General features: G+C 66.3%; 53 protein-coding genes and 1 pseudogene (1 of these 54 running past the window's edge). 37 read left to right on the top strand and 17 right to left on the bottom strand.

The features are described 5' to 3' along the window. Positions 1–1,275: the 5' portion of an AMP-dependent synthetase/ligase gene (locus tag ACWRN3_RS18070; protein WP_476741485.1), read on the bottom strand. Its footprint begins 534 nt before the window's first position; only the first 1,275 of its 1,809 coding nucleotides appear in the window; it begins with the start codon at positions 1,273–1,275; the stop codon falls past the left edge of the window. A 168-nt stretch (positions 1,276–1,443) separates the two neighbouring features. Between ACWRN3_RS18070 and ACWRN3_RS18065 the strand changes: the two genes are divergently transcribed. Beyond that, on the top strand, positions 1,444–2,532 hold the full coding sequence (locus tag ACWRN3_RS18065) for an ROK family glucokinase (protein WP_324644748.1): 1,089 nt from the start codon (positions 1,444–1,446) through the stop codon (positions 2,530–2,532). A gap of 28 nt (positions 2,533–2,560) precedes the next feature. Here ACWRN3_RS18065 and ACWRN3_RS18060 read toward each other — a convergent pair whose 3' ends face one another. From ACWRN3_RS18060 to ACWRN3_RS18050, 3 genes are read right to left on the bottom strand one after another with little or no spacing between them, the layout of a single operon-like run. Then, positions 2,561–3,118, bottom strand: a complete 558-nt coding sequence (locus ACWRN3_RS18060) for a hypothetical protein (RefSeq protein WP_476741484.1) — start codon at positions 3,116–3,118, stop codon at positions 2,561–2,563. Further along, on the bottom strand, positions 3,105–3,911 hold the full coding sequence (locus ACWRN3_RS18055; RefSeq protein WP_476741483.1) for an alpha/beta hydrolase: 807 nt from the start codon (positions 3,909–3,911) through the stop codon (positions 3,105–3,107). The genes ACWRN3_RS18060 and ACWRN3_RS18055 overlap by 14 nt, the downstream gene beginning before the upstream one ends. Beyond that, positions 3,908–4,696, bottom strand: coding sequence for an alpha/beta hydrolase (locus ACWRN3_RS18050; RefSeq protein WP_476741482.1), 789 nt, complete (start codon positions 4,694–4,696; stop codon positions 3,908–3,910). The genes ACWRN3_RS18055 and ACWRN3_RS18050 overlap by 4 nt, the downstream gene beginning before the upstream one ends. Positions 4,697–4,806: 110 nt before the next feature. Here ACWRN3_RS18050 and ACWRN3_RS18045 point away from each other — a divergent pair, with 110 nt between their 5' ends. Then, positions 4,807–5,661 carry a lysophospholipid acyltransferase family protein gene (locus ACWRN3_RS18045; protein WP_324644751.1) on the top strand — a complete coding sequence of 285 codons (855 nt, stop codon included), beginning with the start codon at positions 4,807–4,809 and terminating at the stop codon, positions 5,659–5,661. 65 nt (positions 5,662–5,726) lie between these two features. Then, positions 5,727–7,118: a class II 3-deoxy-7-phosphoheptulonate synthase gene (locus tag ACWRN3_RS18040; RefSeq protein WP_476741481.1), complete on the top strand. Its 1,392-nt coding sequence runs from the start codon at positions 5,727–5,729 to the stop codon at positions 7,116–7,118. Between the two features lie 51 nt (positions 7,119–7,169). On the opposite strand, the gene pknB is transcribed toward ACWRN3_RS18040, so the two are convergent. Both pknB and ACWRN3_RS18030 read right to left on the bottom strand, forming a co-directional pair. Continuing rightward, positions 7,170–9,278: a Stk1 family PASTA domain-containing Ser/Thr kinase gene (gene pknB / locus ACWRN3_RS18035; RefSeq protein ID WP_476741480.1), complete on the bottom strand. Its 2,109-nt coding sequence runs from the start codon at positions 9,276–9,278 to the stop codon at positions 7,170–7,172. Positions 9,279–9,380: 102 nt separating this feature from the next. Next, positions 9,381–10,781 carry a lytic transglycosylase gene (locus ACWRN3_RS18030; protein WP_476741479.1) on the bottom strand — a complete coding sequence of 467 codons (1,401 nt, stop codon included), beginning with the start codon at positions 10,779–10,781 and terminating at the stop codon, positions 9,381–9,383. A gap of 249 nt (positions 10,782–11,030) precedes the next feature. On the opposite strand from ACWRN3_RS18030, the gene ACWRN3_RS18025 reads away from it, so the two are divergent. Next, positions 11,031–11,384 (top strand): Rv2175c family DNA-binding protein, encoded by a 354-nt coding sequence (locus ACWRN3_RS18025; RefSeq protein ID WP_324644755.1) that lies wholly within the window; start codon positions 11,031–11,033, stop codon positions 11,382–11,384. 9 nt (positions 11,385–11,393) lie between these two features. On the opposite strand, the gene ACWRN3_RS18020 is transcribed toward ACWRN3_RS18025, so the two are convergent. Together ACWRN3_RS18020 and ACWRN3_RS18015 are read right to left on the bottom strand one after the other, a co-directional pair. After that, positions 11,394–12,488 carry a polyprenyl synthetase family protein gene (locus ACWRN3_RS18020; RefSeq protein ID WP_476741478.1) on the bottom strand — a complete coding sequence of 365 codons (1,095 nt, stop codon included), beginning with the start codon at positions 12,486–12,488 and terminating at the stop codon, positions 11,394–11,396. Then, the gene (locus ACWRN3_RS18015) at positions 12,485–13,009 is read right to left on the bottom strand and encodes a hypothetical protein (RefSeq protein WP_255175138.1); all 525 of its coding nucleotides are present in this window, start codon (positions 13,007–13,009) and stop codon (positions 12,485–12,487) included. The genes ACWRN3_RS18020 and ACWRN3_RS18015 overlap by 4 nt, the downstream gene beginning before the upstream one ends. 124 nt (positions 13,010–13,133) lie before the next feature. Here ACWRN3_RS18015 and dinB point away from each other — a divergent pair, with 124 nt between their 5' ends. From dinB to dnaE, 23 genes are all read left to right on the top strand, one after another. Continuing rightward, positions 13,134–14,366 (top strand): DNA polymerase IV, encoded by a 1,233-nt coding sequence (gene dinB / locus ACWRN3_RS18010; RefSeq protein WP_476741509.1) that lies wholly within the window; start codon positions 13,134–13,136, stop codon positions 14,364–14,366. A gap of 252 nt (positions 14,367–14,618) precedes the next feature. Then, positions 14,619–14,990 (top strand): DUF3040 domain-containing protein, encoded by a 372-nt coding sequence (locus ACWRN3_RS18005; protein ID WP_476741477.1) that lies wholly within the window; start codon positions 14,619–14,621, stop codon positions 14,988–14,990. Positions 14,991–15,354: 364 nt separating this feature from the next. After that, positions 15,355–15,783, top strand: coding sequence for a division/cell wall cluster transcriptional repressor MraZ (gene mraZ, locus ACWRN3_RS18000; RefSeq protein WP_018763545.1), 429 nt, complete (start codon positions 15,355–15,357; stop codon positions 15,781–15,783). Positions 15,784–15,950: 167 nt separating this feature from the next. Continuing rightward, positions 15,951–16,943: a 16S rRNA (cytosine(1402)-N(4))-methyltransferase RsmH gene (gene rsmH, locus ACWRN3_RS17995; protein ID WP_255175139.1), complete on the top strand. Its 993-nt coding sequence runs from the start codon at positions 15,951–15,953 to the stop codon at positions 16,941–16,943. After that, positions 16,940–17,638 (top strand): cell division protein FtsL, encoded by a 699-nt coding sequence (ftsL, locus tag ACWRN3_RS17990; protein ID WP_476741476.1) that lies wholly within the window; start codon positions 16,940–16,942, stop codon positions 17,636–17,638. The genes rsmH and ftsL overlap by 4 nt, the downstream gene beginning before the upstream one ends. 48 nt (positions 17,639–17,686) lie before the next feature. Further along, on the top strand, positions 17,687–19,489 hold the full coding sequence (locus ACWRN3_RS17985) for a peptidoglycan D,D-transpeptidase FtsI family protein (RefSeq protein WP_476741475.1): 1,803 nt from the start codon (positions 17,687–17,689) through the stop codon (positions 19,487–19,489). Positions 19,490–19,585: 96 nt separating this feature from the next. Continuing rightward, positions 19,586–21,217 (top strand): UDP-N-acetylmuramoyl-L-alanyl-D-glutamate--2,6-diaminopimelate ligase, encoded by a 1,632-nt coding sequence (locus ACWRN3_RS17980; RefSeq protein ID WP_324644759.1) that lies wholly within the window; start codon positions 19,586–19,588, stop codon positions 21,215–21,217. Between the two features lie 6 nt (positions 21,218–21,223). After that, positions 21,224–22,687, top strand: a complete 1,464-nt coding sequence (locus tag ACWRN3_RS17975; protein ID WP_476741474.1) for a UDP-N-acetylmuramoyl-tripeptide--D-alanyl-D-alanine ligase — start codon at positions 21,224–21,226, stop codon at positions 22,685–22,687. Next, positions 22,684–23,793, top strand: coding sequence for a phospho-N-acetylmuramoyl-pentapeptide-transferase (mraY, locus tag ACWRN3_RS17970; protein ID WP_255175143.1), 1,110 nt, complete (start codon positions 22,684–22,686; stop codon positions 23,791–23,793). Before ACWRN3_RS17975 ends, mraY begins: the two co-directional genes overlap by 4 nt. Beyond that, on the top strand, positions 23,775–25,352 hold the full coding sequence (murD, locus tag ACWRN3_RS17965) for a UDP-N-acetylmuramoyl-L-alanine--D-glutamate ligase (RefSeq protein WP_476741473.1): 1,578 nt from the start codon (positions 23,775–23,777) through the stop codon (positions 25,350–25,352). The genes mraY and murD overlap by 19 nt, the downstream gene beginning before the upstream one ends. Before the next feature lie 2 nt (positions 25,353–25,354). Then, positions 25,355–26,689, top strand: a complete 1,335-nt coding sequence (gene ftsW, locus ACWRN3_RS17960) for a putative lipid II flippase FtsW (RefSeq protein WP_476741472.1) — start codon at positions 25,355–25,357, stop codon at positions 26,687–26,689. Positions 26,690–26,695: 6 nt separating this feature from the next. Further along, on the top strand, positions 26,696–27,796 hold the full coding sequence (gene murG / locus ACWRN3_RS17955) for an undecaprenyldiphospho-muramoylpentapeptide beta-N-acetylglucosaminyltransferase (protein WP_476741471.1): 1,101 nt from the start codon (positions 26,696–26,698) through the stop codon (positions 27,794–27,796). Further along, positions 27,793–29,169 (top strand): UDP-N-acetylmuramate--L-alanine ligase, encoded by a 1,377-nt coding sequence (gene murC, locus ACWRN3_RS17950; RefSeq protein WP_476741470.1) that lies wholly within the window; start codon positions 27,793–27,795, stop codon positions 29,167–29,169. The genes murG and murC overlap by 4 nt, the downstream gene beginning before the upstream one ends. After that, positions 29,162–30,088 (top strand): cell division protein FtsQ/DivIB, encoded by a 927-nt coding sequence (locus ACWRN3_RS17945; protein ID WP_476741469.1) that lies wholly within the window; start codon positions 29,162–29,164, stop codon positions 30,086–30,088. The genes murC and ACWRN3_RS17945 overlap by 8 nt, the downstream gene beginning before the upstream one ends. Positions 30,089–30,273: 185 nt before the next feature. After that, the gene (ftsZ, locus tag ACWRN3_RS17940; protein WP_476741468.1) at positions 30,274–31,527 is read left to right on the top strand and encodes a cell division protein FtsZ; all 1,254 of its coding nucleotides are present in this window, start codon (positions 30,274–30,276) and stop codon (positions 31,525–31,527) included. An 8-nt stretch (positions 31,528–31,535) separates the two neighbouring features. Then, a complete protein-coding gene (locus ACWRN3_RS17935; protein WP_476741467.1) occupies positions 31,536–32,225 on the top strand; it encodes a purine nucleoside phosphorylase YfiH/LACC1 family protein in 690 nt (229 codons plus the stop codon). Then, on the top strand, positions 32,218–32,979 hold the full coding sequence (locus ACWRN3_RS17930) for a YggS family pyridoxal phosphate-dependent enzyme (RefSeq protein WP_476741466.1): 762 nt from the start codon (positions 32,218–32,220) through the stop codon (positions 32,977–32,979). The genes ACWRN3_RS17935 and ACWRN3_RS17930 overlap by 8 nt, the downstream gene beginning before the upstream one ends. A gap of 90 nt (positions 32,980–33,069) precedes the next feature. Beyond that, positions 33,070–33,600: a cell division protein SepF gene (locus ACWRN3_RS17925; RefSeq protein ID WP_175318304.1), complete on the top strand. Its 531-nt coding sequence runs from the start codon at positions 33,070–33,072 to the stop codon at positions 33,598–33,600. Between the two features lie 135 nt (positions 33,601–33,735). Then, positions 33,736–34,023 carry a YggT family protein gene (locus tag ACWRN3_RS17920; protein WP_043453045.1) on the top strand — a complete coding sequence of 96 codons (288 nt, stop codon included), beginning with the start codon at positions 33,736–33,738 and terminating at the stop codon, positions 34,021–34,023. 177 nt (positions 34,024–34,200) lie between these two features. Further along, positions 34,201–34,887: a DivIVA domain-containing protein gene (locus ACWRN3_RS17915; protein WP_255175152.1), complete on the top strand. Its 687-nt coding sequence runs from the start codon at positions 34,201–34,203 to the stop codon at positions 34,885–34,887. A gap of 93 nt (positions 34,888–34,980) precedes the next feature. Then, positions 34,981–35,553 (top strand): signal peptidase II, encoded by a 573-nt coding sequence (gene lspA, locus ACWRN3_RS17910; RefSeq protein WP_324644769.1) that lies wholly within the window; start codon positions 34,981–34,983, stop codon positions 35,551–35,553. Continuing rightward, positions 35,546–36,472 (top strand): RluA family pseudouridine synthase, encoded by a 927-nt coding sequence (locus ACWRN3_RS17905; RefSeq protein ID WP_476741465.1) that lies wholly within the window; start codon positions 35,546–35,548, stop codon positions 36,470–36,472. Before lspA ends, ACWRN3_RS17905 begins: the two co-directional genes overlap by 8 nt. 49 nt (positions 36,473–36,521) lie before the next feature. After that, positions 36,522–40,082: a DNA polymerase III subunit alpha gene (gene dnaE / locus ACWRN3_RS17900; RefSeq protein WP_324644771.1), complete on the top strand. Its 3,561-nt coding sequence runs from the start codon at positions 36,522–36,524 to the stop codon at positions 40,080–40,082. 74 nt (positions 40,083–40,156) lie between these two features. Here the strand turns inward: dnaE and ACWRN3_RS17895 are convergent, their stop codons facing one another. Beyond that, positions 40,157–40,657, bottom strand: coding sequence for a flavin reductase family protein (locus ACWRN3_RS17895; RefSeq protein WP_255175155.1), 501 nt, complete (start codon positions 40,655–40,657; stop codon positions 40,157–40,159). A 127-nt stretch (positions 40,658–40,784) separates the two neighbouring features. Between ACWRN3_RS17895 and ACWRN3_RS17890 the strand changes: the two genes are divergently transcribed. From ACWRN3_RS17890 to nrdR, 3 genes are all read left to right on the top strand, one after another. Beyond that, the gene (locus ACWRN3_RS17890) at positions 40,785–41,318 is read left to right on the top strand and encodes a hypothetical protein (protein WP_324644772.1); all 534 of its coding nucleotides are present in this window, start codon (positions 40,785–40,787) and stop codon (positions 41,316–41,318) included. Between the two features lie 4 nt (positions 41,319–41,322). Continuing rightward, the gene (gene hisD / locus ACWRN3_RS17885) at positions 41,323–42,696 is read left to right on the top strand and encodes a histidinol dehydrogenase (RefSeq protein ID WP_476741464.1); all 1,374 of its coding nucleotides are present in this window, start codon (positions 41,323–41,325) and stop codon (positions 42,694–42,696) included. Positions 42,697–42,833: 137 nt separating this feature from the next. Beyond that, on the top strand, positions 42,834–43,328 hold the full coding sequence (gene nrdR, locus ACWRN3_RS17880) for a transcriptional regulator NrdR (RefSeq protein ID WP_476741463.1): 495 nt from the start codon (positions 42,834–42,836) through the stop codon (positions 43,326–43,328). Between the two features lie 53 nt (positions 43,329–43,381). On the opposite strand, the gene ppgK is transcribed toward nrdR, so the two are convergent. Next, positions 43,382–44,185 carry a polyphosphate--glucose phosphotransferase gene (gene ppgK, locus ACWRN3_RS17875; protein ID WP_255175158.1) on the bottom strand — a complete coding sequence of 268 codons (804 nt, stop codon included), beginning with the start codon at positions 44,183–44,185 and terminating at the stop codon, positions 43,382–43,384. Positions 44,186–44,294: 109 nt separating this feature from the next. Further along, entirely contained in the window at positions 44,295–45,173 is an 879-nt protein-coding gene (map, locus tag ACWRN3_RS17870; protein WP_324644774.1) for a type I methionyl aminopeptidase, read from the bottom strand. Between the two features lie 120 nt (positions 45,174–45,293). Here map and ACWRN3_RS17865 point away from each other — a divergent pair, with 120 nt between their 5' ends. Next, the gene (locus ACWRN3_RS17865; protein WP_255175160.1) at positions 45,294–45,458 is read left to right on the top strand and encodes an SPOR domain-containing protein; all 165 of its coding nucleotides are present in this window, start codon (positions 45,294–45,296) and stop codon (positions 45,456–45,458) included. Positions 45,459–45,473: 15 nt separating this feature from the next. On the opposite strand, the gene panB is transcribed toward ACWRN3_RS17865, so the two are convergent. Further along, a complete protein-coding gene (panB, locus tag ACWRN3_RS17860) occupies positions 45,474–46,361 on the bottom strand; it encodes a 3-methyl-2-oxobutanoate hydroxymethyltransferase (protein WP_476741462.1) in 888 nt (295 codons plus the stop codon). Between the two features lie 277 nt (positions 46,362–46,638). Here panB and glnA (ACWRN3_RS17855) point away from each other — a divergent pair, with 277 nt between their 5' ends. The 5 genes from glnA (ACWRN3_RS17855) to ACWRN3_RS17835 all read left to right on the top strand — a co-directional run bounded on the left by glnA (ACWRN3_RS17855) (position 46,639) and on the right by ACWRN3_RS17835 (position 52,606). Further along, positions 46,639–47,979 (top strand): type I glutamate--ammonia ligase, encoded by a 1,341-nt coding sequence (glnA, locus tag ACWRN3_RS17855; protein ID WP_141160830.1) that lies wholly within the window; start codon positions 46,639–46,641, stop codon positions 47,977–47,979. A gap of 9 nt (positions 47,980–47,988) precedes the next feature. Continuing rightward, entirely contained in the window at positions 47,989–51,000 is a 3,012-nt protein-coding gene (locus tag ACWRN3_RS17850) for a bifunctional [glutamine synthetase] adenylyltransferase/[glutamine synthetase]-adenylyl-L-tyrosine phosphorylase (RefSeq protein ID WP_476741461.1), read from the top strand. Further along, the gene (locus ACWRN3_RS17845) at positions 50,990–51,526 is read left to right on the top strand and encodes a GNAT family N-acetyltransferase (RefSeq protein ID WP_476741460.1); all 537 of its coding nucleotides are present in this window, start codon (positions 50,990–50,992) and stop codon (positions 51,524–51,526) included. Before ACWRN3_RS17850 ends, ACWRN3_RS17845 begins: the two co-directional genes overlap by 11 nt. A 218-nt stretch (positions 51,527–51,744) precedes the next feature. Beyond that, the gene (locus tag ACWRN3_RS17840; protein WP_476741459.1) at positions 51,745–51,945 is read left to right on the top strand and encodes a hypothetical protein; all 201 of its coding nucleotides are present in this window, start codon (positions 51,745–51,747) and stop codon (positions 51,943–51,945) included. 328 nt (positions 51,946–52,273) lie between these two features. Next, positions 52,274–52,606, top strand: coding sequence for a DUF6221 family protein (locus tag ACWRN3_RS17835; RefSeq protein WP_476741458.1), 333 nt, complete (start codon positions 52,274–52,276; stop codon positions 52,604–52,606). 397 nt (positions 52,607–53,003) lie between these two features. Here the strand turns inward: ACWRN3_RS17835 and glnA (ACWRN3_RS17830) are convergent, their stop codons facing one another. Beyond that, positions 53,004–54,428, bottom strand: a complete 1,425-nt coding sequence (gene glnA, locus ACWRN3_RS17830; RefSeq protein ID WP_159632210.1) for a type I glutamate--ammonia ligase — start codon at positions 54,426–54,428, stop codon at positions 53,004–53,006. Positions 54,429–54,712: 284 nt separating this feature from the next. Here glnA (ACWRN3_RS17830) and ACWRN3_RS17825 point away from each other — a divergent pair, with 284 nt between their 5' ends. Next, a complete protein-coding gene (locus tag ACWRN3_RS17825; protein ID WP_141160826.1) occupies positions 54,713–55,150 on the top strand; it encodes an RDD family protein in 438 nt (145 codons plus the stop codon). A 61-nt stretch (positions 55,151–55,211) separates the two neighbouring features. On the opposite strand, the gene ACWRN3_RS17820 is transcribed toward ACWRN3_RS17825, so the two are convergent. The 4 genes and pseudogenes from ACWRN3_RS17820 to ACWRN3_RS17805 form a co-directional block, all read right to left on the bottom strand. Next, positions 55,212–56,183: a DMT family transporter gene (locus ACWRN3_RS17820; protein ID WP_476741457.1), complete on the bottom strand. Its 972-nt coding sequence runs from the start codon at positions 56,181–56,183 to the stop codon at positions 55,212–55,214. Positions 56,184–56,201: 18 nt separating this feature from the next. Next, positions 56,202–56,552 carry a DUF3817 domain-containing protein gene (locus tag ACWRN3_RS17815; protein WP_476741456.1) on the bottom strand — a complete coding sequence of 117 codons (351 nt, stop codon included), beginning with the start codon at positions 56,550–56,552 and terminating at the stop codon, positions 56,202–56,204. A gap of 124 nt (positions 56,553–56,676) precedes the next feature. Continuing rightward, on the bottom strand, positions 56,677–57,429 hold the full coding sequence (locus tag ACWRN3_RS17810) for a DUF4191 domain-containing protein (protein ID WP_255175166.1): 753 nt from the start codon (positions 57,427–57,429) through the stop codon (positions 56,677–56,679). Between the two features lie 88 nt (positions 57,430–57,517). Further along, positions 57,518–57,671: pseudogene (locus ACWRN3_RS17805) on the bottom strand (lipoyl synthase); the annotation flags it as partial.

Here is a 57,671-nt window from a genome sequence, read left to right as displayed (position 1 = left end):
GTAGCCGCGCATGACGCAGACTCCCTTGGCCAGGATCTCGCCGTCGTCGGCAATCTTGACGGAGTTCCCCGGGAGGGGCTTGCCCACGGAGCCGATCTTGATCCGGGACGGGGTGTTGACCGTAATGGGGGCCGTGGTCTCGGTGAGCCCGTAACCCTCCAGCACCTGCAGGCCGATGCCCTGGAAGAAGTGGCCCAGCCGCTCGCCCAGGGGGCCGCCGCCGGACACGGCATGGGCAACGTGTCCACCCATGGCAGCCCGGAGCTTGCCGTAGACCAGCTTGTCGAATAACGCGTGCCGCAGCTTCAGGCCCAGTCCCACCCGTCCGTCCTGCCGCGCCTTGGAGAAGGCGATGGCAGTTTCGGCGGCGCGGTGGAAGATGGCGCCCTTGCCGCCGTCCTCGGCCTTGGTCAGCGCGGAGTTGTAGACTTTCTCGAAGACCCTGGGCACCGCCAGGATGAACGTCGGTTCGTAGCTCTGCAGGTCCGCCAGGAGGTTCTTGATGTCCGGGGTGTGGGCCACCGTGGTTCCGGCTGCCATCGCCAGCACCGAGATGTACCGGGCAAACACGTGGGCCAGCGGCAGGAACATGATGGTCTTGGCATGCTCGTGGACAATTTCGCCGATGATGCCCAGGGCATTGTCCGAGAGTTCCACGAAGTTGCCGTGCGTGAGCTCACAGCCCTTGGGGCGTCCCGTGGTTCCGGAGGTGTAGATGATGGTGGCAATGTCCTGTAGTCCCGCTGCGCTGCGGCGGGACTCAAGTTCCTCGTCGCTGACGCCGCGGCCTGCTTCCCGGAGGCTGTCCAGGCCCTGGCCCTCAAGCTGCCACACGTGCTGCACTTCCGTCAGGCCTTCGGCGGTGACGGCCTGGCGGATAACGTTCTCGTGCTGGGCGGACTCGCCGAACGCGGCCACCGCGCCGGAGTCACCCAGGTTCCAGGCCACCTGGGAAGGGGAGGAGGTTTCATAAATGGGGACCGAGACCGCTCCTGCGAACCAGATGGAAAAGTCCACGAGAGACCACTCGTAGCGGGTGCGGGACATGATGCCGACGCGGTCACCGGCGCCGACTCCACTGGCGATGAGCCCCTTGGCCAAAGCCTTGACGTCGGCCAGGAATTCGGTGGCGGACACGTTGCGCCACGCACCCGAGGAGTCCAGGCGGGAAAACAGTGCCGGGTTGCTGGGCTTGGCCGCCTGCCGCAGCACCAGGTCGGTGATGTTGGTTTCGGGCGGGACAACAACCAGCGGCGGAACACTGAATTCGCGCACTTTAGCTCCTTTGATAACTGAAGTCCCGCGCAGGGGATTTGCCTAAAGACTAATACCCCGGACGGAACCGTGCAGTACACAAACCTACTGGCGAGTAACTTAGTCGTCAATGTGTGGCGTGCAGGGCTATGTCAAGACAATTTTTCCGCCCGCCTAGAATGGTGGACTATGTACGGACCGTTGCCCGGCGATCAGGCCGGCCCCCTGAAAAGACCAGCTCCGTGGCGCCGCCGTCCCGCCACCCACCGTGCCGGACAGCTTCATGGCGGCACGGGCGGGCACCTCCGCCTGGGCCGCAAGGGACTGGCCATTGGAATCGACATTGGGGGAACCAAGGTCGCCGCCGGCGTGGTGGACGCCGAAGGGCGGATCCTCAGCGAGGCCCGCCGCTCCACCCCCGGAACGGATCCGCGGGCAGTGGAGCAGGTCATCGTCGAACTGGTGGAGGAACTCGGCCGGGGGCACCGCATCTGGTCAGTGGGCATCGGCGCGGCCGGCTGGATGGACTTGGCCGGTGGGACCGTCCTTTTCAGCCCGCACCTGGCCTGGCGCAATGAGCCGCTGCGTGAAAACCTCCAGCGGCTCCTCCGCCGGCCGGTGCTCCTGACCAACGACGCGGATGCCGCAGCATGGGCTGAGTGGCGCTTCGGCGCCGGCCAGGGGGAAGACAGGCTGGTCTGCATCACGCTGGGCACCGGCATCGGCGGCGCCATGGTGATGGACGGCAGGGTGGAACGCGGCCGCTTTGGCGTGGCAGGGGAGTTTGGCCACCAGATCATCATGCCGGGAGGCCACCGCTGCGAATGCGGCAACCGCGGCTGCTGGGAACAGTACGCTTCGGGCAACGCCCTGGGACGGGAAGCCAGGCTCCTGGCCCGGTCCAACTCACCGATGGCCCAGGACCTGCTGGCAGCCGTGGGGGGACACCCTGAAGCAATCACCGGAGCCATCGTGACCGAACTGGCGCTGGCCGGCGACCCCGCTTCGCGGGAGCTGATCGAGGAGGTCGGCGAATGGCTGGGCCTCGGGCTGGCTAACCTGGCAGCGGCCCTGGACCCGGGGCTGTTCGTCATTGGCGGCGGCCTGTGCTCAGCGGGTGACCTGCTGGTGGAACCGGCCCGCAAGGCCTTCGCGCGGAACCTGACGGGGCGCGGATTCCGCCCGGCCGCAGGGATCGAGTTGGCGGCCCTGGGCCCCAACGCGGGGCTCATTGGAGCGGCCGACCTTTCCCGCGTCAGCAGCCGCGTCCGCAGTTGACGACGACGGCGGGCCGGCTGGCGGGGAGCTAGACCCTGGCGCCGTCGTCGTCGCCGTTCTTTTCCTCGGGCAGCTTCATGATCAGGTACACCGTGGCCAGCACGAACACCGCAACTATGCCCACGATGGCCAGCAGGGGTGCTGACCGCCAGAACATGGCTGACAGCAGCAGTGCGACGGGCCCGCCGACTGCTCCGAGCCAGGCGAGCATGGTCAGGGGGTCGGTGCCGGCCAGGCTGGGCGGTTCCTCCGGCACGAACTCTTCGCCGTCGTCGTCCACGTCATAGTCCCTGGGACCCTCGCCGGACCCGTCCGCGCCATTCCCGGGCCGCGCCTGGCGTTCGGCCGCGGACATTTCGGCGGGCGGACTTCCCGCCAGTCCCAGGGGATCGAAGTCGCGGAACGTGGGTTGCGCGGTGGGTTCCGGCGCAGCAGCCACCGGACCGGTGGGCAAGTGTTCCCCGGGGGCGGGGGAATCGGGGCGAACCGCGACGGTGTCCGATTCCAGCCTTGACACCAGGTCCCGCCAGACGGCGTCGTCCTGGTTGGCGCCCTGGTCCGGCTGGTCGGAGTTAGGCCTGTTCACTGCGGACCTCCTGTCCCGGCCGCGCCGGGCCGGCCTGCGCATCCTGCAGGACGCGCCGGATGAAATCTACAGACCCCTCGAAGATGCGGTCGGCGTCGTTGTCAAGGGTTGCGACGTGGTAGCTGTTCTCCAGCCGCACCACTTCCAGCGGAGCGTTTGTCAGTCCGCGCCGGAGGGCGTTCATGCTGGCATCCGACACCACGTGGTCCACGGTGGAGCGGTAGACCTGCACGGGTGCGGTGACCCGTGGCAGGAGCCGGACGGTGTCCCTGAACATCTTGTTCAGTTCGTGGGCAGCGGCCACGGGCGTGCGCGCATAAGCACCCTCATCCATCCCTGCCTTCAGGATGTCATTGCCGATGGACGGGGTGCTTTTGAGCACCAGCTTCAGGATTCCCGCCAAGGGCGCGCGGGGATCGTCAATCACCAGGCCGGGGTTAACCAGGATCACCCCCGCGACGGGCCGGGTGGCCGCAATGCGCAGGGCCAGGGCCCCGCCCATGCTCAGGCCGGCTGCGAAAACTTGGTCGCACTCGGCGTCCAGCTCCAGGAAGGCGTCATCCAGGGCACCGTGCCACTGCTGCCAGCGGGTGCGGGCCAGATCCTGCCACGTGGTCCCGTGGCCGGGCAGCAGCGGCATGCGGACGGCGAAACCGGCTGCGGCGAACGCCGTGGCCCAGGCGCGCAGGCCATGGGGGCTTCCCGTGAAGCCGTGGGACAGGACCACCCCCGTGCGGGATCCTTCGGCGCTGAAGGGGCTGGTAAACGGGCTGTGGTCCGGACCGGAGGTCATGGCGTCTCCAAGGGACTGGTACGGCGGGCGTGGGCGGCGACGAATTCTCCGGACCTGGCGAAGATCGCGGGCGCGTCAACGTCCAGAGTAGCCACATGGCCGCTGCCGGCAAGGTCCACCACGTCGGTGAGGTTCGCGCCCAACCCCTTCCGCAGCAGGGCCAGCGACGTGGGCGGGACCACGGCGTCGGTACGCGACTTGAAGACCTGGACCGGGGCGTCGACACCGGGCAGCGCCCGCACGGTTGCACCGAACAGTTTCTTGAGCTCATGCACTGCCGCCAGCGGCGTCAGGGAGTAATCGCCATCGTTCGTCGCCGGCGCCCCGGTCTGCTCCTCCTGGATGGGGACCGTGGTCCGCTGGAAGTATTTGAGGAGGCCGATGATCCGTACCCGGCGGTCATAGAAGCTGAGGCCCGGGTTAACCACGCTCACCCCTGCCACCTGGTGGCGCGAGGCTGCGAGGAGGGCAATTGCACCTCCCATCGACAGGCCCGCCGTAAAACAGGAATCCGTCCGGGCCGCCAGATCGAGGAGGGTCTTTTCGTAGCTGCGGTACCAGTCCTGCCAGCCGGTCAGCGCGAGCTGGCGCCAGTCTGTTCCGTGCCCCGGCAGAAGCGGGACGGAGACGGCGTATCCCAGGTCCGCGAGGTGCTGCGCCCACGGCAGGACGCTCAGGGGACTGCCCGTGAAACCGTGGCAAATGGCCACCCCGGTGCGGGCGTTGGCGCCGTGGCCCGGATAACTGAAAGCGGCCGGACGGGACGGGGGGCTGCTTTCAGTCATGACTCCATCGTGTCACTGTTCCAGCCAAATCTCACTAGAGTAGGGTTGCATTGAATCGCTGGCCAGGCCCGACGCAGGGCCTGGGGCTGCCTTCCGGAGAGGTTCACCACGTGTTCTATTGGGTCATGAAAAGGATCTTCCTCGGTCCGGTGATCAAGCTGCTCTTCAGGCCATGGGTCAAGGGCCTGGACAACATTCCGGCGCAGGGGGCCGCCATCATCGCCTCTAACCATCTGTCGTTCTCCGACTCCATTTTCATGCCGCTCATGGTGCGGCGGCCCGTGGTCTTCCTCGCCAAGTCGGAGTACTTCACGGGAACCGGCATCAAGGGCAGGCTCACGGCCGCGTTCTTCCGCCTCACCAACCAACTGCCCATGGACCGCTCCGGGGGCGCTGCCTCTGCCGCGTCCCTGAACGCAGGGATGGAAGTACTCAACGCCGGCGGACTGCTGGGCATCTACCCGGAGGGCACACGAAGTCCCGACGGACGGTTGTACCGCGGCAAGGTAGGCGTGGCACGGCTGGCGCTCCAGGCCGGGGTCCCCGTGATCCCCGTTGCCATGATCGGCACCGACAAGGTCCAGCCCATTGGCAAGCGGCTGCCCAACATCCGCAGGATCGGCATGATCTTCGGCGAACCGCTGGACTTCAGCGAGTACCGGGACCAGGCAGACGACAGGATTGTCCAGCGCAAGGTCACCGACGACATCATGGCCCGGCTGATGCGCCTCTCCGGACAGGAATACGTGGACGAGTACGCGGCCGTGGTGAAGCTTCGGCTTGCCGGGAAGCCGGACGAACCGCAGGCCGCCGCGGAACCCCTTGCCGCCCCGGCACCCTCCGGAGACGGATTCGTCCCGGACTCCGGGTCCGGCCCGGCGCCGGCCCACCCCGGTGTGGAGGACGACGCCGGCACAAAGGCCACGGGACAGCAGAACCTTCCGGGGGTCCCACGGCAGTTGTGACGGGGGCAGCGGGCAGCGTGACGGTCCGGTGCCCGGCGCTGCCGCCCTGCCGCTAGTCTTAGAGGGTGACTGAGCTATCTGCAAAACCAGCCTTTTCTCTGTCCAGCACCGCCCAGAGCGGAGCGGCCAACTATTCCGGACTGGACCACTGGCGGGACCTTCCCATCTCCCAGCAGCCCAGCTGGCAGGACCGGGATGTCTTCGAGGCCTCAGTGAAGGAACTGTCGGTCCTGCCGCCGCTGGTGTTTGCAGGCGAAGTGGACGTCCTTCGCGAGCGGCTGGCTGCCGCTGCCCAGGGCAAGGCGTTCCTGCTGCAGGGTGGCGACTGCGCCGAGACCTTCGAGGCTGCCACGGCGGACAAGATCAGTGCCCGTGTCAAAACCATCCTCCAGATGGCCGTGGTGCTCACCTACGGGGCCGCGATGCCGGTCATCAAGATGGGCCGCATGGCGGGCCAGTTCGCCAAGCCGCGCTCCTCCAATGACGAAACACGCGACGGTGTGACCCTGCCCGCCTACCGCGGCGACATCGTCAACGGGTACGACTTCACCCCCGAGTCGCGCGGCCACGACGCCGCGCGCATGCTGCGGGCCTACCACACGTCGGCATCCACCCTTAACCTCATCCGCGCCTTCACGCAGGGCGGTTTCGCGGACCTGCGCTCCGTGCACCAGTGGAACAAGGGGTTCACCGAGAACCCGGCCCACGCCCGTTACGAATCACTGGCCCGCGACATTGACCGTGCCATCAAGTTCATGGACTCCTGCGGCGCCGACTTCGAAGCCCTTAAGCGGGTGGAGTTCTTCGCAAGCCATGAGGCGCTGCTGCTGGATTACGAACGTGCGCTGACCCGTATCGACTCCCGCACCGGCTTCCCGTACGACACCTCGGCCCACTTCCTGTGGATCGGCGAGCGTACCCGGGAACTGGACCATGCCCACGTCGACTTCCTCTCGCGGGTACGCAACCCCATTGGCGTGAAGCTGGGCCCGTCCACTACCGGTGACGATGCCCTGCGCCTGATTGACAAGCTTGACCCGGACCGCGAGCCCGGCCGCCTCACCTTCATCACGCGCATGGGCGCCGGCAACATCCGCGAAAAGCTGCCGGCCGTCGTCGAGAAGGTCACCGCCTCCGGGGCGCAGGTCCTGTGGGTCACCGACCCCATGCACGGCAACACCGTCACCTCGCCCAACGGGTACAAGACGCGGAACTTCGACGACGTCATCGACGAAGTGCGCGGGTTCTTCGAGGTGCACCACGGACTGGGGACGGTACCGGGCGGCCTGCACGTGGAGATGACGGGCGACGACGTCGCCGAATGCCTGGGCGGCGCCGACCCGATCGACCAGGATGCGTTCCTGGACCGCTACGAGTCTGTCTGCGATCCCCGCCTGAACCACATGCAGTCACTCGAAATGGCCTTCCTGGTGGCCGGCGCGCTCGCCAAGCACTAGGAACGAAGCCACACGGTTCCGGGTGGGCAGGCTCATGCCTGCCCACCTGGACTACACCACCGTGATGGTGACGACGGAGCCTTCCGGGACCTCCCGGTCTACAGGCGACTGGTCCCGCACGGTGCCGAAGAAGCCGCCCAGGATGTTGTTCACCCGGACCTGGAAGCCCAGGGCCTCGAGCGCCTTGCGCGCCTCCGATGCCTGCTTGCCGATGAAGCTGGGGACAGACACCATCTTCGGGCCCTTGGAAATGGTCAGGGTCACCGTGCCGCCCCTGGTCAGCGTCCCGTTGGCCGGGGACTGGCTGGCGACCGCGCCCTCTGGAACGTTCCGGTCGAACACCTCGTCGGGGGCTATCTCGGCAGTGAGGCCTGCTGCCTCAACCGCAGCGACGGCGTCGTCCTCGGGCTTTCCCACGACCGACGGAACGGCAATGGGCTGCGGTCCCTTGGACACCGTCAGTCCTACGGGAGTACCGTGCCGGGCAGGGGTACCGGCAGCGGGATCCTGGGATAGGACGGTACCGGCAGCTGCTTCCTCATCGAATTTCTCGGTGACCGTCCCCAGCGCCATCTCCGCCGCGTTCAGGTCGCTCTTTGCTGCGTCCAGACTCCTGCCGGTGAGTGGTGGCAACGGGAAAAGCTGCGGCCCCTTTGACACCAGCAATGAGACGGGCTGGAACTTCCGGATTTCTGTCCCCGCGGCGGGCTCGCTGCCCACTACGAGTCCGGTGGGCACGTCGTCGTCGAAGACGTCGCTCGTAGTGGAGCGGAAGCCCACCCCGTTGAGCAGTTGCTGGGCCTGTGCCACTGTCTTGTTGGCCACTGCAGGCACGGCAGCGGCGGCACCGGGACCCATGCCGAAGAACCAGCCCGCGCCCGTCGCCAGCAGGGCCGCGAGGATGAGGACCACCATCCAGATGAAGCCGCGTCGGCGCGGATTTCCCTCCCGCAGGGTACGCACCGGAGTGGCGGCGGCCAGCGCGCGGAGCTTCTCGCTTTCCCGGTCCGCTTTCCGCTGCGCCCGCTTGCCCAGCCGCGGCGGCGGGGGAGACCAACCGCTGTCCGCATCGTCGTCGTCGGGCAGCGTAAGTCCGGGCCGCTGATGGTAGGCCATGTGCTCCGTTGGGGCTCCGCCTGCCGGATTGTCCTGCGGCACCGGGTAGTGGGCTTTCGGGTATTGCCCCGGCGGGTAGGCCGGTGCCGTTGGCCGGGAAGGAGGCATCAGCGTAGTCGGATTGCTGGCGCGGCCCAGGACCTCGGTCTGGTGCTGGGCCGCAGCGGCCGCTGCTGCCGGCAGCTGCAGGTCCAGCTCCGCATCGGTGAGGTTGGTCCGGATGTGGCGCAGCTCCTGGAGCAGCGCGTTGCCGTCCACCGGCCGGTTCTCGGGATCGTTGGCTGTGCACCACTGCACCAGTTCATCCACTTCGCCGGCCAGCCGGGGGACCAGGTCCGAGGGCGGCCCGACCACCCCGTTGACGTGCTGGTAGGCCACCTGGATGGGTACTTCGCCCTCGAACGGCTGCCGCCCGGTCAGCATTTCATACAGCATGATGCCCACCGAGTAGACGTCGCTGCGCGCATCCGCCGGCTTGCCGAGGACCAGCTCCGGCGAGATGTAGGCCACGGTCCCGATCAGGGCGCCGGTGCTGGTTGAGCTGGTCACGGCACGGGCGAGGCCAAAGTCGCCGATCTTGATCCGGCCGTCGTCGGCGATCAGGACGTTTTCCGGCTTCACGTCGCGGTGGATGAAACCGGCTGCGTGTGCCGCCCCCAGCCCCTCCACCACTGGATCAATCAGTGCCAGCGCCAGCCGGGGTGGCAGGGCACCACGGTCCCGGAGGACGTCCCTGAGCGTGTGGCCCTTGATGTATTCCATGACGAGGTAGGCGGTGTTGCCGTCGTTGCCCTGGTCCAAAACACCCACCACGTGCGGATGGGACAGGCGGGCGGCGGCCTTGGCCTCACGGCCCAGCCTGCCCAGGAAGTTTTCATCGGCTGCGAGGTGGGGATGCAGCACCTTGAGGGCCACCTCACGGTCCAGTCTTTGGTCCACGGCCAGGTAGACGGTGGACATCCCGCCACGGGCGATCCTGGAAGTGACGGCATAGCGGTTGTCCACCAGCGTCCCTACAACTGGGTCTGACACGTGTTCCTGCACCTTACGATCCTAATCCCGCAGCAAAACGCGTCTGAAATGAAAACGGGTCCGAACCGGTAACGGTTCGGACCCGCAAACAAGAAATTGGCCAGCGGCCGGAGCTCAGCTGAAGTTCTTCTGGTGCGCCTTGATGGCCGCCAGGTACGCCTTGGTGTCGTCGTACATACCGTACTTGCTCACCGAGTACTGGCCCTGGTAGTAACCGGCGATGGCGGTGTCCTGGTCCTTGCTGGTGGCCAGCAGCTGCCGGATGATGGCCACCCCGGCCGTGGCGTTGTCGTACGGGTCCAGCAGGTTCAGCTTCCGTCCAATCAGGTCCGAGGCCCACTGCCCGGAGCTCGGAATGACCTGCATGGTGCCGATCGCGTTGGCGGGCGACACGGCTCGCTGGTTGAAGCCGGATTCCTGGAAGGCGAAAGCCAAAGCCAGGGAGGGGTCCACCCCCATGCGGCGTGCCGTGTCCGCAACGATGTTCTTCATTTCGTCCCGCGAGGGAACGGGCGAGGCATTCAGCAGGGCCTTGTTTTCATTGGCGGAGCTGACAACAGCGGCCGGGTAGCTGAACCCCAGGAAGGAACTGGGCACCAGGGGAGCGGCTGCAGGCTGGGGTGCTGCTGCGGGCTGTGCTGCCTGGCCGGAGGCGCCGGGAATCACCAGCTTGCTGCCCGGGTAGATGACCGTGGTCATACCCAGCTTGTTCGCGGCGAGCAGGTCCGACAGCTTGACGCCGTGGCGGGACGCGATGGCGGAGAGCGTGTCGCCGGCCTTGATGGTGTACGAGCCCGTTGCCGGTGCCGCGGTGTTTGCCAGGGGTGCAGGTGCAGGTGCAGGTGCGGCGGGAGCAGGGGCTGCGGGGGCGGGTGCGGAATCGCCGCCGCCCACTTTGACCTTCTGTCCCGGGTAGATGATGGAGCGCATGGAGAGGTTGTTCCAGGCGAAGACGTCCGAGAGGGACACGTTGTGCCTGGCAGCGATGGCACCAAGGGTGTCGCCGGGCTTTACCGTGTAGGTCGCGCCGCCCGCGGGCGCCGGGGCTGCGGGCGCCGGAGCTGCGGGAGCAGCGGCGGGTGCAGGAGCCGCAGGCTCCGCGGAACCGGACAGCTTGAGCTTCTGGCCCGGGTAGATGATCGTGTTGGCCTGCAGGTTGTTCAGCTTCAGGATGTCCGCGGTGTTCAGGCCGAACCGGCCGGCGATCCCGCTGACGGTATCACCACGGACGATCGTGTACTCCGCGGGTGCTGCCGGCTGTGCGGGCTGGAAGGCTGCGGGAATGGTGGTGGAGACGACCGCAGCGGGGATTACGGTGCCTGCCGCTTTCGCTGCAGCCTGGGCCTTCATTGCTGCTGCAAGGCTGCTGGGAATGTTCCGGACGGGCTGCTGGGCGGCCGCCGGCTGGGCGAGGGCCAAAGATGACAATACGACCGCTGGCAGCGCCGCAGTGGTGGCGGCAATCATCGGCAGACTCGGCTTGGGGGGCTGCTTGGGCGAGCGGGACATCGTCATCGGAAAGAATCCTCTTCTCAACTGCGGGTGCGGACGCGGGCGGGGATGCCGCTGTCAATCTTGATACTACTGTGACTCAAGTTATTAGTGTTACAACTGTGATGTGAGTGAATCTCTCATGAATTTGCGGATAGCACAAGAATTTCGGGAATTCGGGTAATGGCTTCTTTTTGGGAGTGTCCGCAGGCCAGGGGTGGAATGAAATGCGCCGACTAGGCGCCGGGGTGGGCGGCGTGGCAACCTTGGTCCGTGAGTAATGTAGAAAACCTGGTGGGCCAGTGGTTGCCGCTGCCCGACGTCGCCCGTTTGCTGGATGTTTCAATCACCAAGGTGCACAGCCTTATTGACGAGCGTTCCCTGGCGGCTTTGCGCGTGGGGGACCGGAAAATCCGCTCGGTACCCGCGGAGTTCATTCAGGACGGCCAGGTAGTGGACAGCCTTAAGGGAACCATCGTGGTGCTGGCGGACGCCGGCTATTCAGACGAGGACCTTATTGTGTGGCTGTTTACCGAAGACGAGTCACTGCGTGGCCGCCCCATCGACGCCCTGCGTGAGGGCCGCAAGACGGAAATCAGGCGCAGGGCCCAGACCCTGGCCTGGTAACAGCCCGCTTCAGGAGGCTCGGCTGACCGTCGCTTCGGCCAGCCTCCGGAGGGCGGTTTTGGGTAACTCTTCCAGTTCAAGCCCGTCAAGGGCATCGAAGGCTGCCGAGCCGAATTCATTGATGAGGACTTCGGTGGCCTGGAGCGCTCCTGAGTCCTCGATGATCCGCCGGATCTCCAGGATGTCAGCGTCTGAAAGATCCGGGCTGCCCAGGCTGGCATCGATGAATGCCGACTCTTCCGGCGACGCCTGGTCCAGGGCGAGTGCCACCAAAACTGTCCGCTTTCCTTCGCGCAGGTCGTCGCCGGCCGGCTTCCCGGTGGTCAGCGGATCACCAAAGACGCCCAGGACGTCATCGCGGAGCTGGAACGCTTCGCCCAGCGGAAGGGCAAATGCCGAGTAACCCCGGAGCAATTCATTGGTGGCTCCGGCCAAGGCCCCGCCCAGGGCCAGGGGGTGTTCGGTGGAGTACTTGGCACTCTTGAACCGGATGATCGACTGAGCCCTGCCGACGGCGCCGGCCCGGTCCCGGACGGGGCCCGCTACTTCTTCCAGGATGTCAAGGTACTGGCCAGCCATGACCTCTGCCCGCATGAGGTTGAAGATGAGCCTGGCCCGGCTGCCCGACGCAGCCCGTTCGCCGATGTCAGTGAACGCCTCTTCGCTGAAGGAGAGGCAAAGGTCGCCCGTAAGGATGGCAGCGGCCTGGCCAAACCGTTCGCTGTCCAGTGCCCAGCCCTGCGCGGTGTGGAGCTGGCTGAAGCGGCGGTGCACGCTGGGACCGCCCCGCCGCGTATCCGAACGGTCGATGATGTCATCGTGGATCAGGGCGGCCGCCTGGAACAGTTCAAGTGCGGCACCGGCCGTGACGACCTGGCTGGCCCCTGCCTCGCCGCCTGCGCCCCGCCAGCCCCAGTAGCACATCAGCGCACGGAGGCGCTTGCCGCCGGTGACCAAATTGGAGATCGACCCCATGATGGGTTCGATGTCAGGGGAGATGCCGGACATGACGGACTGGCGCGCCGTCAGGAAGCCTGTGAGCTCACCGGCCACCCCTGCTACAAAGTCGGCCTGTTCATTCCTCAACTGCTCCGCGGCGGTCACTTTACCGACTCAGCAGCCACGTTGGCACCGATGGTGAAAGTGGAGACGCCGGCAGCCTCAACGACGGAGAGATTAACAGTCTCGTTGTCACCGCGGACGAAATCTTTAGAGGCCACCCCGCCTACGTTGTCGCCGGGAACGGCCTTGAAACCCTGGCCCTCCAGGGCCTTGCTGTAGAAGTCGATGACCGAGGCGGTGGGGGCTTTGACGGTTCCCACGAGTGCCGCTGTGGAAGGCGAAGACGCCTTGTCGAAGCTGCTTGACACCACCGTGGCACCGGTCATCAGCGGGAGGAGCTGCTGCGGAAAGCCTTCCACTACGGCGCCAACGGTTGCCGAGGTATTGGGCGACGCCGAGGGGCTCGGCGAGGCTGTCAGGGAGGACTGAGTGGCGGCAACGGAAGCGGACTGGGATGGCTCGGCTTGTCCGGACGGTGTCTGGCTGCAGGCAGCCAGGACCAGCGCTCCAGCGGCGGCAAGCGCGGCCAGGCCAGCCGGCTTGAAGTATCCAATAGCCGTCACGAAGACTTTCCTCCTGGTGTTGTGGGCGGAACCAGCCTCCAGTTTAGCCAGCCTGCGGTGCTCTCCCGACAAACCAGGACAGCCCGCACAAACCGATAGGATGGCAGCCGTGGGGCCCGCAGGTATGAACCAGGCATCCGCCGCGCGCCTTCCGGGCCGGCGGCGCACGTGCATCATGCACGTAGACATGGACGCTTTCTTTGTCTCCGTGGAGCTGCGCACGCGCCCCGAACTTCGCGGCAAGCCCGTCATCGTCGGCTTCCCGGGGGAGCGTTCCGTGGTTCTCTCGGGGTCCTACGAGGCCCGGGCGTTTGGCGTCAAATCCGCAATGCCCATGGCCGTGGCCATGCGGATGTGTCCGCAGGCAGTAGTGATCGAACCCCGGCACAAGCTCTACTACGAGGTGTCCGGGCAGCTGATGGCCATCTTTGAATCCATCACGGGACTCGTGGAGCCGCTCAGTGTGGATGAAGCCTTCCTGGACGTTACAGGAGCCCTGCGGCGGCTGGGGCCGCCCAGGGGAATTGGCGAGCTGATCCGGCGCCGGGTCGCAGCGGAACTTGGCATCACCGCATCGGTAGGGATTGCCGAGACCAAGTTCGTTGCCAAGATCGCGTCCACCCGGTGCAAGCCCGACGGCCTGCTGCTCATCGGACCGGACCAGACCGTGCCTTATCTGCACAGTTTGCCCGTGGGTGCGCTCTGGGGTGTGGGCGCCAAGACCAAAGAGGTCCTGGCAAAGATGGGAATCAGCACCGTGGCGGACGTCGCCGCAACCCCGGTGTCGTCGCTGAAGAAGGTCCTGGGCGCGACGGGGGAGCACGTTCACCAGCTCGCCTGGGGCATCGATCCCCGTCCGGTCACGCCGGTGCGGCTGGAAAAGAGCATCGGAGCGGAAGAGACCTTTGCCACGGATACCGACGACGACGCCCTCCTCCGGCGGGAACTGCTGCGGCTTTCGCACCGGACCGCGGGCCGTCTGCGGAGTTCCGGGATGGTGGCCCGGACCGTGGCACTGAAGCTGCGGTTCGCCGACTTTTCCACGATTACCCGCAGCAGAACCGTCCAGACACCGGTGGACAGCGCCCAATTGATCTATGCGGTGGCACTCCAGCTCCTGGAGTCGGTCGGCACCAGGGCCATGGCCGTCCGGCTGGTGGGGGTCAGGGCCGAGCAGCTTGAGGAAGCGGCCCGGACCTCGCTCCAGCTGAGCATTGACCGCAGGGATGACAACTGGCGCGCGGCCGAGCAGGCACTGGACGAGGTAGCGCGCAAATTCGGCAACAAATCGGTCCTTCCTGCCCGCCTGATGGAGCCGGAAAACCGGCCGGGGGACAGCGCGCAACGGCCCGCCTGACGGGGTCCGCCGAAGTCATTGCCGTCTTTCAGATCAGCCCTCAACAATCTATCCTTAGAGGTACATAGTTTCGAGTGAATGGACTTACTGCCGGACCCTCTTGGACATGCTTCCGCTCCCGCGACTGCATGCTGGGTTCCCGTTTTGGCAATGGCTGGCCAAGCGGGAACTTTCCAGCAGCAGCACGCGTTCATCCGAGTAGAAGTTATGGCTGGGATCAGCCCGGACGTTGGCCTACAAAAGGAGGTCGTGATGCCGCTGTCGGAGCACGAACAGAAGCTGCTTGAGCAGCTTGAAAAGCAGCTTCACGAGGACGACCCGAAATTTGCGAACTCTATGGGTTCGGACCCGGGGCGTTCATGGTCAACCAGGCATGTGGTCATTGGGGTTCTCGGCGCGCTGGCCGGCGTCTTCCTGCTTCTGGTCGGGGTCACCCTCCAGAACATCTTTGTGGGAGTGCTGGGCTTCGTGGTCATGGGCGGCGGCGTTTACTTCGCCACCATGCGCAGCTCCCGTGGCAAAGCCGGGTCCAGGGCCGGCGGGGGAAAGCCCGGCAAGCAAAGGAGTTCGTTTATGAGCAGCCTTGAAGAGCGGTGGGACGAGCGCCGCAGGGGTGAACCCTAGGCACCCCGGAAGCCCGGCCGCCATCCGGCTCCAGGCTCCTCCATTTTGCTCCCCCCGCAACAGGGGGCCGCAGGAAAAGACCCGCTCCGGCGGGTCTTTTCCTATTTAATCGGCTATTTCCCGCAAATTCCGGGGCTCCCTCCGGTCGACGGAATTCAGGCGACGGGCGCGGGTGCGAAATTTCCTCCACTTCCCACCACGGCATCCAATCCGCGGCATTTCAAGGGACTTTTCCCATATTTGGGCCCCGCGCCGGGCCGTTTTGCGTTGACTGTGGTGGAAAGTGGAGTAATGTGGAGGACATAAGAGGGTGGTTGCAACATAGGGGATGTGCAGTTCCTGACGGCGGACAGGCGGTGGGCCAGTGTTTCTGGGCACTCACTCGCCGCGTCTGGACGAAAAGGGACGGATCATTCTCCCCGCTAAGTTCCGCGAGGAGCTTGCGAGCGGCCTGGTGCTCACAAGGGGCCAGGAGCGTTGCATCTACGTCTTCAGCGAGAAGGAATTTGCGCGGGTCCACGAGCAGATGCGGGAGGCTCCAATCTCCTCCAAGCAGGCACGTGACTACATCCGCGTCTTTCTCTCTGGAGCCTCTGACGAGGTACCTGACAAGCAGGGGCGCGTGACCATTCCACCGGCGCTCCGGGAGTATGCAGGACTCGGAAGGGAACTTGCCGTCATCGGCGCCGGAACCCGCGCCGAGATCTGGGACGCCCAGGCTTGGAATGAATACCTCGCGGAGAAGGAAACGGCCTTTTCCGAAACTGACGATCCCATTCCGGGCATTCTCTGAATTCCGGAACGGGGTGGCAGGGGTTTCTTGGATGAGATCTCCAGCCGGCCCATCGGCTGCCAACCTGGCTCACCTTCCCCGGAGCCAGGCGGGCGGAACGGTAGGCGCGGATGGGGATCTGATCCCAGAAGCATCAAGGGGACAACGACGGCGGGAAAGGACCAGGCATGACCGATCAACCCAAGCCCACGTCCGAACGCCATGTGCCGGTCCTTCGCGACCGGTGCATCAATTTGTTGGCACCGGGATTCGAAGCGGCAAGGCTGCGTGGCGAGACCCCCGTTGCCGTCGACACCACCCTGGGCATGGGCGGACACTCCGAGGCCATGCTGCAGAGGTTTCCCGACCTCCACCTCATCGGCATCGACCGGGACGAGGAAGCGCTGGCCCTCGCAGGGGAACGGCTTGCTCCGTTCGCCGCCCGGACTGACCTGGTACACGCCGTGTACGACGAGATCCAGGACGTCCTGGCAGACCTCGGTGTGGCCGAAGCCCACGGAATCCTCATGGACCTGGGCGTCTCGTCGCTGCAGCTGGACGAGCGTGAACGCGGATTCGCCTACTCTTTCGACGCGCCGCTGGACATGCGCATGGATACCAGCCGGGGCCAAACCGCCGCGGACGTAGTCAATACGTACAGCGAAGAGGACCTTGTCCGGATCATCCGCAAGTGGGGAGAGGAAAAGTTCGCCGGGCGGATCGCCAACAGGATCGTCACAGCGCGGGCGGCCAAGCCCTTCACCACCACAGGCGAACTGGTGGAGCAGATCCGTTCCGTGGTTCCGGCGTCCGCTGCGAAGTCCGGTGGACATCCCGCCAAACGGACCTTCCAGGCTTTGCGGATCGAGGTCAACGAAGAGCTCGACGTCCTGGAACGGGCAGTTCCCGCCGCCGTCGATTCACTGGCCCTCGGCGGCCGCATCGTGGTCATGTCCTACCACTCACTGGAGGACAAGATCGTCAAAGGTGTTTTCCAGTCCCGCTCCAAGTCTTCGGCTCCCCTTGGTTTCCCGGTGGAGCTGGAAGAACACAAGCCCGAACTCAAGACCCTGACCAAAGGCACTGAGGTGCCCACCGCCGTCGAAATCGCTGAAAACCCGCGCGCCGCCTCCGCCAGGCTCCGCGCGGCAGAACGAATCAGAGCCAGGAGAGCTGCATGAGCACCGCCGCCGTCAAGAACTTTCCCGTTGTTTCCGGCAGCTCGGCGCCCGATACCAGGCCTGCAGGTAAACCTGGCGGGGGACAAAAAGCGCGCACACCGCTCTCCGTGGTCCGCTCCGCCCCGCGGAAGCGGCGTGCCCCTTTCGTTGTGCTGTGCTTTGCGATGCTCGCAGTGGCGCTGGTTGCGGTGCTGGTCCTGAACATCTCGGTGTCCACCGCGCAGTACCAGCTGGTGGAGCTGCGTGCCAAGCAGAGCTCGCTGACCAAGGCAAACCAGGACCTCACCCAGCAGGTGCAGAGCTACGAGGCCCCGCAGAACCTCGCGGCCAAGGCCACCGAGCTGGGCATGGTGGCATCGACCGTAAAGGGCCAGATCGACCTGTCAACTCTGTCAGTAACAGGAAAGGCCACCCCCGCCGTCAAGGGCGCGGCAACAGGAGCAGTCATCCCGTCGCCTGCCGTGGCAGGGCAGCTGATCGTGCCGCCGGCGAAGGGCGCGGATGCCAAGGGGGCAACCGGTGACAAGGCCGCCGCGCCGGCCGCCGGCAACGCGGCTCCCTCCGCCGATGCCGCCCAGGCAGCCGCAGCCCAGGCGGCTGCAGCAGCGCAGGCCGCAGCAGCTGCGGCGAAGCCGGCCCCCGAACTTCACGGCGGCTCCGTCCCGGCGCCGCAGCAGAAGGTCCCCGGACAGTAGGCCGGCAGGCAGGTAAGGCAGCAGCGTCGAGCAGCAAGGAAATACACGGTGGCGAAGACGACCGGCACGGCAGGAAAAAGCAAGGTACCCAACGCCACGAAGCGCTTGCGGCTGGGGCTGGGCATCATGCTCACACTCCTGCTGGTGGTGGGCGGGAAGCTGTTCCTGGTCCAGGGGCTGGACGTCGGCGGCATGGCGGAAGCGGCACTGAACAGCCGGATGACGTCGGCCATCCTGCCGGCGGAGCGGGGCAGCATTCTGGACTCGCGCGGCACTGTCCTGGCCAACAGTGTGATCCGCTACAACATCGTGGTTGACCAGCGCGTCAACACTAAAACCGACTCCTACAAGCGGCTGGAGCAAACCGACGGCCACGAAAAGCTGGTGGACGTCAGCCGCGACCAGGCAATCTCCGAACTCGCCTCGGCCCTGGGCATGGACACCAATGCCGTCAGGGACGCTGTCACCGGGCAGCAGCCGTATTACATCGTGGCCAAGGACGTGAAGCCCGATGTTGAGGACCGCATCTCCAAGCTCCAGGTTCCGGGCATCGTGGCCGAAGGCGTCAGCAAGCGCGTCTACCCGAACGGTGCGGTCGCAGGGGGAGTGGTGGGATTCCTCCAGGACGGGACCACCGGGCAGGCCGGCATTGAGCAGACACAGGACGACAAGCTGAAGGGAACGGACGGCAAGCGCCTGTTCGAGATCGGCGCGGACGGGCTCCGCATTCCCGTGGGCCTTGACGAGCTGACCCCGCCCCAGAACGGCAAGGACGTCAAACTCACCCTCAACTCTGACCTGCAGTACTTTGCCCAGCAGGCCATCCAGAGCCAGGCGGACAAACTGAGCGCCGAATGGGGCGTCATCATCGTCATGGACGCCAAGACCGGCAACCTGCTTGCCCTGGCCGACACCAACTCCCCGGATCCCAACAACCCCGGGCTGGTGGCAGCGAAGGACCGCGGCGTCCGCTCCGTGACCGCAGCGTATGAGCCCGGCTCGGTGGAGAAGATGATGACGGCCGCGGCTGTGATCGATGAAGGCCTTGCCAAGCCACTGGATACCTTCACCATTCCGCCCACCTACACCGTGGACGGCCAGACGTTCAGCGACGCGTTTACCCACGGCACCGAGGAACGGACGCTGGCGGGAATCATCGGCTACTCCATGAACACCGGAACCGTGATGGCCGGCCAGCGGCTGAGCAAGGAACAGCGTTACGACTGGTTGAAGAAGTTCGGCATTGGCGAGGCACCGGACATCGGACTTCCGGCAACGGCCTCCGGCATCCTCTCGCCCCCGGACCAGTGGGACGGGCGCCAGCAGTACACCGTCCTGTTCGGGCAGGGCGTTTCGCAGTCCACGCTCCAGACGGTCCGGGCATACCAAAGCATCGCGAACAACGGCGTCATGCTGCAGCCACGGCTGATCGACTCGTACATTTCGCCCGACGGGACTGAGGAAAAGGTCCCGGCGCAGCCGTCCCGGCAGGTCGTCTCGGACAGCACGGCCCAGCAGGTCCAGGACATCCTGGAAAGCGCCGTCACCGAGGGCGAAATCAAGGATGCGGGCATCGACGGCTACCGGGTGGGAGCCAAGACGGGTACGTCCGAATCGCCCTGCGACGACGGCAAGTCCGGCTACTGCGGCTACACCGCCTCCATCGTGGGAATGGCGCCGATGGATGATCCGCGGTTTATTGTGGAGGTGGTGCTCCAGCGGCCGAAGGGCAGCATCTACGGCATCACCAACGGACCGGTGTTCCGCTCCGTTATGAGCCAGACGCTGCGGACCTACAACGTCCAGCCTTCAACCGGCGAGCCGGCCAGGATGCCCCAGTACGCCAAATAGCGGCTGTTCCAGGCCGGAAGTACCAGCAGCATCCAGCGCATCACAGTGCCCGGGCCGAACCATGCCGGGCACGCACTAGCACCATCGGAGATTCCCTTGTCAGAGTTCACCACGCCCGGCAGCGATACTGCCCGGGATGAAAGCGCAGGCCGCTTCCGGCCTGAAGCCGTTGCGCCCGTCCCGCTGGCCGCCGTCGGGCAGGCCCTTGGCGTAGCGGTGCCCGCTCCTGCTGCTGACGTGGAAATCACAGGCATATCCCTCAACTCCCGCACCGTGGAGGCCGGCGACCTGTATGTGGCTTTGCCGGGCGCCAGCAGGCACGGCGCTGACTTTGCCAGCGACGCCATCGGCGCCGGGGCGGCGGCCGTTCTGACGGACGACGCCGGTGCACGCCTGCTTGCCCTGTCCGCGGACACGCCGGTGCCCGTGCTCGTCGTCGCGAAGCCGCGCAACGAGGTGGGACCCCTCTCTTCCATGATCTACCGCAGCCAGTCAGCGGACGGCCGCCCGCTGCAGCTTTTCGGTGTCACGGGTACCAACGGGAAGACCACCACCACCTACTTCATCACCTCACTGCTGCGTGCCCTGGGCCGGCAGACCGGGCTGATCGGGACCATCGAGATCCTGGCCGGCGGGAAGGCGATTCCCAGCCTCCTCACCACTCCGGAATCACCCGAGGTCCACGGCCTCATCGCCCTCATGCACGAACGAGGGCTCGACGCCGCGGCCATGGAAGTGTCCTCGCATGCCATCTCCTACCAGCGGGTGGACGGACTTGTCTTCGACGTGGCCGGGTTCACCAACCTGACCCAGGACCACTTGGACCTGCACAACACCATGGAGGAGTACTTCGCCACCAAGGCAGAGCTTTTCACTCCAGGGCGTGCCCGGCAGGCAGTAGTAACGGTCGACGACGAGTGGGGCCGGCGGCTGGCCGGCAGCGCCCAGGTGCCGGTCACCACGCTCAGCACCAGTGGCTCGGGCCCGGCGGACTGGACCGTTACCTCGGCCTCGCCGCGTGGCCTCGGGACCAGCTTCACCCTCACGGGTCCGGACGGCGCCGTCCTGGACGTCCACACCGGACTGCCCGGCAGCTTCAACGTCGCGAACGCTGCCCTGGCCGTGCTCATGGTGCTGGCGTCCGGCGTCGGACTCTCTGACCTGCAGGCGGCCCTGGACAATGCCGACCCGTTCACCGTCGCCGTGCCCGGGCGCATGCAGCTGATCTCCGACCGGCCTGCTGCCGTGGTGGACTTTGCGCACAACACCGACGCCCTGGCCAGGGCCTTGGAAGCTGTCAGGTCCCCGGAACCGGACTCGCGCCTGATCGTCGTTTTCGGCGCCACAGGGCAGCGGGACCAGGGCAAACGCCCCGCAATGGGTGCCATCGCGGCCCGGCTCGCAGACACCGTGATCATTACCGACGACGACCCGCACGACGAGGACGCGGCAGCGATCCGCGCCGATGTGCTGGCCGGGGCACGTGTTGCCCTGGAGACGGAGTCCCTGGGCGCCGACGTGCTGGAGGTCTTCCCGCGGGAGGAGGCCATCCGGCATGCCGTGGCCCTTGCACGCCCCCAGGACAGCATTCTCGTCGCGGGCCGCGGCCACGAGGTATGGCAGGAAGTGAAGGGCGTTAACCTCGCCCTGGACGACAGGGTTGAACTGCGCACCGCCTTGACAGCCAGGGGATTCAACGTTCTCCAAGACGACCGGATAGAGTCCTAGACCGAGATGATTGCATTTACTGCGGCGGAAATCGCCGAAATCACCAGCGGGCGCCTGGACGCCGATCCCGGAATTACGCCCCTCTCGGTGGTGACGGATTCACGCGAAGCCATCCAGGGTTCGCTTTACGTCGCGAAGCCGGGCGAGCACGCCGACGGCCACGACTTCATTGACGCAGCTTTCGCTGCCGGTGCGGTCCTGGCACTTGTCGAGCGCCCCGTACCCGGCCCCGACGGCACCGCCTACCCCTCCATCGTGGTTCACGACGCCGTCCTGGCGATGGGAGCCCTCGCCGCCGAAGCCGTCCGCCGCATCCGTGCCGCCCGTGCAGAAGCCGGCAGCCAGCTGACGGTGGTGGGCATCACCGGATCCGCCGGCAAGACCACCACCAAGGACCTGCTGGCCGGAATCCTGGCAACGCAGGGCAACACCGTGGCTCCCCAGGGCTCCTACAACGGCGAGGTGGGCGTCCCGCTCACGGTCTTCCGGGCGGGCACCGATACCCGCTACCTGGTCATTGAAATGGGAGCCACGGGCATTGGCCACATCCGCTACCTCGCGGAGATGGTCAAGCCGGACATCGGAGTTGTCCTGGCAGTGGGCACCGCACACGCCGGCGAGTTCGGGGGAGTCGGGAACATTGCGCTGGCCAAGGGCGAAATGGTTGAAGGCCTTACCGCCCAGGGAACGGCCATCATCAACCTCGACGACGAACGCGTCGCCGCCATGCGCAGCCGCACCCAGGCCACGGTCCTTGGTTTTTCCGCGGAAGGCCGCCAGGACGCCCAGGTGCAGGCCCTGAATGCCGATACCAACGCCGGGGGCAGCCCCGAATTCGATCTCCAACTTCCCGACGGCGCCGCTCCCCGCCACGTGAGCAGCAGGCTCATCGGAGCCCATCACATGGGAAACCTCCTGGCAGCCGCCGCGGCAGCCTGGGCTGCAGGCGTGCCCGGAGACCACATCGCGGAGTCACTGAGCATCCAGGCAGCCGCCAGCCGCTGGCGCATGGAGCGTACCGAGCGGCACGACGGCGTCACCATCATCAACGATGCCTACAACGCCAACCCCGAATCAATGCGGGCCGCCCTTCGCACCCTGGCCGACCTTGGCCGGGGACGTCGCACCTGGGCGGTGCTGGGGGCCATGCTGGAACTCGGCGAGGACTCCATTCGTGAGCACACTGCCGTCGGCACCCAGGTTGTCCGCCTCAACATCTCACGGCTGCTGGTCGTGGGCCGGGAAGCGAGGGCCCTCTACGTCTCCGCCGTGCAGGAGGGATCCTGGGGCGATGAATGCCTCTTCGCGGAGACGCTTGATGAGGCCTACGACATCCTGGACGCAGAACTCGAGCCGGGCGACCTGGTGCTGTTCAAGTCCTCCAACAGCGTAGGACTTCGCCATTTGGGCGATCGGATAGCATTACCCCCAGCCCCCACCCCTGCCGACGAAAGGAGCACTCTGCTGTGATTGCTCTATTGATCGGCGCAGGACTGGCCCTGCTCTTTGCCCTGGTGGGCACCCCGCTGTTCATCCGCCTGCTGGTGCACCGCGGCTACGGCCAGTTCATCCGTGACGACGGCCCCACATCCCACCACACCAAGCGCGGGACGCCCACCATGGGCGGCACCGTAGTGGTGGCCGCAGTACTGCTGAGTTACGGACTCACCCACCTCATCATGCTGATGATGAACCCGGACTCACCCGGCCCCTCGGCCTCAGCCCTCATCCTGCTGTTCCTCATGGTGGGCATGGGCCTGGTGGGATTCCTGGACGACTTCATCAAGATCTCCCGGCAGCGGAGCCTGGGCCTGAACGCCAAAGCCAAGCTCATCCTCCAGGCGGCCGTCGGCATCGTCTTCGCCATCCTGGCATTGAACTTCCCCAACAGCGCCGGGCTGACGCCTGCGTCAACAAAGATTTCCCTGGTCCGCGACCTGCCCTGGCTGGACCTCGCCTTTGGCGGCACCGTCCTCGGCGCGGTCCTGTTCGTCATCTGGTCCAACCTGATCGTCACCGCCGCCACCAACGGCGTGAACCTGACCGACGGACTGGACGGCCTTGCCGCCGGAGCCGCCATCATGGTCTTCGGCGCCTACACCCTCATGGGCATCTGGCAGAGCAACCAGGCCTGCGGTTCCCCCCGGCAAGCGGGCAGCGGCTGCTACTCCGTCCGGGATCCGCTGGACCTGGCACTCCTGGCGGCCATCCTCAGCGCCGCCCTGGTGGGCTTCCTTTGGTGGAACACCTCGCCGGCGAAGATCTTCATGGGCGACACCGGGTCGTTGGCCATTGGCGGAGCCGTGGCCGGATTCGCCATCCTGTCCCGCACTGAACTGCTGCTGGGCATCGTGGGCGGCCTCTTCGTGCTCATCACGCTGTCCGTCATCATCCAGGTAGGTTACTTCAAGGCAACCGGCGGCAAACGTGTGTTCAAAATGGCGCCGCTGCAGCACCACTTTGAATTGAAGGGCTGGGCCGAGGTGACCGTCGTTGTCCGGTTCTGGATCCTTGGCGGACTCTTCGTCGCCGTTGGACTGGGCATCTTCTACGCTGAATGGGTTGTACTGCTGTGACCGTTTCCCCCCGCCTGGCAAACCTTGTCTCCTGGGACTCCGACTGGGCCGGCCTGCGCATAGCCGTGACTGGCATCGGCGTCTCCGGGTTCGCAGCCGCGGACACCCTGATCGAGCTCGGTGCCCGCGTGGTGGTGGTGGATGCTGCCACCAGCGACACCGCGCGCGCACACGCCGATACCCTGAAAATCGTCGGCGCCGCCGATGTACTGCTGGGCCCCGACGCGGTGACCCACCTCCCGCGGATCGACGGCGAACTGCCGGATCTGATCGTGACCTCGCCGGGCTGGCGTCCGGACCAGGCACTGCTGGCCGCAGCGGCAAGGGCACACATCCCGGTGTGGGGCGACGTCGAACTCGCCTGGCGCGTGCGGATCAGGGAAGGCCGTAAGACTGCCGACTGGCTGGCGATCACCGGGACCAACGGGAAGACCACGACGGTGGGACTCACGGAATCGATGCTGCGGGCCGCAGGACTCAAAGCCATTGCTGTGGGCAACGTGGGCACCCCTATCCTTGATGCCCTTCGGGATCCCGTGGAGTACGACGTCTTTGCGGTGGAACTTTCCAGCTTCCAGCTGCACTGGGCGGAATCGGTGTCGCCTGTTGCCAGCCTTTGCCTCAACGTGGCCGAAGACCATGTCGACTGGCACGGCTCCTATGATTCCTACCTGGCCGACAAGGCGAAGGTCTACGAGCGCACCCAAAAAGCCTGCATCTACAACGCCGAGCAGGTGGAAACCGAACGCATGGTGGAAAACGCCGACGTGGTGGAGGGCTGCCGCGCCGTTGGCTTCACCACACTGACGCCGGCCGTCAGCATGCTCGGAGTGGTGGAGGGGCTGCTGGTGGACCGGGCGTTCATCGAAGAACGCAGGAACAGCGCAGCCGAACTCGCCTCCATGGCCGACCTTGGACCGCTGGCCCCACGCCACATGGTGGCCAACGCCCTTGCCGCCGCCGGCCTGGTGCGCGCCTACGGCGTGGAGCCCAAGGCTGTGCGCCAGGGCATCCTGGACTACGTGCCCGGCGACCACCGGATCCAGCCTGTGGCCCGCATGAACGGGGTCCTATGGGTCAACGACTCCAAAGCCACCAATCCCCACGCCGCGGCGGCATCCCTGTCGGCCTTCAGCAACGTGGTCTGGATTGCCGGCGGGCTCTCAAAAGGCGTGAGCTATGACGACCTGGTGCGGGACCACGCAGCGCGGCTCAAGGCCGTGGTCCTGATCGGAACAGACACGTCCCACCTCCGGGAAGCCCTCCAGCGACACGCGCCCGATGTCCCGGTGATCGAACCGGGGGCAGGTGACACTGAAGGAGTGGAGACTGCTTCGGCGCCCGGCGGCACCACTGCCGGTACCCCCGGCAATGGAGAACAGGTGATGTCCTGGGCCGTTGCGTCTGCGGCCCGGCTCGCCAAATCCGGCGATACCGTGCTCATGGCTCCGGCAGCTGCTTCCATGGATCAGTTCTCTTCCTACGCTCACCGTGGTGGTACTTTCATCGACGCTGTCCGCGAGCTGGTGGAAGGGCAGGCCCAGACCGGCGAGGAGTAACAATGGTCAGCACGCCCACCCGGCAGCAGGGTGTTAAGCCGACGGGTGGCAAACCCCGTCCCGGCTCAACCGCCATCCGGCGGCCCGCCGCAGCCGGGGCAAAGCTGCGCACCGTGTACCGCCGGTTCTGGTCCGCGCTGGAGGGCACGGGCAAGTCCCGGAACGGCTCCACCTACTACCTCATCCTTGGTGCCACCCTGGCCCTGACCGCCATCGGCATCATGATGGTCCTCTCGGCCTCAAGCGTTGAATCAATCGCCGCCGGCAAGTCCCCTTACGGCGACGCGCTCAAGCAGGGAGTCTTCGCCGCGATCGGCATCTTCACCATGTTCGTGCTCTCACGCATCAACGTTGTCTGGCTGAAGCGCCTCGCATGGCCCGCCGTGGGGGTGGCCGTCCTGCTCCTGGGCCTGGTCCAGGTGGTGGGCAGCGAGATCAACGGCAACCGGAACTGGATCGACCTTGGCGGCATCACGTTCCAGCCTTCCGAGGCAGCCAAACTGGCCCTTGCCCTCTGGCTGGCCACCGTGCTGGCCCGGAAGGGCAAGCTGCTGGGCAAGTGGCAGCACGTGCTGGTACCCGCCATACCCATGGCAGCCATCGTCATCGTCCTGATCCTGGTGGGCAACGACCTGGGGACCGCCATGATCATCATGATGATCATGGCGGCGGCCCTGTTCTTCGCGGGCGTTCCGCTCTACCTGTTCGGCATCGCGGGCATCATCGCCGCCGCCGGCACCGCAGTCATGGCCGTCACCAGTTCAAACCGCATGTGCCGCATCACCTCCTGGTGGACCGGCCAGTCCTGCGCGGACGGGATTGACGCCAACTACCAGGCCACCAACGGCATGTATGGCCTGGCATCCGGAGGCTGGCTGGGCGTGGGCCTGGGGCAGAGCCGGCAAAAGTACAGCTGGATTCCCGAAGCCCACAACGACTTCATCTTCGCCATCATCGGGGAGGAACTCGGCCTGGTGGGCACCGTCGTCGTCCTGGTCCTCTTCGCCATCCTCGGCGCGGCCATTTACCGCGTAGTGGTGGCACAGGAGGACATGTTCCACCGGGTCCTCGCCGGCACCATCATGGTCTGGCTGCTGGGCCAGGCCACCGTGAACATGTCCGTGGTCACCGGCCTCATGCCCGTCATCGGTGTTCCGCTGCCGTTCATCTCCTACGGCGGTTCGGCCCTGCTGATGTCGCTGTGTGCGGTGGGGGTGGTCCTCTCCCTGGCCCGGGAGCAGATGGCTCCTGCCATTCGCCCCAAGCGGATGCTGAAGTTCAAGCTCCGGCCGGGGCGGGACAAGAACCAACCAAAGAATTCCAGAAAGCGTGCCTAACCCCAGATGACTCCGACACAACCTTCCATCGTCCTGGCCGGTGGCGGAACAGCCGGCCATATCAGCCCGTTGCTCGCCATCGCGGCGGCCCTGCGCAGCGCAGCCCCCGATGCTTCAATCCTGGCGGTCGGAACGCCGTCGGGAATGGAAACCCGGCTGGTTCCCGCCGCCGGCGTCCAGCTGGCGACGATCGACCGGGTGCCGTTTCCCCGCAGGCCATCCGCGGACCTGCTTCGCCTGCCGGCCCGGCTCGCCGGTGCCGTCCGGCAGGCCGGCGCCATCCTGGACCGGGCGCAGGCCGACGTGCTGGTGGGCGTAGGCGGATACGTCTGCACGCCCATGTACCTGGCGGCGCGGAAGCGCGGCATACCCCTGGTGATCCATGAGGCGAACGCCCGGCCGGGACTGGCCAACCGGGTGGGGGCCTTCCTCAAAGGCCGGGTTGCCGTGGCTTTCGAGGGCACCCCGCTGCGCAATGCGGTGCACGTCGGCATGCCCATGCGCAAGGAGATTTCCGGCCTGGACCGGAAGACTGCCCGCACCGCCGCCCGCGAGGCCCTTGGACTGGATCCCCACCGGCCCACCCTGATCGTCACCGGCGGGTCCTCCGGCGCACAGAGCATCAACCGGACCATCGCAGCCTCCGTGGCCCTTCTTGCGGAGGCCGGTATCCAGACCCTCCACGTCACCGGCCGCGGAAAAACCGTCCTGGACCAGACCGGACAGCCCCTTGCCGCTGAGGGTTACCGGCAGGTGGAGTACGTCGACGGCATGGAACGTGCCTACGCCGCCGCCGACCTCCTGCTGGCCCGGTCCGGGGCTGCCACGGTCTGTGAAGTCGCTGCCGTCGGAGTTCCGGCGGTCCTGGTGCCCCTGCCCATCGGCAACGGGGAGCAGGCACTGAACGCAGCGGGGCTGGTTGCCGCAGGTGGCGCAGTACTGGTGGCCGACCGCGACTTCACCCCGGAATGGGTTGCGCGCGAACTGGTTCCGCTGATCACCGATAAAGCACGGCTTGCCGCCATGGAAGCGAAGTCCTACCGGCTCGGCATCCGAAACGCCGACCAGCGCATGGCTGGTCTTGTCCTGGAAGCGGTATCTGCATGAACGCCCACAACACCCCCAGCCTGGAATCCCTTGGCAAGGTGCACTTCATCGGCATTGGGGGAGTAGGAATGTCCGCCGTGGCCCGCATCATGGTGGCGCGCGGCGTCCCGGTCAGCGGCTCCGACGCCAAGGACCTGCCCGTGATGGCGGACCTCGCCGCGGCCGGTGCGCGCATCGCCGTCGGTTACGCCGCCGGCAACCTGGCGGACGCGCAGACCGTGGTGGCCGGCTCGGCAATCCGTGAAGACAATCCCGAACTGGCGGCAGCCCGCAAGGCGGGCCTGCCCGTCCTGCACCGGTCCCAGGCGCTGGCAGCCACCATGGGTGGTGACACCGTGGTCACGGTGGCCGGAACGCACGGCAAGTCGACCACCACGTCCATGGTCACCGTGCTGCTGCAGGCAGCGGGCCTGGACCCGTCGTTTGCGGTCGGCGCCAACATCCCCGCGCTTGGCGTCAACGCCGCGCACGGCACGTCCGGCATTTTCGTGGCCGAGGCCGACGAATCTGACGGGTCCTTCCTGAACTACCGGCCACGCATCGCCGTCGTCACCAACGTGGAGCCCGACCACCTTGACTACTACGGCACGGCCGAAGCCGTGTACGAGTCCTTCGACCGCTTCACGGCGCTGCTGCCGGCGGACGGCCTCCTGGTGGCTTGCGCGGACGACGCCGGGGCACTGGCCCTGGCGGAGCGCACCAGGGCCAGGCGCAACACCCGGGTGGTCCTGTACGGCACCAGCGAGGTTGCGGACGTCCGGCTGCACGACGACGGCCCGGGCCACGTCGCGGTGTCAGCACACGGCGCCCGGTACGGGCTGTCACTGCAGGTCCCCGGACGCCACAACGCATTGAACGCGGCCGCCGCCTTCGCCGTCGCCCTTGAACTCGGAGTGGACCCGGCGGCTGCCGCCGCCGGCCTGGCCCACTTCGCCGGCGCCTCGCGACGTTTCGAACTGAAAGGGTCGGTACGGGGCGTCCGGGTCTTTGATGACTACGCCCACCACCCCACGGAGGTACGTGCCGCCCTCACCGCCGCGCGTTCGGTGGCAGGCGGCCACAAGGTCCACGTCCTGTTCCAGCCGCACCTGTTTTCCCGCACCCGGGAGTTTGCGGCGCAGTTCGCAGACGCCCTCAACCTTGCCGATACCGCCCTGGTCCTGGACATTTATCCCGCCAGGGAGGATCCCATTCCGGGCGTCACCAGCCAGCTCATTGCCGACCACCTCACAGCGGGCGGAAGGCTGGCAGGCGGGGCGGACGCCGTCGAAACCCTGGCAAAGGCCGCCGCGGACGGGGACGTCGTCCTCACCGTCGGCGCCGGTGATGTCACGGCCTACGGCCCGCGGATTGTGGAGGCGCTGCGTGCCTAGCTCCCGCCGTCCCACCTACGCCCCGCCCCGGCGGAATGGCCGCCCCGGCGCAGCGCCCGCGGACAGCGCGGAGAAAGAACCCCGATCATCCGGGACGCCGGGCGCCTCCACGGGTGGCGATGTAATCACGGCATCCCGCAGCATCCCGGACCAGGCGCCGGCGCTCAAGGCGGCGAAGGCGGAGAAACCTTCCGGGGCAACGGTGCTGGCGTTCCCCGAGCCCAAAGGCCGGCGCCGCAGGAAGAAAGTCCTGGCAGCTGCCGGAACAGTGCTTGCGCTGGTGGTGGGGCTGCTGGCAGCCGCCAACTATTCGCCGGTCCTGGCCCTGCAGACCATCTCGGTTACGGGCACCCACTTCGTCACGCCCGCCCAGGTGCAGACGGTGCTGGAGCCACTCCGCGGCAAGCCGCTGCCCCAGATCAGCGACGACGACGTACGCGGGCTCCTCGGCTCCCTGGTCCAGGTCAAATCCGTGTCCGTCGAGGCACGGCCGCCGTCCACCCTCGCCGTTGCCGTGCATGAGCGGGTGCCTGTGGCGCTCGTCAAGCAGGGGGAGCAGTACCAGCTGGTGGACGTCGACGGCGTGCAGCTGGCCACCACCGACGATCCGGCGACGGCATCACTGCCGGTCATCGACGGCGGTGCCGGTGCGATCGGGCAGGACCTGTTCCGCGCCACTGCCGCAGTGCTGGGTGCCCTGCCGGCCGACGTCCTGGCGAAGCTCTCCAACGCGTCCGCACAGTCCGTGGATGCCGTGGAACTCAAGCTCGTCGACGGCCAGACCATCGTGTGGGGCAACGCCTCGGAGAAGGAACTCAAGGCCAAGGTCCTGGCCGCCCTCCTCAAGGCTCCGGCCGACCCCAAGAACCCGGTCAGGGTCTACGATGTCAGTGTGCCCCGGCACCCCGTGACGCGCTGAGCGCTTTCTTTCCCCGGTATTAATCCGACACGCGGACCCGGTTATTGAATGTCGGAACCAGAGGAAATACCGTCACAGACAAGAGTTACTTGACATAACTCTAACCTTCAACCGGAGGGTTAGGGTTGAGGGTTTCAAGCTCACCATCAGTTTTCGCAATAAGACACGAACAAGGGACACGTAACGTGGCAGCTCCGCAGAATTACTTGGCCGTCATCAAAGTCGTCGGCATCGGCGGCGGTGGCGTGAACGCAGTCAACCGCATGATCGAGGTCGGCCTCAGGGGTGTTGAATTCATCGCCATCAACACCGACGCCCAGGCCCTGCTCATGAGCGACGCCGACGTGAAGCTCGACGTCGGACGCGAGCTGACCCGTGGCCTCGGTGCAGGCGCCAACCCCGAGGTAGGCAAGCAGGCCGCCGAGGACCACGCGGACGAGATCGAGGAAGTCCTCCGTGGCGCCGACATGGTCTTCGTCACCGCCGGTGAGGGCGGCGGCACAGGCACCGGCGGCGCACCCGTCGTCGCCCGGATCGCACGTTCGCTCGGCGCCCTGACCATTGGCGTGGTCACCCGTCCCTTCACCTTCGAAGGCCGCCGCCGCGCCGGTTCGGCCGAGGCAGGCATCGACGCCCTGCGCGACGAGGTGGATACCCTCATCGTGATCCCCAACGACCGCCTGCTGTCCATCAGCGACCGCAACGTGTCCGTCCTTGACGCGTTCCGCTCCGCCGACCAGGTCCTGCTGTCCGGTGTTCAGGGCATCACCGACCTCATCACCACCCCCGGCCTGATCAACCTCGACTTCGCGGACGTCAAGTCAGTTATGCAGGGTGCCGGCTCGGCCCTCATGGGCATTGGCTCGGCCCGCGGTGAAGACCGCGCCGTCAAGGCGGCCGAACTGGCCATCGCCTCGCCGCTGCTGGAAGCATCAATCGACGGTGCCCACGGCGTGCTGCTGTCCATCCAGGGTGGCTCCGACCTGGGCCTGTTTGAAATCAACGAGGCCGCCCGCCTGGTCCAGGAAGTGGCCCACCCCGAGGCGAACATCATTTTCGGTGCCGTCATCGACGACGCCCTTGGTGATGAAGCACGCGTCACCGTGATTGCCGCAGGCTTTGACGACGTCAAGGCCACCTCGCCCTCCATGGACCAGTCCCAGCCGCAGGCCGCGCCCCAGCGGCCGGCCGCCCCTGCTGCTGCTCCGGCTTCGGCGCACCCGCAAAGCGGAAGCCACCAGGGGAACGGGAATCACCAGCAGAACGTCCAGCCGATCCACGCAGGCGTCGGCGCTGCGGGACTCAGCAACTGGGGTCAGCAGCGCCCGCAGGCCGTTCCGGCGGACTCCGGCTTCGACGTCGACCTGCCGTCCGTGGTGGAGCCGGACATGTCCGGCACCCACCCGGATGACCTGGATGTTCCCGACTTCCTGAAGTAGGCAGCGGCTTGTTCCATTGGCGCGCCGACATCCTCCCCGGGGTGTCGGCCGCATTCACCGATGCGGGGGCGGGAAACCTCGCCCTGCACGTGGGGGACGATCCCGCCGCGGTCCAGGAGCGCCGGTCGCGCCTGGAAGAGTCCATCGCCGCGGCGCCCGGCTCGCTGCGCTTTATGAACCAGGTCCATGGCAACACCGTGGCGATCATGGAGGCCGGGTCACCTGCCCCTGAGGCCGATGCCATGGTGTCCCGTGGCCTGCCCCTGGCGGTCATGGTGGCGGACTGCATTCCGGTGCTGCTGGCGGGGGAGTCCGCACACGGGCCCGTCTTTGCTGCCGTGCATGCCGGGCGCCCCGGCATCGCGAACGGTGTCCTTCCGGCCGCCGTGGACGGCATGAAGTCGCTTGGCGCGTCCGGGATCCGTGCCTGGCTGGGCCCATCGATCTGCGGGGCCTGCTACGAGGTCCCCGCAGCCCTGCGCGACGAGGTGTCGGCCCTGGTTCCGGAAACGCGGAGCACCACCACCTGGGGAACGCCGGCGCTGGACCTGCCCGCCGGCGCACGCGCCCAGCTTGCGGCTTCCGGCGTCGGGGTGGAGTACGCCGGCGCCTGCACTCTGGAGACGGAAACGCTCTATTCGTACCGCCGGGACCGGAACACGGGCCGCTTCGCCGGCCTGGTCTGGTGCCATGGCTGAGCGGGCGGCCAACGAGCAGGGGAATGATCCCCGCAGCGCGGAACTCGCCGAAAGGCTCGCCGTGGTGCGGAAGCGGATCGCCGCTGCGGCCGGCGCCGCCGGCCGCAGTGACCGTCCGCCCTCGCTGATCGTGGTCACCAAGTTCCACCCGGCAGAGGACATCCGGCGCCTGGCCGCCCTCGGGATCACCGACGTCGGCGAGAACCGGGACCAGGAGGCTGCCGCCAAGGCGCTGGAACTCGCCGATCTGGACCTGACCTGGCACTTCGTTGGCCAGCTGCAGACAAAGAAGGCCAAATCCGTGGCGCGCTACGCGGCCGCCGTTTACTCGGTGGACCGGCCGCAGCTTGTGGATGCGCTGGCAAAGGCTGTGCGGAACGAGATTGACTCCAACGGCCGGTCCCCGCTGGACTGCTTCATCCAGGTCAGCCTTGAGGAAAGAGAACACGACGGCGACGGCGGCACGCACCGCGGCGGGGCAGCCCCCGCCGACGTGCCCCTCCTGGCAGAGCGGATCGCCGCGGCTGACAGCCTGAGCCTGGCCGGTGTCATGGCAGTTGCGCCGCTGGGAGCACCGCCTGAACCGGCGTTCGAAAAGCTCGCCGGGGTTTCCGCCCGGCTGGTGGCAGCGTACCCCGCTGCCTCCGGCATCTCTGCAGGCATGAGCCAGGACCTGGAGGCCGCCATCAGGTTCGGGGCGACACACCTGCGAATCGGTTCCGATATTCTCGGTTCCCGTCCTGCCGTGGGGTAGCGTCGGACCTATTGGAAGTGATGGGCGGGGGACTCCAGTGCTGTCAAATCATTGGGCGGCCCGCTTACGGGACACGATTAGGAGTCGACCATGGCCGGCGCTCTGCGCAAGACAATGATCTATCTTGGGCTCGCCGACGGCGATGAGCATTACGAGTCCGAGCAACAGACCACACATAAGGATGAGGACGAACCGATGGAAGTTGACCGCGAGGAACGCCGTGCTCCGGCGCCGGTCCGCGAAGTCAGCCGCGAGGCGTCCTACGCCCCTGAAGAGGAATACCGCGCCCCTGTGACCCCCATTAAGCGTGCGGCCTCGAGCCGCGAAGAGAACACCGGTCTGCGCCAGATCACCACCATCCACCCCCGCTCCTACAACGATGCCAAGCTCATCGGCGAGAGCTTCCGGGACGGCATCCCGGTGATCATGAACGTCACGGACATGGGCGAGGCCGACGCCAAGCGCCTGGTGGACTTCTCGGCAGGGCTCGTCTTTGGCCTGCGGGGAAGCATTGAACGGGTCACCAACAAGGTGTTCCTGCTCTCACCGTCCTACGTCGAAGTGATCGGTGACGACAAGAAGGCCAGCGACACGCAGGCCAGCTTCTTCAACCAGAGCTAAGCCCCATCGGCTGCGCGGAGATGCCAGGCAGGGACACCTGCCTGGCATCTGTGCTGAAATAGACAAGACAACAGCAGTACGGCAGCGGCCGCCACAATGGACGGGCCGCACGAATATGGAGATATGAAATAAGTCATGGGAATTGTTTTCGGACTTCTCTATCTCGCCCTGCTGCTGTTCTTTGTGGCCCTCATCATCCGCCTGGTCTTCGACTGGGTACAGATGTTTGCGCGGGAATGGCGGCCGCGGGGTGCGGCCCTGGTGGTGGCACACGCCGTCTACTCCATCACGGACCCCCCACTGAAGGGGCTGCGGCGGCTGATTCCGCCACTCCGCCTCGGCGGCGTCTCCCTGGACCTGGGCTTCCTGATCCTGTTCATCGGTGTCAGTATCGCGATGAGCGTCACCAGGGGACTGGCCTGATTTTTCCCCGCCGGACCCCGCAATGCAGTGTGTTCCTTCCCGGAACGGCTACTGTAAAGCGAAGAAACCTCCCGTTTGACACCGCAGTGTTGAATTAGAGTAAGCAGACCAAATTTAGGTACCTTAGTTTTGACGGCCGGAAGGCCTACTGACTAACCAGACCAGTGAGGTGACCAGATGGCTTTGACGCCAGAAGACGTTGTCAACAAGCGCTTTCAGCCCACCAAGTTCCGCGAGGGCTATGACCAGGACGAGGTTGACGACTTCCTGGACGAAATCGTCGTTGAACTCCGCCGCCTGAACCAGGAAAACGACGAGCTCCGCAAGAAGCTCGCCGAAGCAGGTTCCAGCGTTCCGGCAAGCTCCGCTGCCGCCCCCGTGGTGGAAAAGGTCCCCGCGCCGGTCAAGGCCGACAAGGACGAAGCCCGCGAGAAGGCAGAAGCCGACGCGAAGGCTGCCGAAGCCAGCAAGAAGAAGGACGTCCAGCCGGCCGCTCCGGCCGCCGCCGCGCCCGTTGCACAGGCTCCCGCCGCTACTGCTTCCGCCGAGTCCGCTGCTGGCCTGCTGGCCATGGCACAGCAGATGCACGACCGCCACGTCGCCGACGGCCAGGCCCAGAAGGACAAGATCATCGCCGAGGCGCAGATCGAAGCCAGCAGCCTCGTCAACGATGCCCAGGAAAAGTCCCGCAAGATCCTCGGCGCCCTGGAGCAGCAGCGCTCCGTCCTGGAACGCAAGGTAGAGCAGCTCCGCGGCTTCGAACGCGACTACCGCTCACGCCTGAAGGCCTACATCGAGGGCCAGCTCCGCGACCTGGATGCCCGCGGCTCCGTCGCGACGCCGGAAGTCAGCGAAGCCAACTAAGTCTGGCAGCACGTATTCTGAAAGCCGGTGGCTGAGGATTCCTCGGCCACCGGCTTTTGGCATTGACACCCAGTTCCACGAATTGAAAGCACCATGACTGACGAACTTGCCGCCGACGCGGCACGCCCTGTCCCATCCTCGCCGCGCCCCCGCCGGGCGGTGCTGCTGTCCCTGTTCGCGGGGTTCGCGGTCTTCGCCTACGTCCTGGACCAGCTGACCAAGCTGTGGGTCACCTCCACCATGGTGGAAGGCGAACGGATCCCGGTGCTGCCGCCCCTGCTCCACTGGTACTTCATCCGGAACTCCGGCGCCGCGTTCTCCATCGGCGAGAACGTCACTTGGGTGTTTTCCATCATCATGGCCGGCGTGGCCGTCGCCATCCTTTTCCAAATCCGCCGGCTGGGCTCCGCCTGGTGGTCCCTTGCCCTGGGCCTGCTGCTCGGCGGGGCGCTGGGGAACCTCACGGACCGGCTCTTCCGTGAACCGTCCTTCGGCATGGGACACGTGGTGGACTTCATCCAGTTTCCCAATTTCGCCATTTTCAACATCGCGGACTCCGCGGTGGTGTCCGCCGTCGCCATCATCTGCATCCTGACCATCCGCGGGATCGCCCTGGACGGTACACGGCTGGGGAGCGCACACAAGGACAAGCCGGGCCATGACTGACCGCATTGTCGTCGCCGCAGAATACGCCGGGGCGCGGGCGGACGCCGGCCTGGCAGGCCTCCTGGGAGTGTCCCGTTCCGTCGCCGCATCCCTTCTCGCGGACGGCCACGTCCTCAACCGGGGCAAGGCCCTGGGCAAGTCGGCAAAACTCGTGGCCGGGGACACTCTCGAGGTCACCGTCCCGGAACGGCGGGACCCGCTTGAAGTCGTGGAGGAAGTTGTGGAAGGCCTGAACATCCTGCTCGACGACGATGATTTCGTCGTCGTCGACAAACCCGTCGGCGTGGCCGCCCATCCCTCACCGGGCTGGGTGGGGCCCACTGTGGTGGGCGGCCTTGCCGCTGCCGGCTACCGGATCTCCACTTCAGGCGCCCCCGAACGGGCAGGCATCGTCCACCGGCTCGACGTCGGTACCTCCGGCGTGATGGTGGTGGCCAAATCCGAGCGCGCCTACACCGCCCTTAAGCGCGCCTTCAAGGAGCGCACGGTGGACAAGGTCTACCACGCGGTGGTGCAGGGCCTTCCGGACCCCCTGACGGGCACCATCGATGCCCCCATCGGCCGCCACCCCGGGCACGACTGGCGTTTCGCCGTCATCGAGGACGGGCGGCCCTCCGTAACCCACTACGAGGTGTTGGAGGCGTTCGGCAAGGCCAGCCTGGTGGAAGTCCACCTTGAGACCGGCCGCACGCACCAGATCCGGGTGCATTTCTCCGCGCTCCGCCACCCCTGCGCAGGTGACCTCACCTACGGCGCCGATCCCCGCCTGGCCGCCACCCTGGGGCTCACGCGGCAGTGGCTGCACGCCCGCCAACTGGCCTTTGACCACCCTGTGACGGGGGAGCGCGTGACGGTCACCAGCGAGTACCCGCAGGACCTTTCCTACGCCCTGGAAGTGCTGGAGTCGGGCCAGGCCTGACACGGCCGGCCTGGCAGGACTGTCCGGGGGCAGCGCTTAGAATAGTGCGGTGAGTTCCAGCAATGATTCGTTTGTCCACCTGCACACCCACACCGAATATTCCATGCTGGATGGAGCTGCCCGCCTGGGGGAGCTGTTCGATGAGACCGAGCGCCTGGGTATGCCGGCCCTCGCCACCACGGACCACGGCTACTTGTTCGGAGCGTTCGACTTCTGGCGCAAAGCCACGGACAAGGGCATCAAGCCGATCATCGGTGTCGAAGCGTATGTGACGCCCGGTACTGCCCGGACGGACAAGGAACGCGTGCGCTGGGGCGATGAATCCCAGCGCAAGGACGACGTCTCCGGCGGTGGGTCCTACACCCACATGACCCTCCTGAGCTACAACAACGTGGGCATGCGGAACCTCTTCCGGGCCTCCTCCATCGCCTCCCTTGACTCTGTCTTCGGCAAGTGGCCCCGGCTGGACCGGGAACTGCTCAACACGTACTCAGAGGGACTCATCGCCACCACGGGCTGCCCCTCCGGCGAGGTCCAGACCCGGCTCCGGCTCGGCCAGTACCGCGAAGCACTCGAGGCCGCCGCCGAGTTCCGGGACATCTTCGGTGCGGAGAACTACTTCTGCGAACTGATGGACCACGGGCTGGACATCGAGCGGCGGGTCACCGGCGACCTGCTGAGGCTGGCCAAGGACCTGAACCTGCCGCTGGTGGCCACCAACGACCTCCACTACACCCACGAGCACGACGCCAAGGCGCACGAGGCCCTGCTGGCCATCCAGTCCGGCTCCACGCTGCTGGAACCCACCTATGACAACGGCGGCTCCCGGTTCGCGTTCTCCGGCAGCGGTTACTACCTGAAGTCCCCGCAGGAAATGCGGGAGCTCTTCCGCGACCACCCGGAGGCGTGCGACAACACCCTGCTCATCGCCGAACGCTGCGAAGTGTCCTTCAACACCGACGCCAACTTCATGCCGCGGTTCCCCTGCCCGCCCGGCGAGGACGAGACCTCCTGGCTGGTCAAGGAGGTGGACAAGGGCCTGCAGTACCGCTACCCGGGCGGCATCCCGGATGAAGTCCGCAAGCAGGCCGACTACGAGCTCGGCGTCATCACGTCCATGGGTTTCCCCGGCTACTTCCTGGTGGTTGCCGACTTCATCAACTGGGCCAAGAACAACGGCATCCGGGTGGGCCCCGGGCGTGGTTCGGGTGCAGGTTCCATGGTGGCCTACGCCATGCGCATCACCGACCTCGACCCCCTGCGTCACGGGCTGATCTTCGAACGGTTCCTCAACCCGGACCGCGTCTCCATGCCCGACTTCGACGTCGACTTCGATGACCGGCGCCGCTCCGAGGTCATCGACTACGTCACGCGCAAGTACGGTGACGAGCGCGTCGCGATGATCGTCACCTACGGCACCATCAAGACCAAGCAGGCACTCAAGGACTCCTCCCGCGTCCTGGGCTACCCGTTCAGCATGGGCGAGACGCTGACCAAGGCCCTGCCGCCGGCCGTGATGGCCAAGGACATTCCCCTGGCGGACATCCAGAATCCGGAGTCCAAGCGCTACAGCGAGGCAGGGGACTTCCGGCAGCTGATCGCCACCGACCCCGAAGCCGCCAAGGTCTTCGAAACGGCCCTGGGCATCGAAGGCCTGAAGCGCCAGTGGGGCGTGCACGCCGCCGGCGTCATCATGTCCTCGGACCCCATCATCGACGTCATCCCCATCATGCGCCGCTTCCAGGACGGCCAGGTGATCACCCAGTTCGACTACCCGACGTCCGAGGGCCTTGGCCTGATCAAGATGGACTTCCTGGGCCTGCGGAACCTGACGATCATTTCCGATGCCCTCGAGAACATCAAGATGAACCGCGGAATCGACCTGGACCTGGAAAACCTTGAGCTGGACGATGCCCCGTCCTATGAGCTCCTGGCCCGCGGCGACACCCTGGGCGTGTTCCAGCTCGACGGCGGTCCCATGCGGTCGCTGCTCAAGCTCATGAAGCCTGACAACTTCGAAGACATCTCCGCCGTTCTGGCGCTCTACCGTCCGGGCCCCATGGGCGCCAACGCCCACACCGACTATGCCCTGCGCAAAAACGGGATCCAGGAGGTCATCCCCATCCACCCGGAGCTGGAGGAGCCCCTCAAGGAGATCCTCGGCGGGACCTATGGCCTGATCGTGTACCAGGAGCAGGTCATGGCCGTGGCGCAGAAGCTCGCCGGCTACTCGCTGGGCCAGGCCGACATCCTCCGCCGCGCGATGGGCAAGAAGAAGAAATCCGAGCTGGACAAGCAGTTTGCCGGCTTCTCCCAGGGCATGCAGGACAACGGCTACTCCATGGAGGCCGTCAAGACCCTCTGGGACATCCTGCTGCCCTTCTCCGACTACGCCTTCAACAAAGCCCACTCGGCCGCCTATGGCGTGATCTCCTACTGGACCGCGTACCTCAAGGCCCATTACGCGCCGGAGTATATGGCGGCGCTGCTGACCTCGGTGGGCGATGACAAGGACAAGTCGGCCATCTACCTCAACGAGTGCCGGCGCATGGGCATCACGGTGCTTCCGCCGGACGTCAATGAGTCCGCCCTGAACTTCACCCCGGTGGGCAACGACATCCGCTTCGGCATGGGCGCCATCCGCAACGTGGGCGTCAACGCCGTGGAAGCCATGGTGGCGGCCCGCGAAAGCGAGGGTGCGTTCACCTCCTTCAAGGACTACCTGATGAAGGTCCCGGCCGTGGTCTGCAACAAGCGGACCATCGAGTCCCTGATCAAATCCGGCGCCTTCGACTCGCTGGGCCACCACCGCCGCGCCCTGGCGATGATCCACGAAGAGGCCATCGACTCCGTCATCACCCTCAAGCGCAACGAGGCCATCGGCCAGTTCGACCTCTTCGCCGGCTTCGAAGACGCCGGGGCGGAATCGTCCTCCCTGAGCATCGAGATCCCGGACCTGCCCGAGTGGGAAAAGAAGGACAAGCTCTCCTTCGAACGGGACATGCTGGGCCTGTACGTGTCGGACCATCCGCTGCAGGGCCTGGAGGGCCTCCTGGCCCAGCATGCAGAGATGAGCATTACCTCCATCATCGGCGAGGACGGGCCGCAGGACGGAGCAATCATCACCATCGCCGGCATGATCACGTCACTGAGCCGCCGCATCGCGAAGGCCAGCGGCAATGCCTATGCCCGGGCCGAGGTGGAGGACCTGGGCGGCTCGATCGAGGTCATGTTCTTCGGGCAGGTCTATGGGCCGATCGCCTCCGTGCTGGCCGAGGACCTGATCGTGGTGGTCAAGGGCCGGTTGCAGAAGCGCGACGACGGCGCCATCACGCTGAACTGCATGGAGCTGTCCGTTCCGGACCTGAGCGAAGGGCTGAACGGGCCCCTGGTCATCACCATGCCCACCCACAAGGCCACCGAGGCCGTGGTCACGGAACTCGGCGATGTCCTGCGCACCCACCGGGGCAACTCGGAGGTGCGGCTGCACCTGCAGGGCGACACCCGGACCGAAATCATGGGCCTGCCCGTCCACCTGCGGGTGAACCCCAGCCCGTCGCTGTTCGGCGACCTGAAGGTCCTGCTGGGCCCGGCCTGCCTCGACGCCTGACAAACAGGCGGCCGACGGCGGGAATCACCTCCCGCCGTCGGCCGCCTTATTTGTGCTGCGCCGGTCCGTGGGCGTCAGATCTCGTAATCCAGCGGCACCGGCTGCCCGTAGGCGCCGCCGTGGTACAGCAACGGCGATCCTTCGCCGCCCACCTGGCCGTCCACCACCTGGACCACCACCACGGCGTTGTTCTCGAAGGAGAGCCGCATCTGGATCTCGCCGATCAGCCAGCCGGCAACATCCTTGAGGATGGGCACCCCGTGCGGACCGATTTCCCAGTGGTTGCCTTCGAAGCGGTTGCCGGGGCGGGCAAAGCGGGCCGCCAGCTCCTGGTTCTCCAGGCCCAGCATGTGCACCCCCAGGTACTGGGTGTTGGCCACCGCGGGCCAGGACCTGGAGCTGCGCGCCATGTTGAACGTGAAGCGCGGCGGTTTCGCTGACAGGGACGCCACGGAGGTTGCCGTGAAGCCGTAGGGCTCATCCTGGTAGTTCACGGTGATGATGGCGACGCCCGCGGCATGGCGGCGGAACATCTCCTTGAACGTCTGCTCGAACGGCTCGCTGTTGTCGGTCACCGGAACTCCTGAACTAAGTGGCGTAACTCTTTCCCCAAGCGTATTGGCCCACGGTCACGGCGGGAAAACAGGCGGGGGCAGCACCGCCGCGGATTGCCTTGCAGGAACCTTTGTTAAGGTGTGTTGCATGACGAACTTCGCCCGCCCCGCCAGGCGGCTGCTGCCATGGTCCCTGCTGCTGGTCCCGGCGGCCGCGGGCATTCCGGCGGGAATCCTCTGGTGGGTACTTGCACCGGGCGGATTGAACCTGATCACCCGCGACCCAGCCCTGGGGGCCGGCAACGTGCCCCTGGTCTGGCTGCCGCGCGATCTCACGCTCGCAGGCATCCTGGTGCTGGCCGGCTGCCTGCTGGCCGTATTCCTGGCGGACGGCAAGCGCCCGGACCCGCAGGCGGCACTGCTCACCGGCCTGGCCGGGGCGTTCGCAGGCAGCGCCGTGGCATGGGGAACAGGTGTCCTCGCGGGACGGCTGTGGGGTCCGGCCGTCGACACGTCGGCAAACGCCAGCATCGCCTTCTCCCTGCGGGCGTGGCCGGTCCTGCTGCTCTGGCCCGCCGCCACGGCCGTGTCGGTCTTCATCCTGGAACTGGTGGGCGCCACGGGCAGAAAGACTGATCCCGCCGGCGCGGAAACAGCGGGCATGCACAGCCCCGTAAAATAGAGCGGTGACCACATCCCCGGAGTTTCCCGCCCCCGTGACAGCCGCCGTCGACTTCCGCACCATTGACCTTCGGGGCCGCCACCTCAGTCTCCCGGCACTGCGCGCCGCGGTGCCCCGCGCCAAGGGACAGACCGTGGCGGACGCCGAGGAAAAGGTCCTGCAGATCATTTCCGCCGTCCGGGAGCGCGGCTTCGCGGCGCTGGCCGAGCTGGCCGAACGGTTCGACGGCGTGGCGCAGGAGCACCCGCTGGTCCCCGGGGAGGCAATCGCCGCAGCGCTGGACCAGCTGGATCCCGCCGTCCGGGCTGCGCTGGAGGAATCCATCAGCCGGGCACGGAAGTTCGCGGACGGCCAGCGCCCCCTCAATGTCGACGTCGAACTGGGCGACGGCGCAGTGGTCAGCCAGAACTGGGTTCCGGTGGCCCGCGTGGGGCTGTACGTTCCCGGCGGCCTTGCCGTGTACCCGTCATCGGTAATCATGAACGTCGTACCCGCACTGGCGGCGGGCGTGGAGTCCATCGCCCTGGCCTCGCCGCCCCAGAAGAAGTTCGGCGGCCTGCCGCACCCCACCATCCTGGCGGCAGCGGCGCTGCTGGGCATCACTGAGGTCTACGCCATCGGCGGGGCCCAGGCCATTGCCGCCTTCGCCTACGGCGTCGAAGCAACGGAGGCAAGCCCGGCCCTGGAGCCCGTGGACGTGGTCACCGGCCCCGGCAACATCTTCGTGGCCACGGCCAAACGCCTGGTCAAGGGCGTCGTCGGCATTGATTCCGAGGCCGGAACCACCGAGATCGCCATCCTGGCGGACGACTCCGCCCAGCCCGCGCTGGTTGCCGCCGACCTGCTCAGCCAGGCGGAGCACGATCCGAAAGCAGCCTCGGTCCTCATTACCGATTCCGAGGACCTGGCCGCCGCCGTGCGCGCTGAACTGGCACTGCAGGCCGCCGCCACCAAGCACTCGGCCAGGGTGCAGGAGGCGCTGTCCGGTCCCCAGTCCGGCGTCGTGCTGGTGGACGGCCTCGAGCAGGGAATCGCTGCCTGTGACGCCTACGCAGCGGAGCACCTGGAAATCATGACCCGGGACGCTGCCGCCGTGGCCGCACGCATCCGGAACGCGGGCGCGATCTTCGTGGGCGACTACAGCCCCGTCAGCCTTGGCGACTACTGCGCCGGCTCCAACCACGTGCTGCCCACCAGCGGGACGGCAGCTTTTTCCTCCGGGCTGAACGTGACCACTTTCCTGCGCGCCATCCAGGTGGTCAACTACAGCCGGGAAGCCCTGGCCGAGGTCAGCGGGCACATCGTGAGCCTGTCCCGGGCCGAGGATCTTCCGGCCCACGGGGACGCGGTGACGGCCCGGTTCCCGGGCGATCGGTGATACCACTACATGTAGTAATTACAGGATTGTTATTACCCCACATCTGCCCGTAAACTGGGTACGCCACGGCATCGCCCCCCGGCGGTGCCGGCGGCGTCCAACGCCGTTGCACACCACAAGCGAAAAGGGGGAACGCCATGTACTGCCCGTTCTGCCGCAACCCTGATTCCCGCGTGGTGGACAGCCGGATGGCTGACGACGGCTCGGCCATCCGAAGGCGCCGGCAATGCCCTGAATGCGGCCGCCGGTTCACCACGGTGGAAACCACCAGCCTGTCCGTGATCAAGCGGTCCGGCGTGGGCGAGCCCTTCAGCCGCAGCAAGGTGATCAACGGCGTGCGCAAGGCGTGCCAGGGGCGTCCCGTGAGCGAGGATGACCTCGCCATGCTGGCCCAGGAAGTCGAAGAGCAAATCCGTGCATCGGGCGCCGCTGAAATTGATGCGCACGAGGTTGGCCTGGTGATCCTCGGGCCGCTGCAGAAACTCGACGAGGTAGCGTACCTTCGCTTCGCCAGCGTGTACCAGGCCTTTGAGTCCCTCGAGGACTTCGAGACTGCCATTGCCCTGCTCCGCCACGAGGCCGGGGAAGGCGTCAAGGGCGCAGCCAAGAGCTCCGAGAAGAGCCCCCTCTAAAACTCCGGTGGCGGCAGCGGAGGGGAAGCCGCAGCCGCCACCGGCACCACTCCCTACTTGGCCAGGTTGTGCTGGAGCGCGATTTCCAGCGCCGCACCCACAATGCCTGCCTCGTTGCGGAGCACCGCCGGGACAATCGGGGTGCGGAGCCTGAGGTTGGGAAGGTACTCGTCGGCGCGCTTTGAAATCCCGCCCCCCACGATGAACAGTTCCGGCGAGAACAGGAACTCCACGTGCGAGAAGTAGCGCTGCAGGAGAACGCTGTACTCGTCCCAGGACAGCCCGTCCCGTTCGCGGGCAACAGCGGACGCCTTCGATTCGGCGTCGTGGCCGTCAATTTCAAGGTGCCCCAGCTCTGCGTTGGGGACCAGCTTTCCGTCGAAGATGAAGGCTGAGCCGATGCCGGTGCCCAGGGTGATCACCAGGACCGTGCCGGAGACACCCGCGCCGGCACCGAAACGTGCTTCTGCCAGGCCTGCGGCGTCCGCATCATTGATGACTTCCACCGGCCGGCCGAGCCGGGCCGTGAGGAGGGCGTCGATGTCCGTGTCCAGCCAGCTTTTGTCCACATTGGCTGCGGAGTGGACCACGCCGTGCTGGATGATGCCGGGAAAGGTCACGCCCACGGGGGAGCCCGCTTCCGGGGCCTCGGGGCGTGCCGAGAGTTCGGCCACCACCAGGGCCACGGCCTCGGCTACGGCCTCAGGGGTGGCGGGCTGCGGGGTGGGCACCCGGAAGCGTTCTCCGAGGAGCTTGCCCTTTTTCAGGTCGACAATGCCGCCCTTGATGCCCGTACCACCGATGTCGATGCCGATCAGCGGTGCGTTCTTGTGCGACTTCTCGTCCTTCTTGGCCAATGGGATTCCGTTCTTGACAGGGGCGGGCAGGAAAAGGGGCGGCTTTGGGGGCGGCCCGTAACAGGTGTCCGGTCTGCACCGGCAGCATGCCCAGGGGGCATGGGCCGGGCTACGGCAGGGTAAGGATTTCGGCGCCGGTCTCGGTGACCAGCAGGGTGTGCTCGAATTGGGCGGTGCGCTTCCGGTCCCGTGTGACCACGGTCCAGTCATCGCTCCACATGTCCCACTCCACGGTGCCCAGCGTGAGCATCGGTTCGATGGTGAACACCATTCCCGTTTCGATCACGGTGTTGTAGGCAGGGGCGGCATCGTAGTGCGGGATGATGAGCCCGGTGTGGAAGGCCTCTCCGACGCCATGGCCGGTGAAGTCGCGGACCACGCCGTAGCCAAAGCGCTTGGCATAGGACTGGATGGCCCTGCCGATGACGTTGATTTCACGCCCCGGCGCCACAGCCTTGATGGCCCGGTTCAGCGACTCCTGCGTACGCTCCACCAGGAGCCGGGATTCCTCGTCCACGTCCCCCACCAGGAACGTGTAGTTGGTGTCTCCGTGGACGCCGTTGAGGTAGGCCGTGATGTCGATGTTCAGGATGTCGCCGTCCTGGACCACGGTGCTGTCCGGGATGCCGTGGCAGATGACCTCGTTCAAGGAGGAACACAACGACTTGGGGAATCCGCGGTAACCGAGCGTGGACGGGTAGGCGTTGTGGTCCAGCAGGAATTCGTGGCCCACTTTGTCCAGTTCGTCGGTGGTGACACCCGGCTGGATGTGCTTGCCCACTTCCACGATGGCCTGCGCCGCGATTTTCCCGGCAATCCGGATCTTCTCGATGGTCTCCGCAGACTTGACTTCGGAGCCGGTGAATTTTGCGGGTGCCGGCTTGCCGACGTATTCCGGACGGGGGATGGACGCCGGGACGGGACGCTGCGGACTCAGGGTACCCGGGGTGAGGGTGCCGATGGGTGCAGTCGAGGCAAGGGAAGGCATAGATTGATCATATAAGGCACCACAGAACGCCTAACAACCGACAAGCTGGGGAGGGCGCGCGTAAGTGTTTGTGTTACGTGGATCACCCTGGTTTTCCTGTCGCCGGAACGAGGAGCAACGATGACTGAGTACTGGTTCAACATCAACACCCACGAAGTGGAAGAGGACCGGCTGTCGGACTGGAGCCAGCTCATTGGGCCCTACAAGACCCGCGAAGAAGCGGAGCATGCCATCGAGAAGGTCCGGGCGCGCAACGAGGCCTGGGAAAAAGGCGACGACGACTGACGGGCTGCTTCCTGCCTAGAACGTGTGTTCCGGGCCGGGGAACGTGCCGGACCGGACGTCGTCCCCGTAGGCGGTGGCGGCGTCGTGCAGTGTGCTGCGCAAGTCCGCGTACTGCTTGACGAATTTTGCCATCCGGCCGCCGCGAAGCCCGGCCATGTCCTGCCAGACAAGGACCTGGCCCGTGGTGGCGTTCCCCGCCCCGATGCCCACCGTGGGGACGGCCACGGCGGCGTCAACCGCCGCAGCAGTCTCCGCCGGCACCATCTCCATCAGCACGCAAAACGCCCCGGCCTCTTCAAGGGCTCGGGCGTCCTCGATCAGCCGTTGGGCGTCGTCGCCTCGGCCCTGCACGCGGTAACCGCCCAGGGCGTGTTCGCTCTGGGGCGTGAAGCCGATGTGGGCCATCACCGGGATGCCTGCCTGCACCATCGCGCGGACCGTGGGGGCGTAGTACTTCCCGCCCTCGATCTTTACCGCGTGGGCCAGCCCTTCCTTCAGGAACCTGACTCCGGCGGCGACGGCCTGCTCCGCACTGACCTCGTAGCTGCCGAACGGAAGGTCAGCCACCACCAGGGCACGCTTGGCGGACCTGGCCACCGCCCGGCAGAGGGGGAGCAGTTCGTCAACGGTCACCGGGAGGCTGGTCTCATTGCCAAAGACGTTGTTGGACGCCGAGTCGCCGACCAGGAGCACCTCGATGCCGGCAGCATCGAAAATCTCGGCCGTGTACTGCTCGTACGCCGTGAGCATGGCGAACCTGCTGCCGTCACGCTTGGCCTGCTGCAGGTGGTGGATGCGGACCTTGGCGGGCTTCCGTTCGGCAGGAACCGGCACGCCGGGGCCGTTGCCGTACGGGGCGGGTGCTTCTGCGGACGCGCTGGAGTCGGAGCTGTTGGAGGCCATGGGATGAGCGTAGTGCGGTACCGGCCGTCCTAGCTACCGCGGGCATCCCGGCAAAAAGGTGATAAGCGCCATAGCTCCGGGCCGGAGCGGGCTGCCAGGTATCGCTGGAAACCGCGCCTGGGGGCATGTTTTGGGGACCGCCAGGTTAATGCTGTGTTACGCACGGCGCAGGCTCAAGCATCGGCGCCGAATGATTAGTACAGTGATGATGAACTGCTGCCGGCTTTCCCCTTTGCGCGGACCCCGGAGCAAGACGTTGACCGGAGAAGAGGCCATCATGGACCGCCAGCAAGAGTTTGTCCTGCGCACAATCGAAGAGCGCGACGTACGTTTCGTGCGCCTGTGGTTCACCGACGTCGTGGGTTCGCTGAAGTCCGTGGCGCTGGCACCGGCGGAGGTTGAGGGCGCATTTGAGGAAGGCCTGGGGTTCGACGGTTCCTCCATCGAAGGCCTGGCCCGCGTCTTCGAATCCGACATGCTGGCCCAGCCGGATCCCGCCACCTTCCAGATCCTGCCGTGGCGCGGCGAGACGGAGCAGACGTCCAGGATGTTCTGCGACATCCTGACCCCCGACGGCGAGCCCTCCGCTGCCGATCCGCGCAACGTGCTCAAGCGGACCCTTGCCAAGGCCGCGGACATGGGCTTCACCTGCTACACCCACCCCGAGATCGAGTTCTACCTGCTTAAGTCGCACGAGCCGGGTCCGAACGGTGCTCCTGTTCCGGTGGACGAGGGCGGCTACTTTGACCATGTCCCCGGCGGCGTGGCCCAGGATTTCCGGCGCACCGCCGTGACCATGCTGGAATCGGTCGGCATTTCCGTGGAATTCAGCCACCACGAGGCAGGCCCGGGCCAGAACGAGATCGATCTCCGCTACGCGGACGCCCTGCAGACGGCGGACAACATCATGACGTTCCGCACCGTTATCAAGGAAGTGGCGCTGCAGCAGGGCACCTACGCCACGTTCATGCCCAAGCCGTTCACCGACCACCCCGGGTCCGGCATGCACACGCACTTCTCCCTGTTCGAGGGCGACAGCAACGCGTTCTTCGAAGCAGGGGCAGAGTTCCAGCTGTCCAAGACCGCCCGGCAGTTCATCGCCGGCATCCTCAAGCACGCCCCGGAATTCACGGCCGTCACCAACCAGTTCGTCAACTCCTACAAGCGCCTGTGGGGCGGCGGCGAGGCGCCCAGCTACCTCAGCTGGGGCCACAACAACCGCTCAGCGCTGGTCCGCGTGCCCCTGTACAAGCCCGGCAAGGGCCAGTCCGCCCGGATCGAGTACCGCGGCATCGACTCCGCCGCGAACCCGTACCTTGCCTACGCCGTGCTGCTCGGCGCGGGCCTGAAGGGCATCGAGGAGGGCTACGACCTTCCGGCCGCGGCAGAGGATGATGTCTGGTCACTGAGCTCCGCGGAACGCCGCGCCATGGGCCATGACCCGCTCCCGGCCAGCCTGCACGATGCCATTCGTTCGATGGAGGACTCGGAGCTAATGCCGCAGATCCTGGGCGAACAGGTCTACGAGCACTTCCTGCGCAACAAGCGGGCCGAATGGCAGGACTACCGGCTTCAGGTGACGCCCTACGAGCTGCAGCGCAACCTCGGCATCCTCTAGGTGCCCGGCGTGAGCCTGGCACGCCGCCTGATCGCGGCCGGATTCAGCGACCTGGAGAAGGGCGAACGGTTCCTTGCCGCGCGCGAACTTGAGGGGCTGGACCAGGACAGGCTCTTTGCCGGGCTGCAGCTGGCGGCGAGCCCGGACACTGCCCTGCAGTCGCTGGTCCGGCTGATTGAAAAGCACCCGCAGCTGCGGGACCTGGCGGCCGCTGACGCGGAGGACAGCGAGCCCATGTACCGGGTCCTGGGCGCTTCCGAGGCCCTGGGGGAGTTCCTCATCAGGCACCCGGAGCATCTGGAGGCCTTCCGGGTCCGGGCCAGTCCCGAGCCGCTGCCCGCCGACCCGGGCAGGCTGCGCACCACCCTCCTGCAGGCCGTGGGTGCCGACCCCCGCGCCGCACGTCCCGTGGCCGCCTCCACCGGCGCGGACGCCTACGCTGCCCTGCGCACGGCCTACCGGCGCGGACTGGTGGACCTCGCCGTCAAGGACCTCTGCGCCGCGGACCCGCTGGACTTCCTGCCATCGGTGGGCGGTGAACTTGCGGACCTGGCCGCGGCCGCCATTGAGGCTGCCCTCGCCGTCTCCCGCGCTGAAGCGGCGGAGCAGCACAGCGCAGCCGACGTCGCCGACGTCGGCCTGGCAGTCATCGGCATGGGCAAATGCGGAGCCCGGGAACTGAACTACATCTCCGACGTCGACGTCATCTACGTCGTGGACGCCGGCAGCCTGGAGGATGCCCAGGCCAACACCATCGGCACGGCGCTGGCAAGCGGCATCTCCCGGGCGATCTCCTCGGTTGCGAGGGAGCCCGGACTGTGGGAGGTGGATGCGAACCTGAGGCCCGAGGGCAAGCCGGGGCCGCTGGTCCGCACCCTCGCCTCCCACGAGACGTACTACGCCAGGTGGGCCGAAAGCTGGGAATTCCAGGCGCTGCTCAAGGCCCGTGCCATTGCGGGCGACGCCGCGCTTGGCCGGGCGTACGAGGAAGCCGTGGCGCCGCTGATCTGGAGCTCGGCCGGGCGGGAGGGCTTCGTGGAGTCCGTCCAGGCGATGCGGCGCCGGGTCACGGAGAACATTCCGGCGGCCGAGGAGCAGCGCCAGATCAAGCTGGGCCGCGGCGGACTGCGCGACGTTGAATTCACCGTCCAGCTGCTCCAGCTGGTGCACGGCAAGGCGGATGAGACATTACGGCGGCGGGACACCACCTCTGCGATCGCTGCCCTTTCAGCGGGCGGTTACATTGGCCGTTCCGACGCGGCGGCCTTTGACAATGCCTACCGCTACCTGCGGCTCCTGGAGCACCGGATCCAGCTGTTCCAGCTGCGCCGGACCCACCTTATGCCGGTGGCGGAGCCGGCACTGCGCTCTTTGGCCAAAGCCGTCCTGGGGCCGTTCTCCAACGAACGGCCCAGCCCGGACTCCCTGCTGTCCGCGTGGCAACGGACCAAGCGCTCGGTCCGTGAACTGCACGAGCGTATCTTCTACCGGCCGCTGCTGAACACGGCAGCCAAACTCAGCAGCGAGGACGCCAGGCTGACCCCGGAAGCGGCGCAGGGACGGCTTGCGGCGCTCGGATACCGGGACCCGCAGGGGGCGATGCGCCACATTGAGGCGCTGACGGCCGGAGTGAGCCGCCGGGCCGCCCTGCAGCGCCAGCTTCTGCCCATCCTGCTCGACTGGCTCGCCGAGGGCGTGGACCCGGACGCCGGCCTTCTGGCCTTCCGCCGCGTCAGCGAGGCACTGGGCACCACACACTGGTACCTTGGCCTGCTCCGCGACTCCAACGCCGCCGCCGAACGCCTGTGCCACATGCTGTCCAACTCACGGCTGATCGCGGACCTGCTGGAGGTCTCGCCGGAGTCGGTGGCATGGCTGGGACAGGACAAGGACCTGGTTCCCGTGGGCTTTGAAGCCCAGTGGCAGGAGATCACGGCAAAGATGTCCCGGCACGAGGACCCGGAGAGTGCCATGCGCCTGATCCGGCTGATCCGGCGGCGGGAAATCCTGCGCATCGCCATCGCAGATTCCGCCGGCGTCCTGGACCAGGAACAGGTGGGCAGGGCCCTGGCAGACACGGACCGCGCCGCCGTCCTGGGCGCGCTGCGGGTGGCGGAAGGAATAGTCTCAGCCGGCGGCCCGCTCAAAACCACGGTGCTGGTGGTGGCCATGGGCCGGCAGGGCGGCCGGGAGATCGGCTACGGCTCCGACGCCGACGTCATGTACGTCCACCGGGCGCTGCCCGGCTTTACCGAGGCGGAGGCGCAGGAACAGGCCGCCCGCATCGTGGCCAAGGTGTCCAGCCTCCTCACCCAGCCGCTGAAGCCGGCCATCATGGCCGAACGGGTCCTCCAGATGGACGCCGACCTCCGTCCCGAGGGCAAGAACGGGGCCATGGTGCGCTCCCTGGACTCCTTCGCGGAGTATTACCGCCGCTGGTCCCTGATCTGGGAAGCACAGGCACTCCTGCGGGCACGGCCCATGGCCGGCGATGATGCCCTGGCCGCTGATTTCCTCAAGCTGATCGATCCCATCCGCTACCCGGAAACCGTGGCGGAGCAGGACGTACGGGAGATCAGGCGCATCAAGGCCAGGGTGGAATCGGAGCGGCTGCCGCGCGGCGCCGACCCTGCACGGCACCTCAAACTCGGCCGCGGCGGCCTCAGTGACGTCGAGTGGCTGGTGCAGCTGCTGCAGCTCCAGCACGCCGGGAAACACCCGGAACTCCGGACCACGTCCACCCTGGAAGCCCTCACCGCAGCAGCCGAACTTGGACTGCTGGATGCTGCTGACGCCGGTTTGCTGGCTGAGGCCTGGCGGTTGGCCAGCCGCATCCGGTCCGCCAATGTCATCTGGAACGGCAAGGCCTCCGATCTCCTGCCGTCCTCCCGCCGCGACCTCGAGGCCGTGGCGCGCTGGTGCGGCTACGAGCCGGGACACGCCGCCGCGCTGGAGGAAGACTATCTGCGGGTGAGCCGCCGCGCCCGGGCCGTTTTTGAACGTGTCTTCTATGGGCACTGACTGGGTCTGGCTTATCCCGCTCCGGGACCTGGACGCGGATGCCCGCGCCATCCAGTTGGGCGCCATCGCGGACATGTCGCTCCTGGCAGGCCAGGAACGGTTCGTGGGTGACCCCCTCCGCATGGCGCTGGCAGGCCTGGCCGAAGAATCACGGCACCCCTACGTCGTGGAGGCAGGCGGGAACGCAGCCGGTGTCCTGACCCTCCAGGCGGGGGCCGCCGGTCTTGCCGGGTGGCCCGACGACAGCTCAGCCTGGCTGCTGCGGGGCTTCCTCATCGACAGCCGGCACCAGGGCAGGGGGCTGGGCACGCTGGCAGCCACCGCCGCTGTGGAGGCTGCCCGCAAGCTCACCGCCCGGCACCAAAGCGGCGAGTCCGGCGTCGTACTTTCCGTCAATGAGGACAACCATGCGGGCCTCTCCGCGTACCGCCGCGCCGGATTTGTCGACGCAGGGCCGTACCTGGGCGGTTCCGCGGGGCCGCAGCGGACCATGTTCCACAGCTTCGCTGCCGCCGCACCGGCGTAACGCGCCGGACCGGCATTGCGCTTAGCAAGCGTTTGCCCGATTATGTGGTTGGCGGTGTTCTCCAACCTTGTTGGGGGGAAGGCTGGACAGTCTTCGTCTCGGGGGGCATTCGTCAGGGGGTCCGGCTCCCGGTCTCAGCACGTCTGGAGGCGGGCCCCCACCTTACGGTCTCCGCCCGCGGCCTTGACGGCCAGGACAACGCAAAAGGCGGCCACCGGATGAACCGGTGGCCGCCACTCACCCCGACGCATGTGCCTGCACTCGATGGGACAGTAGACGTGACAACCGCTGTTTACGCCGCCGTCGCCGTGAAGTCTGACGGAACTGTTCGCGCTTGGGGGGAGGGCCTTAAAGGTCAACTGGGCACCGGTTCCACCAGCAGTACTTTGAACCCCACCCTCATAAGTCTCGCCCCATAAACCACAACCCACGTCCTGCTGGCCAGCAGGACGTGGGCTGTCATAAGGGCCTAGGTGCACTGATCCAACCCCCTGTACGCTCCCAGACACCAGCACGAGCCGCGGGTCGGCGTGCTCATACTCGGTGCCGCCCTGGACGAATTTGGTTGGTGCATCGAAGAGTCGCACACGTCCAAGTATGGGCGTATGGGGCAATGCGAGTACTGAATACTGGTGTGATCCGGCTCTCGGCGATGCTTGAATGGTTGCCGGCGGGCGAGTCCATCCGAGACCGGGGCTCAACCCCAGCCCCCGTAGGAAAATAATGCCTCATCCCCGGAGGAACGACGTGGACGTCATCGCATTCCTTGAAGCCCGAATCCGCGATGATGAGGACGCGGCCCGCATCGGCCTCGGCGGCTCGGGCGCCACCCCAAGCTCGTCGAATACTCCCGACATCAGCGGCAGCGCGGAACTCCTGCGGCCGCTGCGCCAAAGGGTCCTCGATGAGAGCGCGGCCAAGCGCGCCATACTGCTGCACTGCATGTTGCACCACAGTGATTCGGGCGGGGAAGTCCTTGCGATACTCGCCCGGGTCTACAGGAATCACCCTGATTACCGCGAGTGTTGGCCGTCGCCAAGGAAGTCGGAATGGCCACCGCAAGGCGGCCACGCGGCATAGTCGAAAAGGCCCCCCACCTCGGAAGAAGCTCGGGCGCTGAGCAATTGGTGCTAGACGCTTACCCGCGCATGGGGTGAGGGCATCGAAGACGTGGGGGAGCTTGTGCAGCGTACGGGACGGAAGCAAGCCGAGGTAGCCGCTGCGCTCGATGTGAACGTGAGTACGGCTGCGGCACCGCCTGGAAGGCGAGGACCCGCTTCGAAACCTAACAAGTTCGATGTCAGTGAACCTGCCGAGCAGGGCTGAAGTAGAGGCATTCATGCGGACTGAGGTTTCCTTACTGGACTGGCGCAGCAAAAAGGCCGGTCTTCGGGGTAAACCCAACGACCGGCCTTTTCTCTGTGAGGATTCTTGCGGACTGCTGGCGGCCTATGCCCGCTTTAGCCGCGTGATCTAGCTAGACGCCGTAGTAGAGCTCGAACTCGTAGGGGTTCGGGCGCAGGGACAGCGGGCGGATCTCGTTTTCGTACTTGTATTCGATCCAGGTGTCGATCAGGTCCTGGGTGAAGACGCCACCGGCCTGCAGGAACTCGTTGTCCTCGCGCAGGGCCTCCAGGGCTTCCTCGAGGGTGCCCGGAGCCTTGGGGATGTCCTTGGCTTCCTCGGCCGGGAGCTCGTAGAGGTCCTTGTCGATGGGAGCCGGGGGCTCGATGCGGTTGCGGATGCCGTCAATGCCGGCCATCAGCTGGGCAGCGAAGGCCAGGTAAGGGTTGGAGGAGGGGTCCGGAGCGCGGAATTCGATGCGCTTGGCCTTCGGGTTGGAGCCCGTGATGGGGATGCGGATACCGGCGGAGCGGTTGCCCTGCGAGTAGACCATGTTAACCGGAGCCTCGAAGCCCTTGACCAGGCGACGGTAGGAGTTCACCGTCGGGTTGGTGAAGGCCAGGACGGCGGAGGAGTGCTGGAGCAGGCCGCCGATGTACCAGCGGGCGGTGTCGGACAGGCCGGCGTAGCCCTTCTCGTCGTAGAACAGCGGCTCGCCACCGTTCCACAGCGACTGGTGGCAGTGCATGCCCGAGCCGTTGTCGCCGAAGACAGGCTTCGGCATGAAGGTAACGGACTTGCCCCAGGCGTCAGCGGTGTTCTTGATGACGTACTTGAACTTCTGCAGGTCATCGGCAGCGTGGGTCAGCGTGGTGAACTTGTAGTTGATCTCGGCCTGGCCGGCGGACCCAACTTCGTGGTGGCTGCGCTCGACCTCGAGGCCGGCTTCGTCCAGGGCAACGCACATGGCGTCGCGCAGGTCAGCCTGCTTGTCGGTCGGGGAGACCGGGAAGTAGCCGCCCTTGACGGGGGTCTTGTAGCCCAGGTTGCCGCCTTCTTCCTCGCGGCCGCTGTTCCAGTGGGCTTCTTCGGAGTCGATCTTGTAGAAGCTGCCCTCGGGGGAGGACTGGTACTGGACGTTGTCGAACACGAAGAACTCGGCTTCGGGAGCGAAGAATGCGGTGTCGGCGATGCCGGTGGAGGCCAGGTAGGCCTCGGCCTTCTCGGCCACGCCGCGGGGGTCGCGGTGGTACGGGTCACCGGTGCGCGGGTTGACGATCGAGAAGTTCAGCGCGAGGGTCTTCTCCATGCGGAAGGTGTCCAGGAACGCGGTGGTGACGTCCGGGATCAGCTGCATGTCAGATTCGGCGATGCCCTGGAATCCGCGGATGGAGGAACCGTCGAAGAGCTGTCCGTTGACGAAGAAATCAGCGTCAACACTCTTCGCGGGGACGTTGAAGTGCTGCTGGACACCCGGAAGGTCGGTGAAGCGGATATCGACGAACTTTACATCTTCGTCCTTGATGAACTTGAGGACTTCGTCCGCAGTCTTGAACATCTATGCTCCTAACGCATATGTAAATATCTGGCATGCACGCCATGTGATCCAGCGCAATCCAAAATCAGGGAGAACGCATGTTGTCCCTGTCGCGTGTACCTGCCGGGGGATTGCTTGAAACTTCTAACAGACTATGGATCGGGCATTTCCCGTCCATGTCCGCATTGTTTCGGGCAGGTTACAGAATGCCCTGCTATGACCACGGTATCGTCCGTCCACACTGTGGTCGAGTCCCATCCACACTGTGGGCGCGCTGCTCGCCCCGGGGTCGGTAAACTTGGACGGTGGTAGATCGCAAAGACATTGGCTCCTGGCTCACCGGACCTGACACCTCCGGCATCTCAAAGTATCCGGGGGAGCGCCTGGGACTGCCGGAGTCCGGTCCCGGCTCCATTGCCCGGGCAGGGCGCAGGATCGTTGCGATCATGATCGACTGGGGCATCGCACTGCTCATCAGCAACTTTGCCTTTGGCGGCGATTCCTGGGCCACGCTGGCGGTCTTCGCCATCGAACAGACCCTGCTGGTGGGCACCCTCGGGTACAGCATCGGGCACCGCATCATGGGCATCGCGGTGATCAAGCCGGGAGGCGGCACTCCGGGGCCGCTGGCTGGCCTGGTCAGGGCAGTGCTCCTCTGCCTGGTCATCCCCGCAGTTATTTTCGACCCGGACCAGCGCGGCCTGCACGACAAGGCCATGAATACGCTCCTCATCCGGCGATAAGGCACGGGCCTCCCGCGGGCAGCGGCGCTCCAAGGGCAGCCGCACCAAGGTACCCGCCGCTCTAAGCACCCGCCGGGTTCTTCCGCCGGAAGGCCCGCGCATTCGTGACGATCACGCCGCCGACCACGATGGCGCCGCCCACAAACTGCGCGGCTGTGTGGACCTGTCCGGCGAGAATGGTCAGGACTGCGGTGAAGACGGTGATCAGGTTGAGGAACACGCCGGCACCGGCCGCCGGCAGGACCGTCAGGGCGCGGTTCCACAGCACGTAGGACAGTACCGACGGAAAAATGGCGATGAAGAGCAATGACGCCAACGCACTGCCCGTCCCGGGAAAAGCCAGGCCGCCCGTCGCGAAACGCACAGGGGCCAGCAGGGCCACCGCCACGGCTGCCTGCACTGCGGTGGCTGTGATCGGCGGGATCTTAGGTGCCAGGCGGCCAACGACCGTGTAGGCCGTCCAGACAACCACTGCCCCCACCATCAGCACCTCGCCGGTGCCGAAGCCGGCAGTGGCCAGCCGGCCCACGTTCCCTCCACTGATGACGATGAGGACGCCGGCCAGTGCCATCACAACGCCGGCCACCGCCATGGGCGTGAGCCGCTCGCGCAGGAACACTGCGGCCGCCAGCGTGATCAGCGCCGGATTGAAGGCGTTGATCAGCGAGGCATTGAATGCATCGGTGTGTTGCAGGGCGAAGTACAGGAGAAGGTTGTAGCCGAGCAGCCCGCACACGCTGAGCGCCAGCAGCCACGGCCACGCAGCCGCGACGGACCGCCAGCAGGGCTTCTCCACAAACTGGGCTATCAGCAGCAGCGGCACCAGTGCGATCGCCCACCGCAGGAAGACCAGGCTCAGGGGGTCGATGCTGTGGACGGCGCCGGCGCCCACCACGTAGTTGCCGGCCCAGAACAGGGTCGCCCCCAGCAGGGAGAGGAGGGCGATTACCCGCCTGCGCCCCTGCGCGCGCGTGTCCGGCGTCCCCGCCTCCTGCGGTGGCTGGGCCTTCGGTCCCTGCTCAACGGGGTCCACGGCGGCAGGCCAGTTCCGCTAGGCGCGGCTGGACTCGAGGGCAGGGGCGTCCGCTGCGGCGGCAGCGCTGAGGTACCCGCGGCGTCCGGCCCAGCGTTCGAAAAGGAGGGTGGCGAACGGGAAGATTGCCGAGACACCTGCCAGCACGGCCACCAGGAACGGCCAGCGCTGCACCCGCCACAGCATGAGCGCGGCGACCCCGTAACCGATGAACAGGGCACCGTGGACAGGGCCTGCCACCTGGACGCCGAGCTCCGTGGTGCCGGCAATCCATTTGAAATACATGCCGGCGAGGAGCGCAGCCCAACTGCAGGCCTCGGCCACGGCGAGGATGCGGAAGGCGCGGATCACTGTTGTCCTGAGGGGCATGGTCATGTCCTGTCGTCGGGCGGTGCGCTGGCCGCAGATGTGATGGAGGGCTGCGCGCGGCTGTTCGGGCACAAAGAAAAACGCCCCGGCTGCCGGCAGTGCCGGTACCGGGGCGTTGAACCAGCTAGCGTCCGCGGTTGGGACGGGCCTTGTAGGGGTCGATGCCCTTGGGAATGGGAAGCCTGGTACCCATGGACGCGATGCGCTTGGATACCGTGCTGACTTCAAGTTTGGTCAGTTCGTTCTTCATCTTGCCCATCTGCTTGGCCACCTGGCTCAGCGGCACCTGGCCTTCGCCGCGGCCGGTCTGGATGGTGTGGACAGGAACGTTGGGCAGGATGCGCGCCAGGCGCTTGCGCTCGGCGTCGAGCAGTGGCTTCACCCGGTGGGTGGGGCCTTCGCTGACAAGGACGACGCCGGGACGGCCTACAGCGCGGAACACGGCATCCTGCGTGCGCGGGTTGACGGCCACGGGCTGCTCTTCGGTGATCCAGCCGCGGCGGAGCGTGCCCAAGGCAGCGCCCGAAGCTCCGGGCTGGTTTTCGATCTGCGCGAACGCTGCACGCTCAGCGCGGCGGGACAGAATGAAGGTGGCCGCCAGCAGGCCGAGCGGAATGCCGATGATCAGGCCGGTAATCCAGTTATCCAGCCAGAAACCCACCAGGAAGCTCACGGCCACAACACCGAGGAACACCAGCAGCATGAGCCACGGAACCATGGGGTCGTGGCGGCGGGTCATGGTGAAGACCTCACCGATCTGCTTGAGCCTGCTGGGCTTCTTGGCCTTAGCTTCCTTGGGCTTGCGCGTGAACAGGCCGCGCTTCACCGCGCTGGAGCCCGCCGGGGTGGAGTTGCTGGAGTCAGGGGATTTCGCCATAGTGCCTCAATTCTACGTGACTTAAACCAAAGGGCCGGACGCTGGATTCTTCCAGCGCCCGGCCCTCTGCCACTTCACAAAGGTGAGGTCACGAGTGTGCAGCGAGGAGGGTGCTGGCTTCCTGGCGGGTGGTGCCGGAGTCCTGGATGCCTTCTGCGATGTGGGCGAGTTCGGCGGGGATGTCGCGGCCTTTTTTGCGCATGGCGGTGGCCCAGAGGCGGCCGGCGCGGTAGGAGGAGCGG

The organism is Pseudarthrobacter sp. rb (assembly GCF_056389225.1).
The sequence above is the reverse complement of the archived record's forward strand: the minus strand, read 5'-3'. Positions and strand labels throughout refer to the sequence as shown.

Bases quoted from the DNA above. Each gene is read 5' to 3' on its own strand.
- murD (WP_476741473.1), top strand. From the start codon at position 23,775: ATGGGTTGTACTGCTGTGACCGTTTCCCCCCGCCTGGCAAACCTTGTC.
- ACWRN3_RS17915 (WP_255175152.1), top strand. From the start codon at position 34,201: ATGGCTTTGACGCCAGAAGACGTTGTCAACAAGCGCTTTCAGCCCACC.
- ACWRN3_RS18050 (WP_476741482.1), bottom strand. From the start codon at position 4,696: ATGACTGAAAGCAGCCCCCCGTCCCGTCCGGCCGCTTTCAGTTATCCG.
- ACWRN3_RS17905 (WP_476741465.1), top strand. From the start codon at position 35,546: ATGACTGACCGCATTGTCGTCGCCGCAGAATACGCCGGGGCGCGGGCG.
- ACWRN3_RS17925 (WP_175318304.1), top strand. From the start codon at position 33,070: ATGGCCGGCGCTCTGCGCAAGACAATGATCTATCTTGGGCTCGCCGAC.
- panB (WP_476741462.1), bottom strand. From the start codon at position 46,361: ATGGCCTCCAACAGCTCCGACTCCAGCGCGTCCGCAGAAGCACCCGCC.
- ACWRN3_RS18055 (WP_476741483.1), bottom strand. From the start codon at position 3,911: ATGACCTCCGGTCCGGACCACAGCCCGTTTACCAGCCCCTTCAGCGCC.
- ACWRN3_RS17815 (WP_476741456.1), bottom strand. From the start codon at position 56,552: ATGCCCCTCAGGACAACAGTGATCCGCGCCTTCCGCATCCTCGCCGTG.
- ACWRN3_RS17810 (WP_255175166.1), bottom strand. From the start codon at position 57,429: ATGGCGAAATCCCCTGACTCCAGCAACTCCACCCCGGCGGGCTCCAGC.
- nrdR (WP_476741463.1), top strand. From the start codon at position 42,834: ATGTACTGCCCGTTCTGCCGCAACCCTGATTCCCGCGTGGTGGACAGC.
- ACWRN3_RS17890 (WP_324644772.1), top strand. From the start codon at position 40,785: ATGACGAACTTCGCCCGCCCCGCCAGGCGGCTGCTGCCATGGTCCCTG.
- map (WP_324644774.1), bottom strand. From the start codon at position 45,173: ATGCCTTCCCTTGCCTCGACTGCACCCATCGGCACCCTCACCCCGGGT.
- rsmH (WP_255175139.1), top strand. From the start codon at position 15,951: ATGACCGATCAACCCAAGCCCACGTCCGAACGCCATGTGCCGGTCCTT.
- ftsW (WP_476741472.1), top strand. From the start codon at position 25,355: ATGGTCAGCACGCCCACCCGGCAGCAGGGTGTTAAGCCGACGGGTGGC.
- ACWRN3_RS17920 (WP_043453045.1), top strand. From the start codon at position 33,736: ATGGGAATTGTTTTCGGACTTCTCTATCTCGCCCTGCTGCTGTTCTTT.
- glnA (WP_159632210.1), bottom strand. From the start codon at position 54,428: ATGTTCAAGACTGCGGACGAAGTCCTCAAGTTCATCAAGGACGAAGAT.
- lspA (WP_324644769.1), top strand. From the start codon at position 34,981: ATGACTGACGAACTTGCCGCCGACGCGGCACGCCCTGTCCCATCCTCG.
- dinB (WP_476741509.1), top strand. From the start codon at position 13,134: ATGAACCAGGCATCCGCCGCGCGCCTTCCGGGCCGGCGGCGCACGTGC.
- ACWRN3_RS18005 (WP_476741477.1), top strand. From the start codon at position 14,619: ATGCCGCTGTCGGAGCACGAACAGAAGCTGCTTGAGCAGCTTGAAAAG.
- ACWRN3_RS17930 (WP_476741466.1), top strand. From the start codon at position 32,218: ATGGCTGAGCGGGCGGCCAACGAGCAGGGGAATGATCCCCGCAGCGCG.
- ACWRN3_RS18030 (WP_476741479.1), bottom strand. From the start codon at position 10,781: ATGACGATGTCCCGCTCGCCCAAGCAGCCCCCCAAGCCGAGTCTGCCG.
- murG (WP_476741471.1), top strand. From the start codon at position 26,696: ATGACTCCGACACAACCTTCCATCGTCCTGGCCGGTGGCGGAACAGCC.
- murC (WP_476741470.1), top strand. From the start codon at position 27,793: ATGAACGCCCACAACACCCCCAGCCTGGAATCCCTTGGCAAGGTGCAC.
- glnA (WP_141160830.1), top strand. From the start codon at position 46,639: ATGGACCGCCAGCAAGAGTTTGTCCTGCGCACAATCGAAGAGCGCGAC.
- ftsL (WP_476741476.1), top strand. From the start codon at position 16,940: ATGAGCACCGCCGCCGTCAAGAACTTTCCCGTTGTTTCCGGCAGCTCG.
- ACWRN3_RS17845 (WP_476741460.1), top strand. From the start codon at position 50,990: ATGGGCACTGACTGGGTCTGGCTTATCCCGCTCCGGGACCTGGACGCG.
- ACWRN3_RS17840 (WP_476741459.1), top strand. From the start codon at position 51,745: ATGAACCGGTGGCCGCCACTCACCCCGACGCATGTGCCTGCACTCGAT.
- ACWRN3_RS17975 (WP_476741474.1), top strand. From the start codon at position 21,224: ATGATTGCATTTACTGCGGCGGAAATCGCCGAAATCACCAGCGGGCGC.
- ACWRN3_RS18065 (WP_324644748.1), top strand. From the start codon at position 1,444: ATGTACGGACCGTTGCCCGGCGATCAGGCCGGCCCCCTGAAAAGACCA.
- ACWRN3_RS17865 (WP_255175160.1), top strand. From the start codon at position 45,294: ATGACTGAGTACTGGTTCAACATCAACACCCACGAAGTGGAAGAGGAC.